The 57,671-nt window shown below is 56.4% G+C and carries 49 protein-coding genes (2 of these 49 only partly in view); 27 read left to right on the top strand and 22 right to left on the bottom strand.

What is annotated here, in order from left to right; all coding sequences use genetic code 11:
• On the top strand, positions 1–127 hold the 3' end of the coding sequence (locus RA28_RS10120) for an AAA family ATPase (RefSeq protein WP_039527490.1). It extends 1,181 nt beyond the left edge of the window; 127 of the gene's 1,308 nt are visible here — the last part of the coding sequence; its start codon lies off the left edge, out of view; its stop codon occupies positions 125–127.
• Positions 124–1,230, top strand: a complete 1,107-nt coding sequence (locus tag RA28_RS10115) for a ParB/RepB/Spo0J family partition protein (protein ID WP_039527486.1) — start codon at positions 124–126, stop codon at positions 1,228–1,230. Before RA28_RS10120 ends, RA28_RS10115 begins: the two co-directional genes overlap by 4 nt.
• 736 nt (positions 1,231–1,966) lie before the next feature.
• Here RA28_RS10115 and RA28_RS10110 read toward each other — a convergent pair.
• Positions 1,967–2,806: a hypothetical protein gene (locus RA28_RS10110; RefSeq protein WP_039527483.1), complete on the bottom strand. Its 840-nt coding sequence runs from the start codon at positions 2,804–2,806 to the stop codon at positions 1,967–1,969.
• A 108-nt stretch (positions 2,807–2,914) separates the two neighbouring features.
• On the opposite strand from RA28_RS10110, the gene dctP (RA28_RS10105) reads away from it, so the two are divergent.
• The 18 genes from dctP (RA28_RS10105) to RA28_RS10020 all read left to right on the top strand — a co-directional run bounded on the left by dctP (RA28_RS10105) (position 2,915) and on the right by RA28_RS10020 (position 21,225).
• Positions 2,915–3,925 carry a TRAP transporter substrate-binding protein DctP gene (dctP, locus tag RA28_RS10105; protein WP_039527922.1) on the top strand — a complete coding sequence of 337 codons (1,011 nt, stop codon included), beginning with the start codon at positions 2,915–2,917 and terminating at the stop codon, positions 3,923–3,925.
• Between the two features lie 58 nt (positions 3,926–3,983).
• Positions 3,984–4,481, top strand: coding sequence for a TRAP transporter small permease (locus RA28_RS10100; RefSeq protein WP_039527479.1), 498 nt, complete (start codon positions 3,984–3,986; stop codon positions 4,479–4,481).
• A 2-nt stretch (positions 4,482–4,483) separates the two neighbouring features.
• Positions 4,484–5,758: a TRAP transporter large permease gene (locus RA28_RS10095; protein ID WP_039527474.1), complete on the top strand. Its 1,275-nt coding sequence runs from the start codon at positions 4,484–4,486 to the stop codon at positions 5,756–5,758.
• Positions 5,759–5,819: 61 nt separating this feature from the next.
• Complete coding sequence (locus tag RA28_RS10090; protein ID WP_039527471.1) at positions 5,820–6,980, top strand: acetyl-CoA acetyltransferase; 1,161 nt, start codon at positions 5,820–5,822, stop codon at positions 6,978–6,980.
• Between the two features lie 406 nt (positions 6,981–7,386).
• Positions 7,387–8,592 carry an ABC transporter substrate-binding protein gene (locus RA28_RS10085; protein WP_206539625.1) on the top strand — a complete coding sequence of 402 codons (1,206 nt, stop codon included), beginning with the start codon at positions 7,387–7,389 and terminating at the stop codon, positions 8,590–8,592.
• A gap of 63 nt (positions 8,593–8,655) precedes the next feature.
• On the top strand, positions 8,656–9,567 hold the full coding sequence (locus RA28_RS10080) for a branched-chain amino acid ABC transporter permease (protein WP_039527462.1): 912 nt from the start codon (positions 8,656–8,658) through the stop codon (positions 9,565–9,567).
• The gene (locus RA28_RS10075; RefSeq protein ID WP_039527459.1) at positions 9,564–10,550 is read left to right on the top strand and encodes a branched-chain amino acid ABC transporter permease; all 987 of its coding nucleotides are present in this window, start codon (positions 9,564–9,566) and stop codon (positions 10,548–10,550) included. Before RA28_RS10080 ends, RA28_RS10075 begins: the two co-directional genes overlap by 4 nt.
• Entirely contained in the window at positions 10,537–11,292 is a 756-nt protein-coding gene (locus RA28_RS10070) for an ABC transporter ATP-binding protein (protein WP_039527456.1), read from the top strand. Before RA28_RS10075 ends, RA28_RS10070 begins: the two co-directional genes overlap by 14 nt.
• On the top strand, positions 11,289–12,002 hold the full coding sequence (locus RA28_RS10065) for an ABC transporter ATP-binding protein (protein ID WP_039527452.1): 714 nt from the start codon (positions 11,289–11,291) through the stop codon (positions 12,000–12,002). The genes RA28_RS10070 and RA28_RS10065 overlap by 4 nt, the downstream gene beginning before the upstream one ends.
• Before the next feature lie 29 nt (positions 12,003–12,031).
• Positions 12,032–13,021, top strand: coding sequence for an NAD(P)H-quinone oxidoreductase (locus RA28_RS10060; RefSeq protein WP_039527920.1), 990 nt, complete (start codon positions 12,032–12,034; stop codon positions 13,019–13,021).
• Positions 13,018–14,085: a phosphotransferase family protein gene (locus RA28_RS10055; protein WP_052261407.1), complete on the top strand. Its 1,068-nt coding sequence runs from the start codon at positions 13,018–13,020 to the stop codon at positions 14,083–14,085. Before RA28_RS10060 ends, RA28_RS10055 begins: the two co-directional genes overlap by 4 nt.
• 18 nt (positions 14,086–14,103) lie before the next feature.
• Complete coding sequence (locus RA28_RS10050; protein WP_039527449.1) at positions 14,104–15,282, top strand: acyl-CoA dehydrogenase family protein; 1,179 nt, start codon at positions 14,104–14,106, stop codon at positions 15,280–15,282.
• Positions 15,279–16,031, top strand: a complete 753-nt coding sequence (locus RA28_RS10045) for an SDR family NAD(P)-dependent oxidoreductase (protein ID WP_039527446.1) — start codon at positions 15,279–15,281, stop codon at positions 16,029–16,031. Before RA28_RS10050 ends, RA28_RS10045 begins: the two co-directional genes overlap by 4 nt.
• The gene (locus RA28_RS10040) at positions 16,028–17,236 is read left to right on the top strand and encodes a CaiB/BaiF CoA transferase family protein (protein ID WP_039527443.1); all 1,209 of its coding nucleotides are present in this window, start codon (positions 16,028–16,030) and stop codon (positions 17,234–17,236) included. Before RA28_RS10045 ends, RA28_RS10040 begins: the two co-directional genes overlap by 4 nt.
• Entirely contained in the window at positions 17,233–18,831 is a 1,599-nt protein-coding gene (locus tag RA28_RS10035; RefSeq protein WP_039527438.1) for an acyl-CoA synthetase, read from the top strand. Before RA28_RS10040 ends, RA28_RS10035 begins: the two co-directional genes overlap by 4 nt.
• The gene (locus tag RA28_RS10030) at positions 18,828–19,589 is read left to right on the top strand and encodes a FadR/GntR family transcriptional regulator (protein ID WP_052261406.1); all 762 of its coding nucleotides are present in this window, start codon (positions 18,828–18,830) and stop codon (positions 19,587–19,589) included. The genes RA28_RS10035 and RA28_RS10030 overlap by 4 nt, the downstream gene beginning before the upstream one ends.
• Positions 19,586–20,317: a nitroreductase gene (locus RA28_RS10025; RefSeq protein ID WP_052261405.1), complete on the top strand. Its 732-nt coding sequence runs from the start codon at positions 19,586–19,588 to the stop codon at positions 20,315–20,317. Before RA28_RS10030 ends, RA28_RS10025 begins: the two co-directional genes overlap by 4 nt.
• Positions 20,318–20,457: 140 nt before the next feature.
• The gene (locus tag RA28_RS10020) at positions 20,458–21,225 is read left to right on the top strand and encodes an SDR family NAD(P)-dependent oxidoreductase (RefSeq protein ID WP_039527433.1); all 768 of its coding nucleotides are present in this window, start codon (positions 20,458–20,460) and stop codon (positions 21,223–21,225) included.
• Here RA28_RS10020 and RA28_RS10015 read toward each other — a convergent pair.
• The 3 genes from RA28_RS10015 to RA28_RS10005 all read right to left on the bottom strand — a co-directional run bounded on the left by RA28_RS10015 (position 21,222) and on the right by RA28_RS10005 (position 24,540).
• Entirely contained in the window at positions 21,222–22,370 is a 1,149-nt protein-coding gene (locus RA28_RS10015; RefSeq protein WP_052261404.1) for a cytochrome-c peroxidase, read from the bottom strand. The two genes, RA28_RS10020 and RA28_RS10015, sit on opposite strands and share 4 nt — an antisense overlap.
• Positions 22,371–22,456: 86 nt before the next feature.
• Positions 22,457–23,125: an SCO family protein gene (locus RA28_RS10010; RefSeq protein ID WP_082029794.1), complete on the bottom strand. Its 669-nt coding sequence runs from the start codon at positions 23,123–23,125 to the stop codon at positions 22,457–22,459.
• A gap of 107 nt (positions 23,126–23,232) precedes the next feature.
• Positions 23,233–24,540, bottom strand: coding sequence for a selenium-binding protein SBP56-related protein (locus RA28_RS10005; protein WP_039527425.1), 1,308 nt, complete (start codon positions 24,538–24,540; stop codon positions 23,233–23,235).
• 248 nt (positions 24,541–24,788) lie between these two features.
• Between RA28_RS10005 and RA28_RS10000 the strand changes: the two genes are divergently transcribed.
• Positions 24,789–25,619, top strand: a complete 831-nt coding sequence (locus RA28_RS10000; protein ID WP_241481100.1) for a nuclear transport factor 2 family protein — start codon at positions 24,789–24,791, stop codon at positions 25,617–25,619.
• Positions 25,620–25,764: 145 nt separating this feature from the next.
• Here RA28_RS10000 and RA28_RS09995 read toward each other — a convergent pair whose 3' ends face one another.
• The 5 genes from RA28_RS09995 to dctP (RA28_RS09975) form a co-directional block, all read right to left on the bottom strand.
• Positions 25,765–27,279, bottom strand: a complete 1,515-nt coding sequence (locus RA28_RS09995) for a malonate--CoA ligase (protein WP_039527422.1) — start codon at positions 27,277–27,279, stop codon at positions 25,765–25,767.
• Positions 27,272–28,540 carry a malonyl-CoA decarboxylase gene (locus RA28_RS09990; protein ID WP_039527419.1) on the bottom strand — a complete coding sequence of 423 codons (1,269 nt, stop codon included), beginning with the start codon at positions 28,538–28,540 and terminating at the stop codon, positions 27,272–27,274. Before RA28_RS09990 ends, RA28_RS09995 begins: the two co-directional genes overlap by 8 nt.
• On the bottom strand, positions 28,537–29,853 hold the full coding sequence (locus RA28_RS09985) for a TRAP transporter large permease (RefSeq protein ID WP_039527416.1): 1,317 nt from the start codon (positions 29,851–29,853) through the stop codon (positions 28,537–28,539). Before RA28_RS09985 ends, RA28_RS09990 begins: the two co-directional genes overlap by 4 nt.
• A gap of 5 nt (positions 29,854–29,858) precedes the next feature.
• On the bottom strand, positions 29,859–30,401 hold the full coding sequence (locus RA28_RS09980; protein WP_039527413.1) for a TRAP transporter small permease: 543 nt from the start codon (positions 30,399–30,401) through the stop codon (positions 29,859–29,861).
• 101 nt (positions 30,402–30,502) lie between these two features.
• Complete coding sequence (gene dctP, locus RA28_RS09975; protein WP_039527408.1) at positions 30,503–31,489, bottom strand: TRAP transporter substrate-binding protein DctP; 987 nt, start codon at positions 31,487–31,489, stop codon at positions 30,503–30,505.
• A 137-nt stretch (positions 31,490–31,626) separates the two neighbouring features.
• Here dctP (RA28_RS09975) and RA28_RS09970 point away from each other — a divergent pair, with 137 nt between their 5' ends.
• Positions 31,627–32,301 carry a GntR family transcriptional regulator gene (locus RA28_RS09970; protein ID WP_039527406.1) on the top strand — a complete coding sequence of 225 codons (675 nt, stop codon included), beginning with the start codon at positions 31,627–31,629 and terminating at the stop codon, positions 32,299–32,301.
• On the opposite strand, the gene RA28_RS09965 is transcribed toward RA28_RS09970, so the two are convergent.
• From RA28_RS09965 to RA28_RS09940, 6 genes are all read right to left on the bottom strand, one after another.
• Entirely contained in the window at positions 32,264–33,565 is a 1,302-nt protein-coding gene (locus tag RA28_RS09965; protein WP_193747385.1) for a sensor histidine kinase, read from the bottom strand. The two genes, RA28_RS09970 and RA28_RS09965, sit on opposite strands and share 38 nt — an antisense overlap.
• A gap of 292 nt (positions 33,566–33,857) precedes the next feature.
• Complete coding sequence (locus RA28_RS09960) at positions 33,858–34,241, bottom strand: response regulator (protein WP_039527896.1); 384 nt, start codon at positions 34,239–34,241, stop codon at positions 33,858–33,860.
• Between the two features lie 64 nt (positions 34,242–34,305).
• Positions 34,306–36,297, bottom strand: a complete 1,992-nt coding sequence (locus RA28_RS22220; protein WP_052261402.1) for an ATP-binding protein — start codon at positions 36,295–36,297, stop codon at positions 34,306–34,308.
• 104 nt (positions 36,298–36,401) lie between these two features.
• Positions 36,402–36,719: an Hpt domain-containing protein gene (locus tag RA28_RS09950; RefSeq protein ID WP_039527402.1), complete on the bottom strand. Its 318-nt coding sequence runs from the start codon at positions 36,717–36,719 to the stop codon at positions 36,402–36,404.
• A 26-nt stretch (positions 36,720–36,745) separates the two neighbouring features.
• Positions 36,746–37,717, bottom strand: a complete 972-nt coding sequence (locus tag RA28_RS09945; protein WP_039527399.1) for a response regulator — start codon at positions 37,715–37,717, stop codon at positions 36,746–36,748.
• Positions 37,718–38,209: 492 nt separating this feature from the next.
• Positions 38,210–39,094 (bottom strand): LysR family transcriptional regulator, encoded by an 885-nt coding sequence (locus tag RA28_RS09940; RefSeq protein ID WP_039527397.1) that lies wholly within the window; start codon positions 39,092–39,094, stop codon positions 38,210–38,212.
• Positions 39,095–39,298: 204 nt separating this feature from the next.
• Between RA28_RS09940 and RA28_RS09935 the strand changes: the two genes are divergently transcribed.
• From RA28_RS09935 to RA28_RS09920, 4 genes are all read left to right on the top strand, one after another.
• Positions 39,299–41,728, top strand: coding sequence for a GcvT family protein (locus RA28_RS09935; protein WP_039527392.1), 2,430 nt, complete (start codon positions 39,299–39,301; stop codon positions 41,726–41,728).
• A 15-nt stretch (positions 41,729–41,743) separates the two neighbouring features.
• Entirely contained in the window at positions 41,744–43,264 is a 1,521-nt protein-coding gene (locus tag RA28_RS09930; RefSeq protein ID WP_039527389.1) for a trimethylamine methyltransferase family protein, read from the top strand.
• Between the two features lie 65 nt (positions 43,265–43,329).
• Positions 43,330–44,343, top strand: a complete 1,014-nt coding sequence (locus tag RA28_RS09925; protein WP_039527385.1) for an Ldh family oxidoreductase — start codon at positions 43,330–43,332, stop codon at positions 44,341–44,343.
• Between the two features lie 12 nt (positions 44,344–44,355).
• Entirely contained in the window at positions 44,356–45,594 is a 1,239-nt protein-coding gene (locus RA28_RS09920) for an NAD(P)/FAD-dependent oxidoreductase (RefSeq protein ID WP_039527380.1), read from the top strand.
• Positions 45,595–45,631: 37 nt separating this feature from the next.
• On the opposite strand, the gene RA28_RS22215 is transcribed toward RA28_RS09920, so the two are convergent.
• The gene (locus tag RA28_RS22215; protein WP_052261401.1) at positions 45,632–46,222 is read right to left on the bottom strand and encodes a TetR/AcrR family transcriptional regulator; all 591 of its coding nucleotides are present in this window, start codon (positions 46,220–46,222) and stop codon (positions 45,632–45,634) included.
• A 269-nt stretch (positions 46,223–46,491) separates the two neighbouring features.
• Between RA28_RS22215 and RA28_RS09910 the strand changes: the two genes are divergently transcribed.
• Positions 46,492–47,796 (top strand): TolC family protein, encoded by a 1,305-nt coding sequence (locus tag RA28_RS09910; RefSeq protein ID WP_039527377.1) that lies wholly within the window; start codon positions 46,492–46,494, stop codon positions 47,794–47,796.
• Positions 47,797–47,995: 199 nt separating this feature from the next.
• Here RA28_RS09910 and RA28_RS09905 read toward each other — a convergent pair whose 3' ends face one another.
• The 6 genes in view from RA28_RS09905 to glgB are tightly spaced (at most 27 nt apart) and all read right to left on the bottom strand, a layout consistent with a single transcriptional unit that may run on beyond the window.
• Positions 47,996–49,627: an alpha-D-glucose phosphate-specific phosphoglucomutase gene (locus RA28_RS09905; protein ID WP_039527374.1), complete on the bottom strand. Its 1,632-nt coding sequence runs from the start codon at positions 49,625–49,627 to the stop codon at positions 47,996–47,998.
• Positions 49,615–51,612 (bottom strand): 4-alpha-glucanotransferase, encoded by a 1,998-nt coding sequence (malQ, locus tag RA28_RS09900; RefSeq protein ID WP_193747384.1) that lies wholly within the window; start codon positions 51,610–51,612, stop codon positions 49,615–49,617. Before malQ ends, RA28_RS09905 begins: the two co-directional genes overlap by 13 nt.
• Positions 51,612–53,717 (bottom strand): glycogen debranching protein GlgX, encoded by a 2,106-nt coding sequence (gene glgX, locus RA28_RS09895; RefSeq protein WP_052261399.1) that lies wholly within the window; start codon positions 53,715–53,717, stop codon positions 51,612–51,614. Before glgX ends, malQ begins: the two co-directional genes overlap by 1 nt.
• Positions 53,714–55,150: a glycogen synthase GlgA gene (gene glgA / locus RA28_RS09890; RefSeq protein WP_039527371.1), complete on the bottom strand. Its 1,437-nt coding sequence runs from the start codon at positions 55,148–55,150 to the stop codon at positions 53,714–53,716. The genes glgX and glgA overlap by 4 nt, the downstream gene beginning before the upstream one ends.
• Before the next feature lies 1 nt (position 55,151).
• Complete coding sequence (gene glgC / locus RA28_RS09885; protein WP_039527368.1) at positions 55,152–56,411, bottom strand: glucose-1-phosphate adenylyltransferase; 1,260 nt, start codon at positions 56,409–56,411, stop codon at positions 55,152–55,154.
• Between the two features lie 27 nt (positions 56,412–56,438).
• Positions 56,439–57,671, bottom strand: the 3' portion of a protein-coding gene (gene glgB / locus RA28_RS09880; RefSeq protein WP_039527366.1) for a 1,4-alpha-glucan branching protein GlgB. The gene runs 975 nt beyond the window's last position; 1,233 of the gene's 2,208 nt are visible here — the last part of the coding sequence; its start codon lies off the right edge, out of view; it ends in the stop codon at positions 56,439–56,441.

Here is a 57,671-nt window from a genome sequence, read left to right as displayed (position 1 = left end):
CGAGATGGATTACCGCGAGATGACGCGCGAGACGTGGCGCCGCGCACGATCGACATTTGACAATGTGTACGAAGAATTCCGGGGCGTAATGCTGACGGCCTGGGATAAGCTGGAGGATGAAGCATGAGCCGTAAACGCAGAATGTTCGATATCGACTTGCCGGCTATGGAGGATATCCCAGTAGGAAAAGTGCCTGACAAGGTGCTTGAAAAACGGCGCGGCCCGATGGCGGCAGCAATTTCAGAAAACGCTGAGGCGCTCAAGGATCAACAATCCACCGAAGATGCCATTCGGGTCGAAAACGATCGGCTGGCCCATGAATTGGTTCGCTTGCGCTCCGAGGGATTGGTGACAGAACACATCGATCTTAAAAAAGTGGTCAGCGAAAAGCTGACGCGTGATCGAAAGCCTGGCCCAGATCCGGAGTTGGATGAGTTGAAGGCCTCCATTCAGGACATCGGCCTGTCCAATCCAATCCGTGTTGAGCGCCGTGCAGATGGCCGGTTTGATTTGATCCAGGGCATGCGGCGTCTTTCTGCGTATCGGGCATTGTTGGAAGAAACCGGCGATTCCGGTTACGCGCAGATTCCAGCCGGCATTTCGGATGCGGCCAATCTTGACGACAGTTATCGGCGCATGGTTGATGAGAACCTGATCCGCAAGGATATCTCATTTGCCGAAATGGGGGCCTTGGCGCGAGCCTACGCTGAAGACCCGGCAAATGATTGCCAGGACGTGGATAAGGCTGTGACGGTCTTGTTTAAATCGGCCAGTTACACAAAGCGCAGCTATATCCGCGCTTTTGCCAGTTTGCTCATGATGCTAGACAAAGTGCTGGAGCACCCCAATGAAATCCCGCGCAACGTGGGTGTGGATCTAAAGCGAAAGCTGGACGGTGAGCCGGGTCTGATACGCCAACTCAGCACCGCACTTTTAAAAGAGCCCGATCGCGATAGTGCGCAAGAATTGGCTATTTTGCGCAGTTTCCTGACGCGTGAGGCAGAAGGTGATGCGAAGCCACGGGCGCAAAGCGCAGAAAAACCGAGGCGGGCCAAGACAACGTTTCAGGTTCCCGGCCGGGCAGGGATCGCAAAATGCTCTGCTTCCAGTGGGCGCATGGAGGTGCGGTACAATCTGGATTTTACGCGCGTGGACCGGGCGAAGCTCGAACAGGCAATCGCCACATTGATTGATGACCTGCGTGAAGAGGAAGATATTACCCACGGGTAAGATCTTTAGACAGTCAGATAGGAAAAAGGCGCCCAGGTGTTCGGCGCCTTTTTCATTTGATGGTAGGGCAGGGCAGGCGTCGCGCGTTGAGAGCAGCGACAAGGGTTGACGTGGACGCGCCCCGGAATGGACAGCGCGGCTGAACTGGCGTGCAGCGGCTTAAGGCGAAAGGCGACTCCGTTTCGCTTTCGAGTGTAATTCCGGGTGGAACTCTAACTCAGAATGTCAAAGCGATGGCGCTGATTGAAGAAAGCAAGTTTGCTACGGTGTTGGTGATATGTGCGGTTCTGACTCTGCGAACCACATATGCGGCTAAACGCACAAGCCGATTGATCATCTAGTTTGTCCTGGTCGAACGATCGGCATGCGCCGCCGCGTTAGGGCAGGGGAGGGCGCTGCGACGAAGTCACGTGTGGATTACCGGGGCGGCATACATGATGGGCGTATCGCCGTTCACGCGCGGTGTGGACGCTGACGCGCATTGACCTAGAGCCGAGCTTGCAACGCCAAACTCAGATACGGGCAGCTACGAAACTGAAATTGGTCAAAAATCACTTCAATGAGTGTTGAGGCGGTCCAAGTCGGTAGGCCAAGGTAGTGCGCAAAAAACTCTAATAATGATCATTAAATAAAGTTGCTTCAACAAGATGGGTGCCCGAAATGATAGCGAAAGGACCATGTTCCGGATTCACAAGTGAACCCTTAAAAATCTTTCCCAGCCCCTTTACATCAAATGCTAAATCTCGTTCAGGCGCTCAAGTTCCGCGTCGGTTGCTTCGATGCAGGTAAACGAACCGTCTGTCTGGGTGCACATCGTGTCGATAATTTCCAAATCCTGTCTGCGCATCGTTTCCCAGTTTTCGGTTACCAGCTCGTGGTTGGCTTGCATCACGGGTTGCGCCCACGGGGTCGATAAGTCTTCCTTTCGCATCAGAAGGACGTAGGTGATCATCATCAGGTTTTCGATCAGATAGACGTGTCGGAAATGTTTCCTGAAAAGCACGCTCCAGGCGCCGGGCGAGGTGAAGGCACCATCAACGCCATTTGCGGTGCAGAGATCTGCCGCTGATACAATTGATGCGACAGCTGGCGTGGCGCCCAATGCGCTGACCACTTCCTCGTACATCCCTGCACCTGCAACCCTGATCCGGAGGTCCGCGAAACGGCTTTCGCGCAGGTCCAGCGGATTTTCGAAGCAGAAAACCTGGTCCGCGCCGCGCATGACTGCAGCAATTTGAAACGGCGAGTGGGCCAACGCGGAATTGACCGTGTTAAGGTAGTCTCGTCGCTGCTCCGACGTTTTCATCTGTTTATCTTTAAGCGCAAAGGGTGCGTGCAGTCCCCTTAACTCCGGGGCTAAAAGTTCGAGGTGGCAAAAGTTTATCCATCCGAAATCCAACTTGCCGCGTTCAACGGCACTGATGGTTTCGACGCCCGGATAGATCACTCCTGACGGGTTCATGACGGCGGGCGGGGATTGGTCGCGATTTGAAACAGCGGCCTGCAGAAATTGGGCGCGCGGATGATCGATGGGAAAGTCAAACCCGACCCTGACATCAGTTTTAGTTGAATCCACGGCGCGTTTCTCCCTTTCGAATTGTCAGGTCGAGGATGCTTGACATCGGCTATCCTGTTTGTCAATACAGTCGAACTGTCGGACTATACGACAATAAGGGAGGAAAAAATGATCTCAACACTCAAGCGGCGAGTGGCGACTTTTGCTGTGTCGGCAATTTGTGCGGCGGGGCTGATGGCACCGGCTGCCTATTCAGCCGATGGGACGGTTTTGCGGGTCACAATGCAGACACCGCTCAAGAGCAATTTTGGTCAGAACCTGTTGATCTTTCAGAAAGAGCTGGAGGCCAACTCGGACATCGAGGTCGAGATTTACGACTCGGCCCAGTTGTTTCGCGACAAGGAAGTTCCCGAAGCCATTGGAAACGGCGTCCTTGAAATGGGCATCGCATCCCTGACAACCTATGCAGGTGAAATTCCCGCCGTAGATGTCTTCTACATGCCGTTTTTGTTCCCTTCGGAAGAGAAACAAGCGCTGGCGGTTGATCCTTCCAGCGATGTGCGCGGGTTGATCGACAACGCAATTCTTGAAACAGGTTCTAGGGTCCTGTGGTGGCAAACCAACGGTCCTGTTGTTCTGTTGTCGAATGGCGGCCCGATGGCCCATCCCGACGCGATCAAAAACAAGAAAGTGCGCGTATTCGGAAAGACGTTGGGCGATTGGATCCAGACCGTCGAAGGCGTACCAACCGTCATTTCAGGGTCTGAACAGTTCCTTGCCTATCAACGGGGGACCGTTGATGTCGGCATGACAGGCATAGGGTCGTTGAGGTCGCGCAGCCTTTGGGAAGTGATGGATCATGTCACGATAACGAACCACGCGAATATCGAGTTCATTGTCGTGATCAACGACGCGTTCTGGCGTGGCCTGACCGATGGCCAACGCGAGGCGATTTCAGCTGCCGCGCGGGTGGCAGAGATTGACATGCGTGAGGCGGCCTCGGCCTTGCATGCGGAAATCCTTGCAGAGGCCGAAACGCAGGGAATGACCGTCTACCGCCCAAATGCCGACGAACTGGCGGCCTGGAAAGATGCATCAATGCCGGTGATCGAGCAATGGGCGGCAAATTCCGGGACGCTTGGCACCGAAGTGCTGAACGCTGCTGAAAACCTGAAATGAAACGGAACTGGGCGGCTGCCTGTTGGCCGCCCAACCTGAACTCAAGTTGGAATTTGGCATGCTGACCTATCTGGATCGCATCTTTGCGGCTTGCGCGACCGTGGCGTTTTTTGTCCTTGGCGTATTGATCGTGTTCGAAGTCATCGCAAGATACTTTTTCAACGCACCGACCATTTGGGTCGAGGAGATCGCAAGGCTCCTCTTTGTCTGGTCCGTCTTCGGAGGGGCGGCGTTTCTCTTTCAAGGCGGTGCCCATATCTCGGTAACGATCGTCACGGAACACGTGAGCGCCCCCGTGCAGAGAGCGCTATACGCAATATCCCTGCTGTTCGCTTTGGCTTGCGCAGCAGTGATTTTGTACACATCCGCCCCGCTGGCCTTGTCATCGTTCGAAAGCCAAAAGACCACCGGCAGCATGTTCAACATGCCGTCCTGGCTGTTTGACGCGGCCATTCCTGTTTCGATGTTCTTGATCGTGATCCGCACGCTTCACGAACTGGTGTCCTGCCTGCGCGGTCAGGACATCTCGCGCCTGAATGAACTCAAGGATCACTAGACATGACCACTTTCCTGATCATCCTTGGGCTGTTGGTGCCATTGCTGCTGGGGATTCCGGTGGCATTCACCCTGATGGGTCTTGGCCTTGCTCTGCTGTATCTTGGTGACTTTTCGCTCGCCCTTGCGCCACTGGGCCTATTTTCCTCAATGGATTCCTTCGTATTGCTTGCAGTGCCTCTGTTTCTGCTGATGTCCAATATTCTGCTGGAGGGTCGAGTCGGCAATGATCTGTTTGCCGCGGTTCAGGCCTGGGTGGGTCACTGGCCCGGTGGGCTTGCTGTTGCGACCGTTATCAGCTGTGCAATTTTTGCTGCAATATCGGGATCATCGGTTGCAACCGCAGCGACAGTCGGCACCGTTGCAATTCCGGAAATGACAAGCCGCGGGTACCCCCGGCGGTTTGTGCTTGGATTGCTGGCAGCGGGCGGAACGTTGGGTATCCTGATCCCGCCGAGCATTATTCTGATCATCTATGGGGTGATCACCGAAACCTCGATCCTGAAGCTGTTTACAGCTGGGATCGGGCCCGGACTTCTGCTTGTGGCTTTGTTCATTGCCTATTCGGTTTTCTATGCGCTGCGGTCAGAAGGCTATTCAGCGTCAGAGCCTGCGAGCTGGACCACCAAAAGAAAAACCGCGTGGCGGGCGGCACCAACCGCATTGCTTGCGTTGTTTGTTCTTGCGGGCATCTATCGGGGGTGGTTCACCCCGACCGAAGCGGCCGCGATCGGGTTCGGAGGGGCGATCTTCGTGACTGCCGTAGTGCTCAGAAGCCTGACGTTTTCAGGGTTGAAGGCGGCGGCGTGGCGGGCAATGGTCACGTCCGTTTCCATATTGCTGATCGTTGCGGGCGCAAAGGTTTTTGGCAAAGCCATCGCTTTGTGGCGCGTGCCGCAAGATGTCAGTCAATTGATTTCAGAGAACGTGCACAGCCCGACGACCTTTATCGTCATCGTAGCGCTGGTTTTGCTGATCATGGGCCTGTTTCTTGAGGCACTCTCGATGATGCTCATCATGGTTCCCGTGCTGGCAGGGTCTTTGGCGATACTGGGGATCGACGTGATCTGGTTCGGAATTTTCTTCGTCATCATGATCGAATGCGCGTTGATCACTCCGCCTGTTGGTCTGAACCTGTTCGTCATCCAATCGGTCGGACAGGCGTCAATGCGGGATGTGGCGACAGGAGTATTGCCCTTCCTTCTGATCATGCTGTTCTCGGTCATGCTGATCACGTTGTTCGACCCGATCGTCTTGTTTGCGGTTTCGCTTTTGTAGACCGTGATCAATTGAATTCACCGAATTCCACCCCCGTATCCGAAGGTTAAGGAGAATCCCTATGAAACCTAGAATTGTTGGATGGGCGCATACCCAGTTTGGACGATTGGATGGTCTGAGCCTTGAGGATCTGATCGTGAAGGTCACTGCCGAGGCCATGGATCACGCCGAGGTTGACGCACGGGACATCGACGGGATTTGGCTGGGGAATTTCAACGCCGGCCTGACCCCTGACGGGTTTGCGTCTTCGCTTGCGCTTGGGGCGCATCCAGATCTTCGTTTCACACCCGCAACGCGCGTGGAAAACGCCTGCGCCTCTGGCAGCGCTGCCTTGTATTCGGCGATGAGCGCGGTATCAGCCGGGACTGTAAAATGTGCGCTGGTGATTGGGGCGGAGAAGATGACCTCGCAATCAACCGAAGGCGTGACAAGGGCTCTTGCGAGCGCGTCCTATCAGGCAGAAGAGGCAGGCGTCTCGTTTCCGCAGATTTTCGCGCGTTTTGCCGAGGCCTATTTCCAGAAGTATGGCGACCAAAGCGCTGCATTGGCTCGAATTGCGGCAAAAAACCATGCCAATGCTCTGAAGAATCCACTGGCGCATCTTCAAAAGGACATCGGCTTCGAGGCTTGTAATACGGTTTCGGAAAAAAACCTGATGATTGCCGCGCCATTGCGAATGACTGATTGTTCGCTGATCTCTGATGGGGCGGCGGCGTTGATATTGACGTCAGAAGATGTCGCCAAAACCAAGCCGCATCAGGTCGGGTTTCGCGCGGCCACTCATGTCAACGATTTCCTGCCAATGTCCAAACGGGACATTCTGGCCTTCGAGGGTCCCGCAACGGCCATCGCGCAAGCGATGGACCAAGCGGGCGTCACTTTGTCGGACCTGAGTTTTGCGGAAGTACATGACTGTTTCACGATCGCTGAGCTTTTGATCTACGAGGCACTGGGTCTCGTTTCAAAAGGGCAGGGCGCACGAGCCATTGAAGAGGGCATGGTGCTTTCTGATGGAGCGCTTCCGGTAAACCTGTCTGGCGGACTGAAGGCGAAGGGCCATCCAGTCGGCGCAACAGGTGTATCAATGCACGTCCTGGCCGCCCAGCAATTGACGGGGAACGCCGGAGAGATGCAGGTACAGAATCCTGGCTTGGGTCTTGTTTTCAACATGGGTGGTTCTGGTGTCGCGAACTATTGTTCCATCCTCGAAAACGCTGGCTAGACCTTACTCTGGCACCAACGCTTTTCGACATACCTGAGGGGCGCAGCTTTCCCAACTTGCAAACTTTGCGGGTCTTTGAATTGAACCCGAAAAGCTTCGCAATCTTGGGTTCCGTGTTCGCCGAAACAATTTGAATTGAATGCGCTTTTTGTGATTGGGCGAGATTGTAACGCCCTTTTATAGTCGGACTATCATACGAAATTCAAAGTTCCGAAAATTGCTCTTCGAGGGCCGGAATCAGCATATTACCGCGAGAATGTAGCCGGTTTTTGGGAAAATCTATGTTTGACAGAATCTCATCATCGCGTTATTTCGTAATTATGGTCGGACAATCTGACCATAAGGGAGGAATGCAATGAGTGTAAGGAACAAAATTTCCCGCCGTCGTTTTTTGGCGACGAGCGCCATGGCAAGCGTACCGCTTGCTGCGCCGGGTATTCTGAAAGCACAGGCCGCCGATACCATCAAAGTTGGGATGCCCACCATCCTGTCGGGCGTGGTTTCAATCCTTGGCGAAAGCTCGGTCGCTGGTGCGAAGCTTGTGTTTGACGAATTCAACGCACAAGGCGGATTGGACGGTCGCGAGATCGAACTGATCACACGCGACAGCCGGGCCAAGCCGGAAGAGGCCGCAAAGACGGTACGGGACCTTGTGAACGGTGAAGGCTGCAACATTATCATTGATGCCGAAGCCTCAAGTGGATCGTTTGCCGTACAGGAAGTGATCCGTGGCCTTGGCGCCTTGTGTCTGCACACGGTTTCCGAAGCCACGCCGCTGTCGGCGGACCCGAAACTGCATGTGCCAACAGCCTTCCGCTCTGCGCGGCAGGGTATTCACGACGCGATTGGTGGTGGCGCATATGCCGCCGAAATCGCCAAAGAGAAAGGGCTCAAGCGCTGGGTCACATGTTCGCCCGATTATGCCTATGGGCGCACCACCACCGCAGAGTTCATGGAATACGCCCAGTACTTCAACGGTGATATCGAAGTGATCGGCGAAGCATGGCCAAAGCTGTTCCAGCCCGACTTTACCGAAGTCATTACGCGCATTCTGCAATGGAAGCCCGACGCGCTTTATTCTGCGCTTTGGGGGGGCGATCTGGTGTCGTTCATCGACCAGGCCAACCTGTATGCGCTGTTCGGCCAGATGGAGACGTTCTCGGTCAATCTTGGCGACTATCCGGTACTGAAGGCGGTTGAGCAGCTGCCAGAAGGTTTGCGCAGCGGAAACCGCTACAACAAATCTGTTCCAAACACACCGGAAAACAACGCATTCTACGACGCTTATGTTGCCAACTCGGGCAGCCTGCCCACCAACTGGTCGTGGGAAAATGCGACAGGCGCGACATTCATTGTCGAAGCACTGAAGGAAGTCGGGACCGACGATCCAAACCAGCTGGCTGAGGCAATCAAAGGACGCACGATCCAATCGCCGTTCGGCGTTGACGGTACGCTGACCATGCGCGCCGAAGACAACACTTTGGTTGGTTATGCGGTCGGTTATGGTGTCACGACACCACAGGAGCCGTTCATCACCGATTTCCACACGTCAAGCTGGGATCAGATCCTGGAACTTGAGGCCGAGTGGAAGAAACGCCAGGGCTTCGCCTGATCCGAAGTGCAAGAAAGGAGCGCCGTGGGCGCTCCTTAATCCGCAACTTTCTTGGAGGCGATCATGGAGCTTGATGCGCTCTTCAGCTGTCTGACGTCTATGTCATGCCTGATCACACAGACGACCAGCGGCCTAATCATCGGAATGCTGTTCTTTCTGGTTGCTGCCGGTCTGACACTCATTTTTGGCGTGCTCGGCATCGTCAATTTCGCGCATGGCGCATTCTACATGGCAGGCGCGTATTTCGGGTACACGATCTTCCAATTCACCGGAAGTTACGCAGCCTCAGTACTTGGGGCCGGGCTGGGAGCCGCCGTTTTAGGCGTGCTTTTTGAGCGGTTTGCAATCCGTCGCGTCTACGGTGAGAACGTCTTGTTGCAGCTTCTGGTCTGTTACGGGTTTGTGCTGGTGGCAGACGATCTGGTTCAGATCATCTGGGGGTCGGAATATCTGTCGATGGGGATGCCTCCGGCGTTCCGGTTGCCGCCGTTCTTTGTGGCTGGTGGCGTCATCCCGCCGTTCTATGTCTTCATCATCGGCATTGCCGCTCTCATCGCGGCCGCGCTTTGGTGGCTGATCGAACGAACACAATACGGCCGTATCATCCGCGCAACTTCAGTCAATCCGACGATGGTTTCGGCGCTCGGCATTCCTACACCGTTGGTTTACCTGTCGGTCTTCGCACTTGGCCTCTTCCTGGCTGGATTGGCCGGAGGGCTGGCTGCGCCGATACGTGCCCTGACACCGGGCATGGGTTTTTCGGTTTTGATCATCAGTTTTGTAATCACCGTGATCGGCGGCATGGGATCAGTTGCAGGCGCACTAGTCGCAGCCCTGCTGATTGGTCTGACCCGCAGTTTTGGCTCGATCGGCTTTCCGCTGTTCGTTGATGGCATGATGTACGTGCTGATGGGCCTCGTTCTAGTCATCAAACCCACGGGCCTGATGGGGCGCGAGGAAGCGAGCCGTCCATGACCAATCAATCTACCAAAACCGTCCTGATGGTAATCGCTGCTTGGGTGGCGCTGATTGCCCTGCCATCTCTGGGCCATGCAGACAAAATCACCGATTTCATCGTTTTTGCGTCGGCCTACGGGTTGCTTGCGATGGGTCTGAACCTCTTGATCGGATACACGGGTCTGATTTCATTCGGCCATGCCATGTTCTTTGCGTCGGGTGCCTATGGTTTCGGGGCTCTGATGCAGTCGGGCGCGTTCGCGGTGCCGGTTGCATTTCTATTGTCCATAGGGATCACGTCTGCCATCGCGCTGCTGGTCGGGGCGATCTGTGTTCGGCTGTCAGAGATCTATTTCGCCTTCCTGACGCTTGCGTTCCAGATGTTCTTCCACTCGATCCTGCTCAGCTGGGTTGAGGTCACTGGCGGGGACAATGGTCTTTTGGGTGGCATTCCCACGCCGGTCTTTTTCGGTGTGGATCTGAGCAATCACACGCATCTTTACGTGTTTTGCGTGACGGTAACGCTCATATCCATTCTCATCATGCACCGCATCGTGAACTCTCCGTTCGGATACACGCTGCGTATGATCCGCGACAACGAACGCCGCGCGATCTATCTGGGCGTGAATGTCTTCGCGATCAAGCTGACATGCTTCGTGCTGAGTGCTGTTTTTTCCTCGGTGGGTGGCATAATCATGGCGTTGTTTGTGTCAGGTGCCTACCCGGACTTCGCTTTCTGGACGACCTCGGGTGAGGCCATCTTTATGGTCATGCTGGGTGGTGTGACGCACTTCCTTGGTCCGCTTCTGGGGGCCGTAATCCTTACGGGTCTGAACGACGTGGTGATCACGTATACCGATCACTACGGGCTCTTCCTCGGTTCCATCATTCTGATTTTCGCTTTGGTTTTGCGCAAAGGGGTTCTGGATTTTGTCCAACCTCATCGCAAGCGCTCCAAAACCAAGACCTCTGCGGAAGGAGCGAGCCATGCTGAAACTTGAGAAGCTCAACAAGAATTTTGGCGGAATCAAAGCCACCCAGGATGTGACGCTCAGCTTTCCCGAGGGCAGTATCTCGGCCATCATTGGGCCGAACGGAGCAGGCAAGACCACGATATTCAACCTGATCAGTGCTCAGATTGCGCCCAGCTCCGGTGCGATTACCCTGAACGATGACTCAATCGTGGGGCTCAGCCGAAATGCCATCGTCCGAACCGGCATTGTGCGGGCCTTTCAAGTCGCAAGCCTGTTTCCAAGCCTGACGGTCATGGACACGATGATCGCTGCAATCGAGTCCCATCAAAACAACAGCTTCCGTCTTTGGCGTCCTTTCCGGGGCAGCCAGAGTGAGGCGCGGGCGCTTGAAATTCTTGCGTTGCTCGATCTTCAGGGTGCGGCGGACACCGTGGTCAGTGCGCTGAGCCATGGTGATCAGAAGCTTTTGGACATCGGATTGGCGCTGACGATGGAACCGCGTGTCCTTCTGCTGGACGAACCAACCGCAGGGCTTGGTCCGCAGGAACGGTGGTCGATGATCGAGCAGGTCAAGACCATTTGGCAGCAGCTTGGTTTGACAATTGTGTTTATCGAGCACGACATGGATATCGTCTTTGCGACGGCAGAAAGGATCCACGTTCTTGTGAGCGGAGGCGTGATTGCCAGCGGTACACCAGATGAAATTCGCAACGATCAAAGGGTCATCGACGCCTATCTCGGCGCAAGTGATCAGGAGAGCGCGGCATGAGTTCCCCATTGCTAGCCACCAATGGCATGTGCACAAGCTACGGCCTTAGCCAGGTTCTGTTTGATATGTCATTCGACGTTTCCGAAGGTGACACTCTGGCCTTGCTCGGTCGAAACGGTGCCGGGAAGTCGACCACGTTGAAATCGCTCATGGGCGTTTTGCCGGCGACACGCGGGCGCACGGTTTACAACGGGACCGATATCAGCAAGTGGCGGCCGGAACGCATCGCGCGGGCGGGTGTCGGCTATGTTCCGGAAGACCGTCAGGTATTTGCGGAACTGACGGTCGAGGAAAACCTGTTGATGGGTGAAAAACGCGGCGCGGATGGCAATCAACGCTGGACTCTGGATCGCATCTACGACACCTTTCCCCTTCTGGTCCCGTTGAAAACACGCGTTGCCGGGCTGCTTTCAGGCGGCGAGCAACAGATGCTCTCGCTTGCGCGTACGCTGATGGGAAATCCGAAACTGCTGTTGCTGGATGAACCTTCCGAGGGGCTGGCCCCGCTGATCGTACAACAGATCGGGGACGTTTTGAAAAAGCTCCGTCAAGACGGCCTTACAGTCATCCTGGCTGAACAGAACATGAGGTTCTGTCTCGATCTGGCGACCAGCGCGGTTGTGATTGATCACGGGACCGCCGTTTTCCAAGGTTCTATCGAAGCGCTTAGAAACGATGAACACTTAATCAAAAAGTATCTTTCGGTATGAATAGGCATTCGACAATTGGCGCGCGCCAGATGGCCGCTGTTTCCGCCCAAAAGGGCGGAGATGCAGAAAGTCTGGAAATGGTGCGTCGTCCTGTTCCGGCTCCCGGACCGGGCGAAGTTCTGATCAAGGTCGCAGGAGCCGGGCTGAACCGGGGTGATATTCTTCAGCGCAACCGAACCTACCCGGCGCCGGATGGCACGCAATATGACGTGTTGGGGCTTGAAGTGTCTGGCTACATCGCTGCTGTCGGCGAGGGTGTAGAAACCTGGGTCGAAGGAGACGCGGTCTGCGCCCTGATGAAGGATGGCGGCTACGCGGAATATGCGCTTGCGGACGCACCATTGGTTCTACCGGTGCCGCGTGGTGTTGACGTTGTCGAAGCCGCCGCGCTGCCAGAGGCCTATTTCACAGTCTGGACAAACGTGTTTCAGCGCGGGACGCTGAAGGCCGGACAATCGATCTTGGTGCATGGCGGCAGCAGCGGAATCGGGGTCACCGCGATCCAACTTGCAAACGCGTTTGGTGCCACCGTCTATGCCACGGCCGGATCGACCGAGAAGTGTGCCGTGTGCGAAACGCTTGGTGCAGTGTCAATAAATTACCGCGAATGTGATTTTGTTGAGGCCATACAGGACCTGACAGGTGGTCAAGGCGTAGACCTCGTTCTCGACATCGTCGCAGGAAGTTACCTTCAGCGAAATCTGAACGCGTTGTCCGTCGAAGGAACTCTGGTCATGATCGGGTTGATGGAGGGGCTCGAAGCGAACCTCAACATCGGTCTTTTGCTAACGCGGCGTCTGACGATAACCGGCTCGACCCTATGGGCCAGATCGATAGAACAAAAGGCCGCGATCGGGCGTGAACTGGCAGATCAGGTTTGGCCGCTTTTTGAAAAGGGCAAACTCAAACCCATTGTCTCTTCCCGGTTCAAGCTCGGCGACGCTGTCGCCGCGCATCAATTGATGGAAGCAGGTCAACACGTCGGCAAAATTCTTCTTGAAACGGAGCATTCCTCATGAGCGTTGCAGTCTGTGAGCCCGTTTCCGATCTTCCCTTTGATTTCGGGGATCTCGTCACGCATCTGAGCCAAGCAAAGATCGAAATCGACCCCGATCATTTACCGGAACGTTGCTCTGGTGGGTTGGCAAACCTGAACTATCGAATTTCGGTGGAAGGTCGCCCAGCCATATTGCGGCGTGCGCCATCCGGACCGCTTCCAAAGGGCGCGCATGATATGAAACGCGAACATCGCGTTTTATCCAGACTGACAGACGCGTTTTCGCTGGCACCCCGCTGCTATTACCTGTGTGAAGACCCCAAGGTGATTGGTGCCCCATTCCAGGTCATTGAGTTCCGTGAAGGGCGCGTCTTTCGCGGCGACGCGCTTGATCAGCTGAATTCAGGCGAAGATCTGAGCCAGTCGTTGACCAGCCTTCTGGCGGGTGTCATGGCCGAGTTGCACGCGGTTGACCTGTCGACATGCGGGTTGGCTGATCTCGGGCGACACCAGGGCTTCATGCAGCGAAACGCAGGTCGTTGGGCAGGTGCCGCCGAGACAATTTCTGATGGCACGAACTATGCCAGCCTGGCCAAAGAGGCGGCAGATCTTGTCCGATCTGCCTTTGAGACCTGGCAAGATGGTGATGTAACGCTTCTGCATTGTGACCTGAAACTCGACAATCTGATTTTGGCAGATAGCGAGATCAAACCCGTTGCCCTGCTGGATTGGGATATGGCGACGACAGGCGACCCCATGTTCGACTTGGCCACATTGCTAAGCTATTGGTCCGAGCCCGGAGACCCCGCGGCCATGTTGCGACTGCGGCAGATGCCAACGGCCCGCCAGGGTTTCCCAAGCCGATCCGACATGGTCGCCGCCTACGAACGCCAGACCGGCAGGTCGCTGTGCGGTTTGGACGCTGCGCGCGCCTTGTGTCAGCTCAAGCTCGGCGTCGTGTTTCTTCAGCTTTATGCCCGTTGGAAGGAGAGTTCGGTTGGTGACGAACGGTATGCTTCTTTTGAGAGTCTGGGCATCGAACTCATTGAATTTGCGCGTGATGTTGCGCTTGGCAAACGCGCCTAAGGCACAAGGATAATCATTTTGGACTTCTTACTCGCCCCGGAAATCGAGACTTTGGCAAACCGAACCAAGGCGTTCGTGAAGGAGAAGATTATTCCATATGAGGCAGACGCGCGTTGGGGAAACCACGGTCCCAGCGAAGAGCTTCGAAAGGAACTGAACGCGCTCGCAAAGGAAGAGGGGCTATTTGCGCCACATGCCACACCGGAATTCGGCGGCGGCGGCTTGGGACACCTTGACCGGTCCGTCGTTTTCGAAGCTGCGGGGTATTCGCTTCTTGGGCCGGTTGCCATGCATTGCGCGGCGCCTGACGAGGGGAACATGCATCTTCTTGATGTCGTTGCGACCCAAAGTCAGCGCGAAATTTATCTGAAGCCACTGGTCGAAGGTTCGCGGAGTTGCTTTGCCATGACCGAGCCGAATGGCGCCGGCTCGGACCCGATGATGATGGAGACCACCGCGACGCTTACGGATGACGGTTATGTCATTCGCGGCACCAAGTGGCTGATCACAGGTGCGCGCGGTGCATCCTTTGTGATCATTATGGCGCGAAACGTGGGTGGGCCCGCTGATGGCGGGGCAACGATGTTCCTGTGCCCACTTCCGAATGCGCGTATCGTGATCGAGCGTGACATGGAAACCATGGACAGCAGTTTCGCCGGAGGCCATTCGGTTGTGCGCTTTGATGATCTGGTGCTTCAGGAAGAAGACATCCTCGGCGAAGCGGGGCAGGGGTTTCGCTATGCGCAGGTTCGATTGGCTCCGGCCCGGCTGACACATTGCATGCGATGGCTCGGAGCGGCCCAACGCGCGCATCATGTTGCGACGAAATACGCGGCAACCCGAACCGGCTTTGGCAAAACCCTGGCGAGGCATGAAGGGATTGGCTTCATGCTTGCTGACAACGAAATCGAAATGCGTGCGGCGCGGCTGTCGTTACAGCAAGCGGCATGGTTGCTGGACCAAGGAGAACGTGCAACGACCGAAAGCTCGATGGCCAAGGTCCAGTGCTCGGAAGCGATCTGGAACATTGTCGACCGAGCGGTTCAGATACTGGGCGGACAGGGGATTTCGACTGAAACCCCGGTCGAGCGTATTTTCAAAGAAGTTCGCGGGTTCCGCATCTATGACGGCCCGTCCGAAGTACATCGCTGGTCCCTGGCCAGAAAAGCGGTCAAGGCGATGGAGGCCGCGCAATGACGGTGTTCGATTTGTCTGGCCGCGTTTCCGTCGTTACCGGGGGCGGACGTGGCATCGGCCTTGAAATCTCTCGATCTTTGGCTGCGGCTGGTGCGCGCGTGATGATCACGGGTCGTCAGGCCAAAACTCTGGATGCGGCAAAGGCTGATATTGAGGGCGACGTTTTTGGCTTCCCGGCCGACGTCTCAAGTGAAGAGGACGTGCGCCAATTGGTTGAACACACCGAGGCCACTGTCGGCCCCGTCGAGATCCTTGTGAACAATGCGGGGGTGAACCCCTACTACAAGCGCACGGAACATACGACGTTGGACGAATGGCGTCACATCATTGATGTGAACCTGAACGGCGTTTTCCTGTGTACGCGCGAGTTCGGTTCGAAAATGCTGGAGCGTCAGAAGGGCAGCATTGTCAATGTGACCTCGGTCGCGGCCCATACGGGATTGTCCCGCACCGGTGCTTATTGTGCGGCAAAAGCTGGCGTAGAAGGGCTTGCAAAGTCTTTGGCGCAGGATTGGGCGTCGAAAAACGTGCGCGTGAACAACGTCGCGCCAGGCTATGTGAAAACCGACCTGACTGCGGGGCTTTCTGCCAACGATGCGCTGCGCACAAAGATCGAGACCCGAACGCCCATGGGGCGCTTGGGGGACTCCGATGAAATTTCGGGGGCCGTCGTCTATTTGGCGTCTGATGCAGCGAAATACGTAACCGGCGCCACTATTGCTGTTGACGGGGGGTGGATCGCAACATGACAAATGATGTCCTCTCGGGAGCGCTCAGCGGCCTGCGTGTTCTGGACCTGACTCGCCTTCTACCCGGCGCTTTCTGCACCCAGCTATTGGCTGATATGGGTGCAGATGTCGTGAAAATCGAAGAACCAGGGCGCGGTGATTACAACCGAGACTTTCCGCCGATTAATGTAAAAGAAAGCGGTTCGTTTCTGCTGCTGAACCGAAACAAAAAGAGCGTCGTCCTGAACCTCAAGTCGGACGAGGGTAAAGAAGCGCTTCGCGATCTGGTGAAAACCGCCGACATACTTGTCGAAGGTTTCCGCCCCGGTGTCATGGACCGGTTGGACCTTGGATATGATGCACTCAAAGAGATCAATCCCCGCCTCATCTATTGCGCGATTTCCGGATTTGGACAGGATGGTCCGTATCGCCTGATGCCGGGCCACGATCTGAATTACCTGGCCATCGCCGGGGCAGGTCGATTGTTTGCAGATCGTGACGGTAATCCGGTCGTTCCGGGGCTTTCCATCGCGGATGTGGGCGGTGGATCACAAATGGCCGCGACCGGCATTCTTGCCGCCGTTATCGCGCGCAGCGCCAGCGGGCTGGGCCAGTTCATCGACATATCCATGACGGACGGCGCATTTGCATGGCTGGCCTACCATGGTGCGGATTGGTTATTTGGGGGCACGAACCCAAGAGGCGGGCGCGGGCCCTTGATCGGGCAGGCACCCTGTTACAACACCTATGAGTGTTCCGATGGCGGATGGGTGGCCCTTGGCATCATCGAGGAACATTTTTGGCAAAGGTTCTGTGCGGCGGTTGGACTGGACCAACTTGTGGATCAGCAGTGGCCGGAAGGACCTGACGCCGAGGCTCAGTTTTCGGAGCTGCGCGCGCTGTTCAAAACCGACACGCGCGACAACTGGGTTGCGCGGCTGACACCGGCCGACATCCCGTTTACGGCGATTTATGACGTATCAGAAGCCATCGAAGACCCGCAGATCAAACATCGGGAAATGTTGCTTTCGGTGGACCATCCCGTAGAAGGCACGATCCCTCAGCTTGGATTTCCAATCAAAATGAGCGGTACGCCCTGCACGATCCGCTCAGCGGCACCTCTTTTGGGGGAACATACGCAGAGCGAGCTTCGCGCGATTGGCTATTCCGAAGATCAAATCGAAAAACTGATCGGCAACAAGGACGGGCAGGAGCCACAGCGATGAAACAGACACTTGGTGACGACTTTCAGTGGGACATTCCTGAAACCTTCAATTTTGCCGTCGATGTCGTTGATCGTTGGGCTGCACAGAATGAAAACCTGTGCCTGATTTGGGAAAACGCCGCGGGTGAAAGGCGCGAATACAGCTATCGCCACATGTCGTTGCTGACCAAACGCCTTGGCGCAGCGATGCAAAGTGCGGGCATTGGAAAAGGCGATCGCGTTCTGATCGTCATGCCGCGAATACCGGAATGGCAGATCGCGATGGTTGCCGCTCTGCGCATCGGAGCGATACCGATCCCATGTATTGAAATGCTGACCGCGGGCGAAATTGGGTATCGGGCACAAGATGCTGAGGTGAAAGGCGTCATCTGCAGGGCAGAGCACATAGATCACATCCTTGACGGACTAGAGGATGTGCCGGTTCGGTTCTGTGTCGGGCAGCGCGAAGATTGGCACAGCATCGGCGACGCGCTGGAGCAGGCGCAATCGGTTGAAGACGCCGTGATGATGGCCGAGGACCCTGCTTTATTGTACTATACCTCTGGTTCGACAGGGTACCCCAAAGGGGTGCTGCATTCGGCCAGAAGCTTGTATACATGGCGATTTTCAGCGCGCCACTGGCTGGACGTGAAGCCGGGCGACCGAATTTGGTGTACGGCAGATACGGGATGGTCAAAGGCCGGAACATCAATCCTGTTTGGGCCCTGGTCAGAAGGAGGGTGCGCCTTTTTCTATGATGGCCCATTTGATCCGCGCGAAAGACTGCGGTTGCTGGCCGACAACCACGTGACCATTTACTGTGCGCCCGCAACGGAACTGAATCGTGTGGTTCAGGAAGACGTCGACCTTTATGATCTTTCCGCCCTGCGCCGAACGGTGTCCGCTGGTGAGGCGATGAACCCGGCCGTTGCCGCACAGTGGAAGGCCGTATCAGGTTTGGACGTGTACGAAGCTTATGGTCAAACCGAAACACTCATGACTGCCCTGACGCTAAAAGACACTTCTCCCCGTGTTGGCTCGATGGGCAAGTCTGCGCCGGGGTCTGAACTTGCCATTGTCGACGACTCCGGCGCCCAGGTTCCCAATGGGCAGGTGGGGCGGATCGCGCTTCGCTTGCCCAATCCGCAGATGATGCTGGGCTATTGGAAAGCTCCGGAGAAACTGGAACAAGCGACGTTAAACGGGCCAGACGGTCCGGTCTTTGACACGGGCGATTTGGGCGTCCAGGACGATGATGGGTTTTTTTGGTACCAAAGCCGTTCGGATGACGTCATAAATTCCGCTGGATATCGGATTGGCCCCACGGAAGTAGAAAACGCACTGTTGCAGCATGCAAATGTGCTTGAATGCGCGGTGGTCGCGTCTCCGGATGATGATCGTGGGGAGGTCGTGAAGGCCTTTGTTGTCGTAAAGCGGGACGTTTTGGAAACAGAAACGCTCAAAAAAGACCTACAATCGCATGTGAAACAAATTGCTTCGCCGTATAAGTATCCAAGACAGGTGGAATTTGTCTCGCAGCTTCCCAAGGGTCCAACGGGTAAGATCCTTCGGCGTGTGCTGAGAGACCAGGAATTTGCGAAGAGAGTGAGCCAATGATCGACCCCAACGTTTTGCAACCGGTTCACAGCGAGCCTGCCTACAAATTGGCTGCAAGCATGATGCGAGATCGAATCCTGAACGGCGAGATCGCGGTTGGGGCAACACTTCCGTCAGAATTGGCCCTGGCAGAATTGTTGGGTGTCAACCGATCCACAGTGCGCGAGGCAATCCGTCTCCTGGAAGAAAACGGCATTGTCTCGCGTAAACCGGGGGGCAAGAAGCTTTTTGTTTCGGTTCCAAAAACGCAGGTGGTGGCCGCGCCGATAACCGGCGCAATGATCCTGCAAAAGATCACGTTCAACGAGCTCTACAGAACGATGCATACGATCGAACCGGTTGTGGCGGCGGATGCGACCCAAAACGCAACCGAAGACCAGATTGCGTTACTTCGGGAAAACATGGATCGCACCGAAGCTTTGGCACCGGACCATGTAGACCTGTCCAGACTGGACATCGATTTTCACAATATCCTCACCGAAGCCTGCGGAAACAGGGCGATGCAGCTTTGCCGCCAACCGATCGTCGCATTGTTTTACCCTGCATTTGACGCTGTCATGAAACGTCTGAACGCCGGGGAACGTATGGTCGAAGCGCACAGGCAAATCATGCAGGCGGTTGCAGAACGCGACGCTGAAACGGCTCAGGAATGGATGCGTCGTCACATCGAGGATTTCAAACGCGGCTATGAGCTTGCGAACCTCGATATCGACGAACCCATCCAAAACCTTCCGCAAAAACGGGACTCCATCCAATGAAGGTAACCGATGCGGATCAACTGCGTGGTCCTGCAAAGACTGCGGTCGATGCAATTGTCACACGACAGTCGATGCGCGCATATCTTCCGAAAGACGTGCCAGATGACGTTGTTCGGTCGATACTTGCTGCGGCATCCCGCGCGCCGAGTGGCACAAACACCCAGCCCTGGAAGGTTTATGTGGTCCGGGGTGCGCAACGCGATCAATTGTGCGCCGAAATTCTCTCGGCCTACAATGCCGGCAAAAGCCCGGACTTCGAGTATGACTATTACCCGTCCGAGTGGCGCGATCCCTACCTGTCTCGGCGGCGGGCCAACGGATGGGGACTCTATGGCGCGCTGGGTATCAGGAAAGGCGACAGAGAACGCACCCGAGAACAGCACGGAAGAAACTATCGGTTCTTTGACGCTCCGGTTGGCCTGATCTTTACGATCGACCGAGATCTCGAGATCGGATCCTGGCTCGATTACGGGATGTTCTTGCAGAGCATCATGATCGCCGCCCGCGAATTTGGTCTGGACACCTGTGCGCAGCAAGCCTTCGCCCAGTATTATGAGATCCTGCATCGTCGGTTATCGATCCCGAGGGATGAGATGGTCATCTGCGGTATGGCCGTCGGTTATGCGGATATGACGGCACCGGAAAATCGCTATCGCACGGAGCGCGAGCCTCTGGAAGAAATCGCAACGTTTGTGGAGGAACTTGCCGGCGAGATTGGTGCAAGCTGAGAAACAGCCGCGCGCCTGCTTAGCCATCACGCATCGGGCATTGGCGATAGCCATACTGGTGTCAAAAGCGCTGACTCCCGCCGGGCAACGCACCTGCGCGGGATCGCGCAGAACAAAGTTCAAACAGTAAGGGTTCAAAAATGAAAATCGATGAACGTTCGGCCGCGGTTGTCACCGGCGGCGCATCAGGCTTGGGCGAAGCGACCGCCCGCCGCCTCTCGGAATTGGGTGTGAAAGTCGCGATCTTTGATGTTGAAGAAACGCGCGGCAAAGCAGTGGCGTCAGAAATCGGTGGCGTCTTTTGCAAGGTCGATGTCACGGACGCCCAGCAGTTGGAAATGGCGTTTGCCATCGCACGGGCCCGGCACGGGGTCGAAAGAATCTTTGTGTCGTGTGCAGGTATCGCACCTGGTCAAAAGACGGTTTCCAAGGGCAAACCCCACGATCCCGCCCTTTTTTCCAAGACGCTTGGCATCAATTTGTTCGGCACATTTGTCGCTGCATCCCAGTCTGCCGCCGGAATGGCGGAGAATGAGCCCGCAGGGGACGACAACGCAAGAGGGGTCATCATCATGACGGCGTCCGTCGCTGGTTTGGAAGGTCAAATCGGCCAGGCCGCATATGCAGCATCAAAGGCCGGCGTGATCGGTTTGACCCTTCCAATGGCGCGTGACCTTGCCAAGACCGGCATTCGCGTTGTCACCATTGCGCCGGGGTTGTTTGAAACGCCGATGCTGATGGGCTTGCCCGAAGAGGTGCAGGCGTCGCTGGGAAAGCAAACGCCGTTTCCTGCCAGATTGGCCAAGCCCGAGGAATACGCGTCACTGGTCGAACAGATTGTCGAAAATGACATGCTGAACGGCTCGGTCATTCGACTGGACGGCGCGATCCGACTGCAACCAAGCTAAGGCTCGCGTGTTGTCCCAAGGGAAGGCGCAACTTGAGGCCGGTTACCGTCAATCAATCCCGACCGTGCGTAGACCTCAAGACAGTCGAGATTCTCTGACGTCAGGCTGTTCAGGAAGGCCTCGAGGTTGTCTTTGTCTTCAGCGGTTAAGTGCAGTGGCCGGACCCAAGGGCTGAGCAGAGCATGGCGCGCGCCGCCCTTGTCGTAGAAATCAATAACGTCGGCAAGCGTGGAAAGCCCGCCATCATGCATGTATGGCGCCGTTGCGCCGACATTTCGCAGTGATGGGGTTCGGAACTGCCAGAGGTGCTTTGGATTCTGCGTAACTTCATAGCGACCAAGGTCGGCTTGGCGACCTTCACCGACGGATTCAATCACTGAAGAGCTGACCTCGTAGTGTACACCGGGTGCGACTTGGACATTGACGGTCCTTTCGCCTTTGTGCCGATCCTGCTCTCTCATCCAGCCATAGCCGATGTTATGAAACCGGTTGTCTGTGAACATCGCGTGGGTTTGATGCAATGAATGGCAGTTTGAACACCCGGCTGCGCCAGAGAACAGTTCGAAGCCGTTCTTGACGCTGTTGCTGACGGCGTCGTCATTCCCGCCGAAATACCACTGGTCAAAAGGAGAGTTTCCGGCCACGAGGCTTCGCTGAAAAACCGCCAACGCCTGTCCCATCTTTTCAATCGATGCGCTGCCGCCAAAAGCGGTTTCAAAAAGTCCGTCGTAGTCCTCGAATGATCTGAGGTTCTCGATGACATAGCCGATGGAAGGGTTCGCCATTTCATTGCGGGCAAGAAGCGGTGCGATAAATTGAGTTTCCAACGAGATCTCGCGACCATCGTGAAACAGGGTGGTCAGGTAGGCGGAGTTCAAAAGCGTTGGCGAGTTCCTTCGACCCGACCGACCCTCGACACCGACCGCGGTCTGCATTTCGCGATTGACAAAAGCCTGCTCGGGCAGATGGCAGGTGGCACACGCCATTGTTCCATTGGCTGACAGGCGGCGATCGAGGAACAGTTTTCGACCCAGTTCCAGCTTTGCCAATGAGGGCGGATTGTCGTCGGGATGTTCAATCGTGGGCAAACCCAAGAAAACACTCTGGTCAGCTTCGGAACCTTCCCGGAGGAAGTTGTCGCGCATTGAGGTACATCCAACTGGTTGCCCAGCGGCTTCGGCAAGTCCTGATCCAATCGGTATTAAGATCAGGATCGCGGCGGCGAGATACCTCAAGACGATTGTTCCGACAGCAAAAGGGTCTCGACATCCCCCATCAGCAACCGGGGATCAATCTGCCCAAGACCGTAGATGTTTCGAATGGCACCATCCCGATCGACAAGGTACATCCGCAGCAGGTGGTTGATCTGGCCATCCGGGCTCCCGCGATCAACAACCTGACCAAAACCTTCGAGTATCGGGGCGAGCTTCTTCTGCCCTTCGGTGGTCAGAACGTGCCAGTCGAACTTTTGATCCTTCTCGGCGTCACTTGCGAAGGGAAGCATGAAGCTGTTGATCGCATCCACGGTGTCGCGTTCCGGGTCAAACGAAATCGTGACAAGTTGCACATCTTCTCCCAATCCCGGGATCATCAAGCTGGTTTCATAGATGTCGAACAGCGTGGACATCGCCAGCGGGCACCCATTGATGTCACCACAGGTCAGATAGACAAAGCTGACCAATGAGATCTTGCCGTTTAACAACGTGCCAAGGTCTCGTTGCGCGCCTGACGTATCGAGCACCTGACCGGTTGGGGCGGATTTTACGGCAACCAGATCATAGGTTCCGGGTTCCGGCGGCTCATATTGGAAATCATCGCCCACTTCAAAATGCTTGGAGAGGCCTGACGCCGTTATCGGGGCCTCAGCCTCTCGCGAAACCGCGAACGGAATCGCAGCCATCGTCGCTATGATGGTCAGAACCAGCGCAGCACGTTTCAAATTTCACCTATACAGTTCCAGCGGCCTCGCGCTTTTGGCCAGGCCGCTGATTTTGGCGGGACTGCGGATCAGGCGTAGAGCGCCGCGCTTCCAAACCGCATGATATGCGCACGACCCAGATTCAGTGCGTTGAAGTCGATCTCAAAATCCTCGACAAGCTCGTTCCCATCCCAGCTGTAAGCTTTCAGGTACTGCGCGTTGTCTTCGCCCTTCTTGTCCCAGTTCGCCAGCAGAGATGAGGTGAAATAGACGCGTTGCCCGTCCCAGCTTTGGCTGACCATGTTGACCTGCGGCCCAATGACCTTTTCGTAAACCTGCTTGGGGTTATGCGGGTCCGAGACGTCGAACAGTCTGGTTTTGCCGTCCATAAAGCTATTGACCCACAGGGTCTGATCGTCCGCCGCGATTGAGATATCAACGGGCAGCGGGATGTCCGCAGGGTTGCCAATGTCCGCAACCGCCTTGGCCTGCCATTCGCCCGCATCGTCTTCGTAGATCAGCCAAAGCTGTGAGGTCAGCGCGGTTGAAGAGAACGCATAATTAGCATTCGATCCCCAGGGGAAGCGGATTTCCAGCGGAGCGCCGGGCACGTTGAACACTTTGCGCGGCTGCCGGGTATGCAGGTCCCACTGAACAATTGTGTTCCCGAACCGTTGCATTGCCTCCGGGTCTTGCAGCATCTGTCCGAAATCCATCATGTAGTTCGACCACCCGGTGAACGACGACGTCAGCATGATGTTCTTGCGGATCAGCGCGCGAATGTCATAGCCGTAGCCATCTGCAACGGCACCATCAACGGCCACGGCGCCGCGCATGTCGTCTGCGGTGGGCATCCAATATGTCGCCAGATAGTCGCCATCATCATTGTATTCGACCAAAGCCGTCCGGCCGCCATGGTCGTCCGAATTCGACAGGCCCGTGATCAGCATCCGCCCGGGCAGCGCAAAGAACGTGTGCGGTCCAACAACGCCGCCGCTGTCCTCGACAAAGGTTTCGATCGTTTTGTGTAAGCGCGGCTGCGACGGATCGGAATGAACGTCGAAAATGAAGATGCGGTTTGTATCCAGACCACCCGCCCAGAAATACCTGCGATCGGCTGAAAACCCGCCATGATGCGCCTCGTTACGTCCGCCCACGGATACAGAGTTTATCACCGTGCCTTTGGTGGGTGAGTTGGGCCGCACATCGACGGTCACGAGCTTGTCTTGCCCATCTCCCATGCCTTCCACGCCCAGCGTCCAGACATACACGAACTCTTCATGTCCGGTGATTTTCGGCATATACGGGGATTGGCAGGTTTCATCCGCTCTGAGGCCAGTTGGCAAACCCGCTGCAAGCCAAGTTGCTGATAATAAGCCGAATTCTCGTCTGTTCATTGCTAGTGTGTCCAATAGTGTAACCTTAAGGGAATGCGCCGTGCCCAATGTCGCACGCGCACCTCTGGGTCAGGCTACTACTCTGCCCGAGCGCCGCTCTGGTGGGATTGGCGCATATCAAGCCATTCGAGTGGTAAAATACGCCACGCCCGTGCCTCGGAGGTCTTTGACAAGGTGTTCGTCGCTGAGCGGTGTCAATTCGGCAGCGATCAAAGAACTGCGCTGTGCGCGCTATTTGGTCATGAACCATGACGCCGACAAAAACGCCATTTATCGCTATCGTGCGTGCAGTAATGTTCTTCCATCTCGAGGTAGCCGGAATGCCATCAAACAAAGACTTGCTCAAAACGCTCTTGAAAGGCATCGAGACCGGAGATCCGGGCGCCGCAGCTGTCGTGAATGAGGCGAAATACATTCAGCACAATCCGCAGACTCACGAAGGCAGTGAGGGGCTTGCGGAATTGTTCAAACGCTTGTCAAAGACCAACCCCCGGGTCAATTTTGTGCGTGTTTTCGAAGATGGTAATTTTGCCTTCGCCCACAATGAATACGATTTTTCAGGTCTGAGAGTGGCGTTTGAAGTATTCCGGTTCGAGGACGGCCAGGCTGTCGAACACTGGGACAACATCCAGCCGATGAAAGGTCCCAACCCGTCGGGCCGCGGTATGTTGGATGGCACAACAGAAATTTCAGATCTGGCCGGGACCGAGATCAACCGAGGAATGGCTCAGCGATTTGCCGAACAGGTACTGGTCGATGGCAAGCTTGATCTTCTCGATACCCTTGTTGATGAAAACTTGGTTCAGCACGATCCTGACTTGACCGACGGCGTCTCTTCCTTGCGCGCAGCATTGGAAGAAGTGCATGATGGCGCACCCAAGATACGACACGACAAGGTCCATCGCGTGCTTGCCGAAGGGAATTTTGCCCTTTGTATGTGCGAAGGTCGCAAGGCGGATGTACACACCAGTTTCTATCATCTTTTCCGATTTCAGGACGGATTGATCGTTGAGCATTGGAACACGATTGAGGCCATCGCACCGCGCAGCGAGTGGAAGAACGACAACGGGAAATTCTGATTTTAAGCAGAGAGTCAGCCGGATGAAAACTGATGCACAATCCGAATATTGAGCATCATCAACCGGCCTCTACGGAACCAACGGCAGCTTTGCTTGCGGGCGTTGCGCCCTTCCAAGGCCGAGCCACCGGGCTGGCACTTTCCGTTTAAGCGGCGACAAACAGCTCCTTGTATTGGTCGCGCAGGACATTCTTTTGAACTTTGCCCATGGTGTTTCGGGGCAACTCGTCCATCACGATCAGCTTGCGGGGGTGCTTGAACCGCGCGAGGCTGTTGCACACCTTGGCCTGAAGCAGCTCAATGTCCGGGGTTCCGCCCGGTTCGGCGACGATCACGCCCAGCACGGTTTCCCCGAAATCGGGATGCGGCACACCGATCACGGCGCTTTCCAGCACGCCGGGTTGGTCATCCAGCAGCAATTCGATTTCCTTGGGGTATATGTTGTAGCCGCCCGAAATGATCAAATCCTTGTTTCGACCCACGATGTGGACGTAACCATCCTCATCTATCCGACCCAAATCGCCGGTGATAAAAAACCCGTTCTCGCGCAGTTCCGCAGCGGTCTTTTCGGGCATCTGCCAATAGCCTTTGAATACGTTGGGTCCACGTATCTCAATCTCACCGATCTCGCCCTGTGGCAGTGGGGTGCCTGCTGGATCGCAGACCCGCAGGACGACACCCGGCAGTGGGAAACCGACGGTGCCCGCGCGACGATCGCCGTCATAGGGGTTGGACGTGTTCATGTTGGTTTCGGTCATCCCATACCGCTCAAGAATACGATGGCCCGTGCGCTCTTCGAACTGCACATGGGTCTCTGCCAACAGCGGAGCCGAACCCGACACGAACAAACGCATGTGTTCGGCCAGATCCCTGGTGAACCGGTTGTCGCCCAGCAGGCGGGTATAGAAGGTTGGTACACCCATCATCGTGGTCGCGTGCGGCATCCGCCTGATGATCTCGTCCAGATCGAATTTCGGCATGAAAATGATGCTGTTGCCGGCAGCGAGTGAGACATTGGTGGCGACAAACAGTCCATGTGTGTGAAAGATCGGCAACGCGTGCAGCAACACGTCCTGGGGTGTGAAGCGCCATTCGCCGACCAATGCGCGCGCGTTGGACAACAGGTTATTCTGCGTCAGCATCGCCCCTTTTGAGCGGCCGGTCGTGCCCGAGGTATAGAGGAACGCGGCCAGGTCATCGCCCTTGCGTTCGACGGTTTCAAAATCGGCAGGCATTTCCGCCGCGCGATCCATCAAGCTTCCGGTGCCATCATGGTTCAGGGTTTCCACTTTTGCGTTCAGTCGCGCCCCGACCGCTGAGAGCTCACCTGCGTTCTTACTGTCGCAAACGATGAGGGATGCCCCGCTGTTTTCGACAAAATAGGTCAGCTCATCCACCGTGTAGGCCGTGTTGAGCGGTAAAAACACCAGACCTGCCTGCGCACAGGCCGCGTAAAGCGCCAGAGCCTCGGGCGACTTTTCGACCTGAGCGGCGACGCGGTCTCCGGGTTTCAGGCCCAATCGTGTTGCCACGTGTGCCATCCGGGCCGCGATGTTCAGAAAGTCCTGATGGGTAAGGGTCGTTCCGTCCAAGAGGTGCAAAAAAGGCGTGCGTTTTCCAGCATGAGCACCGAACAGGCCGTCATAAAGAGGGTTAGCCATCAGGTTTACCTTTCTTGTGTTGCGCGGAGGGGAAGGACGCCGCCAGCGTCTTGACTTCGGACGAAGCGTTGATCGAGCGGGTGGTGGCAAAATCCTCGTGGTTTTGCGCGATACGGTTCAGGTCATAAAGGTAGTTGACCATTGTACCCCCGGACTGGGCGCGCCCGTTTTCCGATATGTCGGCGTCTGCATGTACCATATGAACAAGGGCTCCGTTCCCAAGGTGAAACCGGGCCACCGGATCATACGGCACACCGCCCCGCCCCTTGGCGTTGAGAAGGTAATGCGCTGCCAGCGCTTTCATCTGGGTGGGCTGGTCCGTATTCCACGCGATGCCTTCTTGCGACAACCACTTCGTCAGGTTGGGAATCGGTGAAAGGGTGACAAAGGTTTTCAGCCCCGAAAGCTCTGTCGCCAGGTCAGAGGCGACTTGCTTGATCAGCGAGTTCCCGAACGAGATGCTGGCCAGTCCTGCCTGACAGTTGGAAATGGAATAGAACAACGCCGTGTCTGCTTGTTCTGCAGGCAGGGGGCTTCGGTCCTCGGCCAGCAATGCCTGAACCGACCCTGGAATGCCGCTGTTCAGCGCCACTTCGACAAAAATCAGCGGCTCGTCCGGCATGGATGGATGAAAAAAGGCAAAGCAGCGACGGTCTGTCGGCTCGAGCCTGCGGCGCAAATCATCCCAGCTGTCGATGGCGTGGACCGCCTCATAGGCGATGATCTTCTCCAGAATGTGCGCTGGGCTTTCCCAATTGATCGGGCGCAGCACCAGAAAGCCCCGGTTGAACCAACTGGCAAACAGGTGGCGAAAGTCGAGGTCCAGAGCCTGAAGCTCGGGTTCTCCACTCCCAAGCCTCAGCAGATCAGCGCGCATCTTTACCAGCGCACCGGTTGCGCCAGGTACGCGATTCAGGCGCCGGATCAGCTCTTGCCGGGGGGGCTCGGATGCGGCGGCAAAGCTGCGGTAGGTTGCCTTGGACGGTGCCCGTTCATATTCGTCCAAAGACGTCCGAACGGCTTCGGGGTCGATGTTCATCGCGGTTGCGAGATATTGAAAAAACGCCAGCTTGTCTGCGTCCTCCAACGCGTCGAACCGATTTAGGATTTCTTCGGCCAGTGCCAGACCGGATGTTTCACCCGCAGATCCCATCAGCGCGTTTGCAAGCTCGGTCAGCGGGCGCCCGTCAAATGCCGACGTGCCTGGCCGACGGTACCGGCGCTCAAAAACGGTGGAAAGAAGATCTGCGAGCAGGGTCATACCGTTGCTCCCATCACCAGATCAGGAAGCCAGGTTGCTAGGCCTGGGAACAGGCACAGCAAGACGATTGCGATCACCATGCACGCCACAAATGGCAGTGAGCCGGTCAGAATGGTTTTCAGCGAGATGTCCGGCGCGATGCCATTGATCACGTACAGGTTCAAACCGACGGGCGGTGAGATCAGACCAATTTCCATGTTGATGGTCAGCACGACCGCGAACCAGATCGGGTCAAAGCCTGCCGTTGTGATAATCGGCAGCAGGATTGGTGCCGCCATCAGGATCACGGCGACGGGCGGCAGAAAGAAGCCAGCGATCAGAAGAAAGACATTCACGGCGGCCATCAGGACCCAGCGGTTCACATCCAGCGTCCCGATCCATTCGGCAATGGCCTGCGTTATGAACAGCGAACTCAACATGTAGGAAAACACACCGGCGGCGGCGATGATGAACAGGATCATCACGCTTTCCTTGGTGCTGTCGCGCAACACAACCCAGATGTCCCTGGGGTTCCAAAGTTTGTAGATGATCATGGCGATCATCAAGCACAGCAACGCTCCGACTGCGGCCGTTTCCGACGGTGTGGCGATGCCACCGTACATGGCGTAAAGAACGCCGATAATGATACCAAGAAAGGGAAGGACACGCGGCAGGATTTCGAACCGTTCGCCCCAGGTATAACTGCCCGACCCCAGGCGCGTCGCATCGCCGGATTTCCATGTGGAATACAACGACCAGGCCATGAACAGGCCGACCAGCATCAGGCCCGGTATGACACCGGCAAGGAAAAGGCGACCGATCGACGTTTCGGTCGCGATGCCGTAGACGATCATGGTGACCGAAGGTGGGATCAGAATACCCAGCGTTCCACCTGCTGCGATTGAACCGGCCGCAACGCCATCCGGGTAACCGCGTTTGCGCATTTCGGGGATGCCCATCTTGCCAATGGCGGCGCAGGTTGCGGGCGACGAACCGGACATGGCGGCAAACAGGGCACACGCCCCCAAGTTCGAGACGACCAAACCGCCGGGAACCCGGGTCAGCCAGCGTTCAAGGGCTTCGTACAAGTCAGCACCCGCGCGTGTCGAGGCGATTGAAGCGCCCATGATAATGAACATCGGAATAGACAAGAGTGCGAAGTTATCGAGTTTGCCGAAGAGTATTTCCGGCATCAGTTCCAAAGACCGCGGCCCGTCGAAGATGATCAGGAATCCGGCCGATACGATCAACAGGCCAATGGCGACCGACACGCCCGAAAACAGAACAAGAATGGTGGCGACGGCGACTATCGCGCCTAGCAAAAGCGGATCCATCGGCTTTACTCCAGTCCGAAGGGTTTATCGATGCCAAGAAGCACGGCAACTAGGTCGGCGATCAGCTGCAGCAGCAACAAACCGAAGCCAACCGGAATGGCCAGATAGGGTATCCAAAGGCGGACGCCCCAGACGGTGTCCGACTTCCAGCCACGCTCCCACGCGAAGCGCCAGTATTCGTACCCGTAAAAAAGCATGATCGAGACGATGACGATGGACAGGACCGAGGTCAGGATCGCCAGGAAAAACCGCGCGCGCGGCGCCAGAGAGATCGGGATCAGGTCAACATTCACATGGCCGCGCAGGCGCTGAACATAGGGTAGGCCGACCAAAGTGGCGGCAATGACAAGGTAGATGACCGCTTCGGTCTGCCAGATGGTCGATCCGTTCAGGACAAAGCGCACGACGATCATCTGGCAGGTGATTGCGACGGCAGCGACGATCATGCCCGCAGAACACCACCCGGCCACGGTTGAAAGGGCGGCAACGAAGCGAAGAAAGGGATTGTTCCCGGTGTGGGAAGCAACGGCCGTACTATGACCCGCCATTTGCGCCTCCTGTCCTTGAGATGCAATTAGCTCTGAAGATCAGAGCAGATGGGAATTTTGGTCGGTTGCCGGGCGGCTGCGTGGCCGCCCGGAACATTGGATCAATCGACCGCCAGTGCTTTGTCCAGCAGTTCCTGTCCGTCGGGAACCTCTTCCACGAATGCCTTGTAGGATGTTTCCTGGGCCAGCACCCGCCAGGCTTCGAAGTCCTCGGGGCTCATCTCGGCAATTTCGACACCGGCCTCCTTGAAGACTTCGGCAGAATTGGCATCCTGTTTCTTGGCTTCTTCCAGGTAATATGCCTGTGCCTTTTCAGACGCCGCCAGCAGCGCGGCCTGCTGATCTTCGGTCAATCCTTCAAAGGTGGATTTGTTCATCAGCAACGGCTGGTACATGAACCACAGTGCCACATCGCCTGCAGGGGTGTAGCAACTGACCTGTTCATAGATGCGATAGCTGACAAAGGACGACGAAGACGTGTTGGCCGCCTGTAGGACGCCGGTTTGCATCGCGTTGTAGATTTCCGAAGACGCCATTGATGCGATCGACGCATCCGCACCGGCCAGCATCTGCTCAAACGACTTGCCTGCCGCACGAGTTTGCAGGCCCGCGACATCCTCGGGCTTGGTGATGCATTTGTCTTTGCCGGCAAAACCCCCGGCCAAGTAGCCATGGACCAGAACCATCACGTCGTCCTCGGCCATCTTCTCTTCCAATGCTTCCATGAAGGGCGATTCAGCGAGGCGGGCGGCGTGGTCGTGGTTCTTTACCAGACCCGGCATCAGCGTCAGGTTGTAGGCCGGCTGTTGACCACCGGCATAGCTGAGCGGCAGAACAGTCATGTCGAGTTGGCCGCGGCTGAGTGGTTTGTACTGTTCGCGTGGTTTGAACAACGATTTGGAGCCAAAGATCTTGATTTCCAGATCTACATCGGCAGCCGCCACTTCGTCGGCGACAATCTGTGCGACTTGATGGCGAATATCCTTGTTGGACCACTGATGCGACAAGCGCAATTCCTCGGCACTGACCAGTGTTCCTGCGGATGCAAGCGCCACGGCGGCAACGGCTGTCTTGAGAATGGCTTTCATTCTTTCCTCCCTGTTTTCACCCGGGCGCGCCGGGGATACCGGAAATCATAATGACGCTATGTTTTTTTAGTCAAGTTTTTTGTATACAAAAATGCACTTATTGAATTTCCTTAAAATTGCGAGTACAACAGACGGTCATGGAGCAGCGCCTTGCGGATACAATCGCCCAGGACCTCGAAGAACTTATCTTCGACGGGACCTATTCGGACGGAGATCGCCTGGATGAGGTCAAATTGGCCGATCAATTCGGGGTCTCCAGAACTCCGCTTCGGGAAGCATTTCAGCGGCTTGCCTTGTCAGGGCTGGTCGACCTTATCCCGCGACGCGGTGCCTTTGTCCGACAGCCCGGCCCGGTTGAGTTGATGGAGATGTTCGAGGTCATGGCCGAGCTTGAAGCCGTGTGCGGTAGACTTGCCGCCCTGCGCATCTCGGACGCGGCCTTGAAGGAGCTTGCCGACGCAAATACACGGTGTCAGATGGCGGTCGATGCCGGTGATCCGGACATTTACTATCTTGAAAACGAGCGGTTTCATCGAATCATATACAATCAGTCCGGCAATTCGTTTTTGGAACAAGAGGCGTCAAAGTTGCACCGACGGCTCAAGCCGTTCCGCCGACAGCAACTTCGGTTTCGCGGGCGGATGTCGCAATCCATGTCCGAGCATGAAGACATCGTGCAAGCGTTGAGCGACAGCGATCCCGAGAAAACAGCAGATGCGCTGCGCTCGCATGTCGCTGTACAGGGGGAAAAGTTTCACAATCTGATGTCGTCGCTCAAGTCTCACGCGCAAGTGGTTTCATCGTCACGATGAAAGTCGTGCCGGGACCTTCATTTTTGCGGTACCCGATAGACCCGCCATGCGCTTGCATGATCTGTCGCGAGATGTTCATGCCCAGACCTGTCCCGCCGGATCTGCGGGTGTCTGATGAATCAACTTGACTGAAACGATCGAACACCTTTTCCCTGTCGTCTTCTGACAGGCCGATACCCTCGTCCTTAAACAGAACTTTAACCTCGGCGTCCGTGACCTGCACTGAAACCAGACTTTCGCTTTTGGCAGGTGAGAACTTGACGGCGTTGGACAGGATATTGGCAAACACCTGCTGTAGCCTTTGTTTGTCCCCTGTCACCAAAACCATTTGATCGGGAAGCGACGATCTGATCGAGACCTCGTGCTCGGACGCATAGACCTCGCAGTCTGATATTGTCTCAGACAGGGCTTGAACCAAATCAATAGTGGCGTGGGTGAAGGCCATGCGCCCGGACTCGACACTCTGAAGATCCAGTATCTCATCGATCAATTTCAGCAGGCGTTGGCAATTGCGTTGCGCGACATCCAGAACAGCAGCAACCTGATCCGGCAATTTACCCAACTTGCCGGATCGGGCCAGATCAACCGATCCTCTGATCGAGGTCAGCGGGGTCCTCAATTCGTGGCTCATTGTCGAAATAAACTCGGATTTGGCCTTGTACGCGACCTGAGACCTTTCGTGTTCGATGCGCAGCAGGTCCAGCTGTTTCGTTTGCGCCCGATAGACCTTCAAGTAGTTTCGGGAACTGTCGATGACGAATGTCAGAACAAATATGCTGGTAAACAACTGCGCCCAGAGCTCGGATTGCAGCGGAGCATTGGTAATCACGATATCGCGGATTGGTATGAACAAAAACGCGGCGCCAAAGCAGATCAGACGCGTCACCAAAACGTGCATGACATAGTAACTGTTCATCGCCGCAAAGAGTGCTGCCGCAAAAAGGAAAAACGATGACATAAAATGAGTTGTCGGCCCCTGAATGACGGCAATACCGACCGAATAGGCGATGATCAGCGATGTGCTGAAAAATGTGCTCAGATACAGGTAGGGAAGAAACCTGCGCGCAGCGGCATGGGAGGTTTCAGTGCTTGCCACGACACGGTTGAAGAACCTGTAGTCGTACAATTCGGACACCAGAAGAAACACCAGCAAAATTGCCGCGAACCGGGCGTCGTAGTAAAAGGCCGCCAATGCCAGGGCCGAGGCAAAGATGAACAGTCTTTGTAATGTCAACTCCAGACCGACGCGGCAGTAGTCCTTCATTTGACGCATCAAAGGAGACGTCGTTTCGCCCACCGATCCAATCAGCCCTGAATCAGATGGCAAGTCCAAGTTCCAAAACTCCTCAACGAATTTCTAATAACAATTACTAGGTGTTCTTTAACTTTTGTAAACGCCTTTTAGTGGTAATACGTATCTAATGCGAACAATCGAATGGCCCGCGCCAGCTCTTTGCTGGAAAACTCAGCGTCGCTGAGAATCTCGCTGACGGCAAGATCAGCCTGATCGGCGGATTGCGGCGCTGCCTGTCCTTCACCACTTGGCGTTTTGGGGATCAGGAATCCTCCTCCAACAGTGTGTTCAGTTCCTCGTGCAAAATAAGCGGATCAAAGGGTTTGGTAATGCACGCCAGCGCATCGCCAAAAACCGCCATGTCCTGTACCTGATGCTCGGCCTTTGCCGTCATGAAAACGACCGGAGTTGTCTTATGTTCTGGTCGCTTGCGGATTTCGGTCATAAGCTCGGGGCCGTCCATTTCCGGCATCATCACATCCAGAAGGAACAAGTCCGGGTTCAGATCTGACAGAACCTCGAGCACCTTTCGGCCCGAGTTGAACTGCAAGACATCAAAACCGCCAACAAGTTCAAGTGCCATACGCGTGATTGTCAGAATGTCTTCGTCGTCATCCACGTGAACGATTTGTTTTGGTTTGCTCATCTTGGTCATCATGTTCTGGCTGGCCTCAAACCCGGTTTGTTCAGGGTTAGCTGGAAAGTATGGCTCATTTCTGGCTTGGAAATTGATCGGGAAAGACGACCTGAAACCGGCTTCCCTGCCCAAAAGTGCTGGACACCGAGATGTGACCACCGTGCAATTCCACGAGGTTCTTGGTGATCGCAAGACCAAGACCCGTACCTGCTTGACCGTCCTTTTGCGCATTGTCGACTTGAATGAAGCGATTGAAAATTAATTCCAATTGATCGTCGGGTATTCCCTGGCCGGTATCCTCTACCGCCACTGTTACCGTCCCATCCTGTTCCTCAAGGGAAATTTTGATAGCGCCGAATTCGGTGAATTTGATGGCATTGTTTATGAGGTTCATGAAGATCTGGCGCATGCGCAGTGGGTCGCCTTCGACTGGGGCGGGTTCAACAGTCACCTCTAGATTCAATCCTTTGTCGGCAGCAACCGGGCCAAGCTCTTCCCCCAAGGTGTTCAGCAACTTGTCCATGTCTATTTTCTGCGGGTTCAGGGTCACGTTGCCGGTGCTCAGCTTTGCCCAATCAAGAACCGAATTGATCAACCCGAGCAGGTGCTTGCCCGAGGATTCCGACTTTGTCGCCTGTTCGACGATGACATCCGTGAACTCTTGCAAAAGCTTTAGGTGCTGCGGATTTGACTCCAGCGCGTTTCGTAGCGCCTTGTACTGCGGGTAGATCTCAACTTTTCGGAGGAAGGCAATATACCCAAGAACAACGGACAGCGGCGCCCGCAATTCATGGTTCATATTGTTGATGAATTCGCTTTTGGACCTGACGGCCTGTTCGGCGGTTTGCAACGCCTTCTTCAACTCGGTGATATCAGTTCGAATACCGACGGTTCCGCCCTGGCTGGTTCGCGCTTCGGAGACCTTGATCCAGCGGCCATCCGAAAGCTCGGTCTCGGTTTGACCGTGCGAATTAGCGTGCAATTCCATACGCTTGGCGATCCAGTCTTCTTCGCGACCGATGGCTTCGGGGTATTGGCCATGTCTGACGCCATGACGCAAGATATCCTCAAATCTGGCACCGGGCACGATCACATCCTTGGATGTTTCGAAAAAGCCGCGGTAGCGCTCATTGCACAGGATCATGCGGTCATTTCGGTCAAATAGGACAAACCCGTCATGAATCGACTCGATCGCATTCAGCAGTTGGCGCCTTGCTTCGGCGCGTTCAATGATCAGGCGGCGCGCATAGTTCACCCCCAGAAACGCAATCAGAACAAGTACAGCGGTGGTTAAAACAAGGATAAACCTGTGAGATGTGTCGATGTGCCAACCGTCGGTTGGTGTCTTTGCCAGTTCGACAACTGTCCCGCCCAAGGTGACTTCTGCACGGACGGGATCAGCATCCCAAACGGACGGTTTGCCAAAGACCAAAGGTCCGTCAGCACCGTCATCACCAATTATACGTGCCGACGACATGAAGACCGTCGGCTCAGCCCCCATTCCGGCTTCTCTCAGGACACGCTCGAAGTCGAGAACGATATTTCCGACAACGTTATCCTGTCCGGGTTGGGCATTTCGCAGCAAGAGCCCAAAGACCCCCTGAAACAATGGCGTGGGCCCAACAATCACGGTCTCTCGCGTATCAAGCGCGGCCTGAACGGATTTCAACTGATCAGGATGGTCGCGGTAGTCATGTCCCAAAATCTGACGATTTGGTTCGATCGGGTGAACATCCGTGATGATAAAGTCCTTTGAGCGCGCGATGTTGATCACGCTTGGATTGTTGTTGCGCAACAGCCCGGCCAGTTTCTGAAACTCGGTGTCCGCTTCAAAGGACTGTGCAATCGCAAGGCTGCGCGACATGTGGCTGTAGCTATCTATAAGTCTTTCCAGCCGGAAACGGATTGAGTTGAGCGAACGTTGAACCGATGCACGCTCGGCTTCAAATTTCTGAGCGACGATGAAGCGATCCATAAACGCAACGCTCAAAACGCCCAGCAAGACAATCGCGGCGTAGATCAGCGTAATTGTCCGTTTATGCCTTCGTTTTCGCTGTGACAGCATTTCCTGACTTTTGTTCAAACTGTCACCTCATGACTTTTGTAAAATATGGCTTTCAACGCTGATCCGGTGGGGCGGTTCGCTCGGCTTTGCGCCAGGCCCAGAGGTCATTTCTTTAGGTTCGCCAGTGCTTGCATCAGTTCCCCAAGTTTTGGTTCTACTGCGGCCCAGTCCGATTGGCCTGTCTTCAAGGTGATATCGATTTCTTCTGCCAGCTCGCCCAGTTCCGAAAACCCGATTGACCCGGCAAGGCCGGCAAGCTTGTGGCACTCTCTTCGGATTTGGCTGAGCTCTTGCGTTGCATCCGCGCCAATGCGAATGGCATCCACTGCTTGCGCCAGAGTTTTCAAACGATCGCCGCACGTGTCCACAAATCTGGATCGCAACAACGCAATCGCAGTGTTCAATTGATCTTCGTTCGCCATTTCGACCAATGCTCCTGCAACACAAATTATCGCGTGTGGTTTTGTGTTTGCCCGCGGGTTTGATGATCTGCCTCATCCAATCCGCCCAAAACCGCCATGGGGTCTTTTGTATTTTCAAGCGCCCTTTCAAGGGCGTCTTCCGGGGACAGGAACGAAACCAACCCCCGACTGACCGGCGCTCCGACTTTGATCCGGATGGGCAATTGGCCAAGGTCGGCATACCATCCATTTAGGCTTTGCAGTTTCGGTTCGATCTGATCCGTCAAGCCTTCGAAGCCGATGTCTGACTGTCGATTGAGCAACGCAACAAAGTAACCCGAACCGGCGTAAGAGACGATTGCATCGCCAGACATCGTCGCCTCGATGATGATCTCGGCAACATCAGACATGGTTTCCCGGAACGCGGTGTTTTCGAGCGTGAGAAATAACTCTCGGGCATTGGCCACCTGAAAGCCGATTGCCACATGGCTGAACATTTGCATGGCACCCAGTTTCAGGACGTAGTTCTGCAGTGCAAGGAAGTCCATGCAGGCCTGTTCAACCTCTAGGCGGCAGGCGTCTTCAAACCGGAAGCTCTCTTTCTTTTCGCTGTCTGCCAGCGCCAGCTTACGCGCGGCCCGCTCACGCGCCATGGCTGACGCCATTGTCATGCGCCCCTGCAAATCAAGTTTGTTTACGGGTTTGGTCAGATAATCGGTCGCACCCGCCGCAAAGGCCTTGTCGACACTTTCAACCCCAGATCGCGCGGTGACCATCACAAGCGGGATTTCCGCGCTGGCCGGTTCGGACCGCAGCAACCCGCATAGTTCGATCCCGTTTATTCCCGGCATGTCGATGTCAAGCAAGGCACAATCAAACGGAATGTCCGCCGAGCGGACCAAGTTGATTGCATCCGCGCCCGAGTTTGCCGTATGGACATCCTTGTGACCGCAAGCGGATAACTCAGCCGTCATGATGTCGCAGAATAGTGGTTCGTCATCGACGACTAGGATTTTCATACAAATACACTTTAAAGTAGTTTGGCGTTCTAACAATCTACTTCAGATAGAAACCCCTTCGCAACCATCGTCAAGTTCAATTTTTCGATGATTGGGTCAATTGCGATTTCGTTGGGACGAATTGGCAAATAGCGTTCGCATTGCCGAGAGCCAACGAACTATGTGGCGAGCAATCTTAACGTCGCCCTAGTCGCAAGTTTGACTTTGGACGGAGGGCGAACGCGCTCTGGGAAATTGTACTCTCAGTCTTTGTATGCGGTCTTGTTCCGGATGATTGCCAGGCAACCGATATCGAATACATGCTGACAGATTGGCCAACAGTCGTCGCTAATCGTAGGTAATTGCGAGAAGCTTAACCCGAGTCTAATAGTTGTGCTCGAGCCCTCGACCTTCAAAGCCTAGAAGACGACGTTTGGAAAGCTCTTGTTCAGTCTATTGACCTCCACAGGCGGACAAAGTTCTCCTAACGCAAGTTACACGACAGCGCCGTAGTCATGCCGCGATCCCGGTCAGCCATTTGAACACGATTGCCGCGCGGTCCGAGGACTGGTTGTGCAGTTTGACATAGAAATCCAGCGGTGCGGGAACAGTTTCCGGCACCAGCTTGACCAATTTGCCTGATGCAACCAGATCTGACGTCAGCCCCTCCCAACCAAGTACTGCGCCCATGTCGTCCTGTGCTGCCTGCAACGCTATGACATAGTTGTTGACGCGGTGGGCAGAATTCAGCGGCCCGTCGTATCCCAGAATCCGCGCCCAGCCGTACCAATCCGTCCAGCCGGATTCCGGCTCATCCAAGTGGATCAGGGGAACGTGTCGAAAATCTGCGATGGTTCTCACGCTGTGCTGCTCTGCAAATCGGGGGCTGCAAAGGGCCATGATCTGGTCGTGAAACAATGCGTGGCACGGGCCGGTCTCGCGGGACATGTCGCCATAATGGATACTCAGATCGCAATCGGGGATGCTGGTGTTCAGGTCATTGACGATCTGCGAAACTGAGATGTGGCCGTGACTCTTCCAGAATTGAGCCAGGCGCGGGGTCAGCCAGAGCGAGCTGACCGCGGTACTCGACCTGATCGTCACGGCTGATCCTTTGCGTTGCGCACGTAGCTGATCAAGTGCTTCGCCGATGCCCTCAAAGCCGCGCTGGAGCGCGACCAAAAGATAAGCGCCACCTTCAGTCAGCTCGACACCTCTGTGAAATCGGTGAAACAATGTGAACTGCAATTCCTGCTCAAGCGCTTTGATCTGATGGCTGATGGCGGCGGGCGTGACGTTGAGCTCTTTGGCGGCGGCCTTGAAGCTGACATTGCGTGCTGCGGCTTCAAAGCTGAGCAGGGACGTCATCGGCGGCAGGTTATAGGGGCGTTTGGGCAATATCTTTTCTCATGACAACCGCATTTGCGGGGATTTTTTCGCATGAAACTTCTTGTTTCAGATTAGTAAAACTAATGCAGGTTGAGATTTTTTACAATTGTGCGAAAGCGTATTTGAGCCAAAATCACCGCCAACGTTTGTCGAGGGGAGTCGCATTGAAACCGCGACACCGACGAGCCCTGCAGTTTTTTGAAGGAAGATAGAATGAAGTCTCACGCAAAAGTTGTGGTTGTCGGTGGGGGATGCGTCGGCGCTTCCATTCTCTATGGGTTGACCGAACATGGGTGCACCGACGCGGTTATGTTGGAGCGGACGACCCTGACATCGGGTTCCACATGGCACGCTGCGGGGCTGCTGGTGACGTTCGTGCGGTCGCACAACGTTTCGAAGATGACGATGGAAACCATCCGCATTTACACCGAGGTCGAAGAAAAGATGGGAACCTCGGTTGGTCTGCGCAAAGTTGGCCAGTTACGTGTGGCCAATACCGAAAAGCGCTGGGACGAATTCCAGTCCTATATCTCGATTGCCGAAGCGGCGGGTGTGCCCTGCAGGTTGCTGACGCCGGAGGAGATTGCCGAAGTGCACCCGCTGCTCAACCAAAGCCCGGATATTCGCGGCGGTATCCTGCACACCGAAGACGGGTATGTGAACCCGGCCGATATCACGATGGCACTGGCCAAGCTGGCACGGGATGCCGGGGCCAAAGTCTATCAGAATACCGAGGCACAGGCTTATGAAAAGCTGGACAATGGCCACTGGAAAGTGACCACCAATCAGGGTGAGATCACGTGTGAGCATCTGATCTTTGCAACCGGCAACTATGCCCGCGAGAATGCGCGGCGCGTGGGATTGGACCTGCCCTGTATCCCGATCGTTCACCAGTATTGGACGACCGAGACTGTTCCGCTGCTGAAAGAACGCCGCGCCGAAGGTCTGCCGGAATTCCCCATCCTCAGGGACGAAGATTACGGCGCGTATCTCCGTGAGGATGTGGGCGGCATCCAGTTTGGCCCCTACGAATTCACCAAAGACCTCAAGCTGTTTGCAGAAGACCGCGTGCCACCGGATTTTGGTGCCGATCTGCTGCCCGAGGATTTCGACGCGGTTGAGACCCAATGGGAACGGGCAATTGAACGTGTGCCAACGCTGGGTGAGGTCGGGATCAAGGCCAATACCCGCGGCCCGTTCCAGATGACCCCGGATGAATTGCCGCTGGCCGGTCCCGCGCCGGGGCACCAAAACCTTTGGCTGGCCGAAGGGATGCCCGGCGGTATCCTGTGGGGCGGCACAGTTGGCAATCGTCTTGCCAAATGGATCGTCGATGGCGATCCGGGAATGGATATGTCGGAACTCGACCCGCGCCGGTTCTCGGACTATGCGTCCAAACGCTGGACGATGGACAAAGTGCGCGAGACCTGGGGCACGCACATGGATGCGCATATCCCGGGCGAGGATTTCCCCGATGCCCGCCCGATGAAAACCATGGGTTCTTATGATCTGTTGACCGCGCATGGGGCCGTCTGGACCAGCTTCAATGGTTATGAGTTCCCGCGCTGGTTCGCCAAATCTCCCGCAGAGGCGATACCCGAGCATTCATTTCGTCGTACCAATCACATGGAGAGGGTACAGGAAGAAGTGCGCACCACCCGTGAAGAGGCCGGCTTCATCGAGATGTCGCCGATGACCAAATTCACCGTGCGCGGACCGGGTGCGGCGGCCTGGCTGGACAGCCTCATGGCCAACAAACTGCCCAAGGTGGGCCGGATGACCCTGTCGCTGATGCTGAACGACAAGGGTGGCATGGATGCGGAATACACCATCGTGCGCTACGCCGAGGATGACTTCTATCTGATCTCCACCCCGAACTGGCGGGCTTACAACTGGGATCAGTTGCAGCGGCTGCTGCCCACCGATGGCTCTGTCATCATGGAAGATATTTCGGAACAGCTTGGCGTAATCGCGCTGGCCGGGCCCAAGGCGCGCGAGATCCTGCAACCGTTGACCGACAACGATCTGTCGAATGCTGCCTTTCCGTGGCTGTCTGCACAGATGGGTGAGGTGGGCTATGCCAAGGGCGTCCACCTGTTGCGCGTTTCCTACACCGGCGAGTTGGGGTGGGAGTTGCACCACCCGGTCGGCTATAACCGCCATCTCGTAGACTTGCTTTTGAAAGCGGGTGTGAAGCCCTTTGGTCTTGAGGCGCTGGAGTCCATGCGACTGGAAAAATCCTATCGCGCCATCAACCGCGAAATCTGCAAAGATTTAACGCCCTATGAGGCAAGCCTTGACCGCTTCGTTGTAACCGAAGGACGTGACTTCATCGGCAAGGCCGCGCTGGTTAAGCAAAAACAACAGAACACGTATAGCCAATTGGTCACGCTGAAGCTGCCGTTCTGCGACACCTCGGTGATGTTTGACGAAGGCGTCTATGCCGATGGGGAATTGATCGGCCGAGTCACGTCGGGCGGATTTTCGTACTACTGCAACCACGACATCGCGATGGCTTTGGTTCCGCAGGACAAGGCGGCGCCGGGCACCAAAATGCAGGTGCTGGTTCACAACGAAATGCGCGATGCCGAAGTCATTGATGTCTGCGCCATTGACCCCACCAGCGCCCGTGCGCGCGCCTGATCCGGAGGAATTGAAATGGCAGAAGTCAAAGCACGCTCAGGCCGGGGTGGTGGACGCGCGGCGCGGGTTCAGGCGCGGACCAATCCGCCGCCTGTTTATCTTTCGACATTGAACCGAAAGGTTGGTCCGATTGATCCGCTTGGCCCTGAAGGGGTCGAGAAGATTCACAATGCGGCGATGACGATCCTGGAAACAACAGGCATTGAATTCCGCGACCCGGTCGCTTTGGCCGACTGGAAGAAATACGGCGCGGATGTGCAGGGCGAACGGGTGCGCATTGGCCGAGAGATGCTTATGGACCTGATCTCGGCCGTGCCTTCGGAATGGGGCTATGCCGCGCGCAACCCGGAACGCTCGTTGCGGGTCGGCAACCGACATTCGGTGTTCGCCAATGCGTATGGCGCACCGTTTGTCTATGGCTTGGACGGTGTGCGCCGTCCATCCATGCTGGAGGACGCTCAGAACTTCTTCAAACTCAGCCAGATGAGCCAATCGATGATGGTGCCCGGTATCCTGCCGGTGGAACCGCAGGACGTGCCGGTTCCGCAACGCCATCTTGAGCTTGTCCATGCCGCGCTGACGCTGACCGACAAACCCATCAAGGGGTCCGTGCTATCCGAGCAGGCGGCGCGGGATAGTGTTGAGATGACGCGTATCGTGTTTGGCGCGGATTTCGTTGACGAAAACGTCGTGATGGCTGCCCTGCTGAATTGCAACACGCCGCTGGTCTGGGATGAGACCATGCTGCAAAGCCTGCGGGTTTACGCCGCCGCCAACCAGCCCTGTCTGTTGTCGCCCTTTGTTCTGGCCGGGGCCAGCACCCCAGCCAGCCCGCAAGGGGGCGTGGCCCTTTTGATTGCGGAATCGTTGGCGGGCATGGCCTATAGCCAGATCATTCGTCGGGGTGCACCAATGGTGCTGGGCGTCGCGATCATGGGTGTGTCCATGAAAACGGGCGCGCCGATGATGGGCTCGCCAGAGCCCGGCCTAATGAACCTGCTGGTGGGGCAGATGGCGCGGTTTTACGATGTGCCTTGGCGGACCTGCACAATGTGGACCGGTTCGAAAACCCCGGACATGCAGGCCGCGTTCGACACCGCAAACACCATGTGGCCGGTACTGCTGGGTGGAGCGAATTACATCGTGCACTCGGCAGGGTTCCTGGAGGGGGCGCTGGGCGTCAGCTACTCGAAGTGGGTGCAGGACAGTTTACAGCTTGAGAACTTCCATCGTTTCTTCAGCGGGCTAGCCGATGAAAATCTCGACGCATTGTTGGATGACATCGCGCAGATCGGCCCCGGTGGCCATTTCCTTGGCACCGATCATACGCGCGAGAACCCGATGCACATGAACCATCTGCAGAACAACGACAGTTTCGAGCAATGGGAAGCGGAAGGGTCAAAAACTGCGGAAGTTGTGGGCAACGCAGAGGCAAAGCGCATGTTGAACAACTACGTTCGTCCGCCAATGCCGGACGATCAGCGCGGTGCACTGGATGAATTTGTCGCCAAAAAGCGCGTGGAATACAGTGCCTAAGCTGCTTAGGCTGCGATCAACCCGCGGCCGCGTTCGTTTGAATCCTCGAAGCATAGGAACTTGAAATGGCTGAAAACTCTACGGAAACGCTTTCACTGGACGAGGTTCGTGCACTGGCGAATTCTGTCCTTGTGACGGCGGGGATGAACCCTGCGGGCAGTGATTTGATTGCTGACATTGTCACAAAGTCCGAACGCGACGGACCGCGCAGCCATGGGCTGAGGATGCTGCCTGTTTATGCTCAAAGCTTTACGTCCGGATATGCTAACCCGTCCGCTTCGCCAACGATTGAGCGGATCGCCCCGGGTGTTCTGCGCGCAGATGGCGACAATGGATATTACCAGATCGCCGCTGCTGCTGCGCGGGCGGAGCTTGTCGCCATGACCCATGAGCAGGGCATCGCCGCGTTCACTTGCGCCAACTGTCATCACCTCGCCGGGCTGCGTTTCGACACCGAACCTTTGGCCGAGGCCGGACTGGTCGCTTTCGCGGTGGTTAATTCCCTGTCCATGGTGGTTCCCCAAGGCGGTGTGCGTCCGGTTTTTGGCACCAACCCGATGTCATTTGCCTGTCCAAGGGTTGGTAAACAGCCGGTGGTTTGGGATCAGGCCTCATCCATGGTGGCGTTGATGGACATTCGGATGGCAGCTGCCGAGGGTCATGACCTGCCGCGCCCGGCCGGGCTGGACACCGAGGGTCAACCCAGTGTCGATCCAAACGCCATTCTTGAAACACGCAGCCTGTTGCCCTTTGGCGAGCACAAGGGCGCAGCGATTGCGTTTTTGATCGAAGTGATGGGCGCTGCCTTGTCTGGCGGAACCTTGTCGGTGGACAACGCAGATCGCGAAGCTCACGGGGCATTGAACATCAAGGGCGGCAATACATTGATCGCCATTGATCCCAAACGGTTCGGAAACACCGGTTTTGATGACTATGTCGCGCGGATCTGTGCGGAAATCGAGGGTAATGGCGATGCGCGCGTTCCGGGCGATGGTCGCCTGCGAAACCGCGCCGCATCCGAAGCGAACGGCGTATCGGTGAGCGCCGAGCTGCTGGCACAGCTGCGCGGTTTGCAATGACGGGCGGCACAAATGGCTAGCATTGCGGTAGTTGGGGGCGGCGTTGTTGGCATCTCCTGCGCGTTGGCGTTGCAGGCCGATGGGCATGAGGTGACCGTAATTGAACCCGGTCCGATCGGCGAGGGGGCCAGCTGGGCCTCTTGCGGTTGCATCGCGGTTGGCGAAATTGTGCCCCTGTCCCAACCGGGGATGTTGATGAAAGTGCCCGGTTGGCTTTTGCGGCCCCAGGCCCCTTTGACACTTCGCCCGGCATCCGCTTTGCGTGTTCTGCCGTGGTTTTTGCGGTTTGCCGCGAACGCGCGTCAATCGAGAATGCGCGCGATTGCCGAAGACCTTGCCCGCCTGACCTTTGCAGCGACCGAGGATTTCAAGGCACAGATCGCAGATATCGGGCGGCCCGAACTGTTGGTCGAACGGCCTGTTATCAAACTGTTCGAAGACGCTCAGGATCGCGCTTTGATGGCCGCAGCGCTTGATCTGGCCCGTGACCTTGGCTGTCGGATCGAGGATGTCACTGGCGCAGAAGCACATGAAATCGATCCCGCGATTGCGTCGGACTTTCATTCGGCAGCTTTGCTGCGTGACTGGAGTTTCGTGACCGATCCGGTGCTTTTGGTCAGCGAATTGCACAACGCCTTTCGCAATCGCGGCGGGCAGGTTGTGTCGGGTGCCGCGGTTGAATTCGACCGCAAGGGTCAGATGATCTCAACCGTGCGCCTGTCTGACGGTCGCGTCTGCGAGGCGGATGAGTTTGTCATTGCTGCCGGAATCCACTCGCGCCGCCTATCTGACAGATTAGGTGTGCCGTTGAAGATCGAAGGTGTGATCGGGTATTCAACCGCGTTGCGCGACTGCAACGTCGATCTTGGCCACACTGTGTTTTACGCAAAGGGCGGTTTCGGGATGACGCCGTACGAGGATGCGTTGGCCGTCGCGGGCACGATCGAGTTTGCCAGTTCGGATGCAAAACCCAACTGGAAAAGAGCTGATATTTTGGTGGACCATGCGCGTCGTGTCTTGCCGGGCCTGCGTACGGACCGAGCCGAGCGACGCATGGGGCGGCGCCCGTTGACGCCGGATACACGGCCCATCATTGGCCGCAGCAAACGCCTGCCCAACGTTACCTTCGCGACCGGGCACGGGCAGTTGGGCCTGACATTGGCAGCGACCACAGCCCGGTTGGTGGCCGGGGAGTTTGCGGGTAGAGCGACCAATATTGATCTCAGCCCGTTTAGTCCGGACCGCTTTTGAAGCTCGGTCAACGAGCTTGCGGCAGGTTAACTCGCGATCAGCTCTCCGCCCCGAGCGTTTCTGCCAGCCTGATGGCTGCAAGAAAGGAATTGCTGGCCCAGGACTCCGGCGGGTTCAGAGGTACGAAGGCGTCCGTGGTGACGTAAAGATTTATGATGCCATGTGCCACGGTCTCGCAAATTTTTGCATCCGCCGTCGGATGCCCGGCCCGCACGATGTCAACCGCCACCTGATACAGCGTTTCCATCGCACTCAACAGCGGTTGCCGAAGGTCGGGATACAGTGCGACTGAATTCGAAAGCGACTGATAGCAAATGTTTGTTCGGGGATCTGATGCGTGATCGGTGCTGAACAGCACTTCGATAAGCGCTCGGGTGCTCGGCGGGTTTCCTAGCGACTCGCGAAGAAGAGCACTTTGCTGGTTGAGCGTTTCTGCAATGTGATTGCCAAGCGCCAATACCATGGCTTCGCGATTGCCAAGGTGGTGTCGAATAAGCGGGCGTTTCAGCCCCGCCTCGGCGGCTATCTTCTCAAGTGTCGCGCCTTCAACACCATAAGTCGCGACGCAAGTCATGAAGGCATCCAGGACCTCTTGCCTGCGTTGATCTTGGACTGACGGTCGCCCCATTGTTTTTCCTCAAACTTTCGAGCTTGAACGCGCGACGGATAGAGAAAGGGAAATTTTCTGTCAATGTGGACAGCCAAACGACGCTGGGGCCCCAATTTCGGTAGGTAAGCCGAAAAGGGATTGCAGAAATTCTACGTAAACGAATTCTTATCGACCTCGGTCTAACACTGTAGCGCAGTTGCTGCCTGCGCCGGTCTTGATCTGGAAACCATGGAACGGCTGGTAGGCGTTGGATTGAAATCAGGAGTTCTGACGCCGTGAGATTTTGGGTGCCATATCTGATCGCGATCGTTTTTGTGACAGGTTGCAGCGAGGGTATGCAGGACACCAAGTCGTTTGTCGCGGAAATGCCAGACCACGAGGTTGGCAAATTCGAAGCGGGAAACCTTACAGGAGATATTTCAGATACGGAGTTTGCGAAACTTGTGCGGTCCAGCGTTGTCGCATCTCCGTCCGCGCGGGCCGGTCTGGCCGGTATCGCTGCGTCTCAGGCGCGTATCACATCCGAACAGGGCAGGCTTCGACCACAACTGAACGCGGAAACCTCGGTGACAGATGACGGCGATACAATCCCAATCCTTCGGCTGAGCCAGATCATCTATGACGGCGGCAAGGTAGCAAGCCGGGTCGGATTGCGCCGGATCGAAGCGCAGCAAAAGTGGCTTGATGAACTGTCCGTGCTAAACGCTTTGAGTTTCGAGGCCGTCGAAACAATCATTGATCTTGAGCGCAACCGCAGACTCGAAACTCAGGCACAAGAAAATCTGCAACGAACGGGTGATTTGGTCGACGACCTGAGAGAGCGCTTCGATGCAGGTGCCGGGTCTGTCGCAGACCTGCTGGCCGGTGAGGGACGGCAATCGAATGCCGAGACAGAGCTGGCGCAGGCGCAAACAGAGGTTGCTCTTGCGACTGCAACATGGATCGAAGTGTTCGGGTCCCCTCCGGGTCTGGTTCCGACGATTCCACCCGCGCCAAATCTGGTTCAGGCGTCCGCACAGGAAATGGTTGCGCGCAGTCCGCAACTTCGCAGCCAACGCGCCGCAAGCGAGTTTCGCAGGCAAGAAGTTGTCGTGGCCGAACGGGCAACGCGCCCGACACTTTCGGCAATTCTGGAGACAGATTTTGACCGGGGGTCTATCGACGACGGGGCGCAGGCCCGATTGGGTGTCGACATTCCGATTTATCAGGGTGGATCAGCCCGCGCCGATGTCCGGACCGCGCGCGCCAATCTGCAACAAAGCAAAGCCAACGAGGAAGCCCTGCGGCGAGAGTTGTTGCGCAACCTTACACAGGCGATTGAAGAAACAACCTCGGTCCAGCAACGACTTGCTTTCGCGCGTCGCGCGGCTGCAATTAACTCAGATGCCCTGGACGCCGCACGGGGACAATTCGACATCGGCCGAACCAATCTTCTGCAAATTCTCGACGCGCTGCGCGAGCTCAACACAGCGCAAGTGCGGGTAATTCAGCTTGAGGCGCAGGCGCGCCGCGCGGAATATGCTGTTCTTGCGGTCACGGGTGATATTCTGGATGCCCTCGGTGTTGAGCGACCCGCTGGTCCGGTGGAGTGAGGAGAGGCCACTTTGTGCCTTGCGAGCGTACAAAGCGCCAAACAAACGCATTCTGCGCAATTGCCGATTAGCGCAATTTCGATCAACAAAAGTCGCCGAACTCTGCCACTTGATCTGTCATACCCAGCCTCCCGGCCTTGTGTCAGGTTGTCAAAGCATCAAGACCTCAATCCATAAGTCCACTCGCTGCAAGGGTCGATCAGGTCATGATATCGGGCGAAATTCGCCCGCAGGTCTCCGGCAATCTGGAAATCTCGGCCATAGCGTCCGCGACCTCGCGCAAGGCGGTTTGGGTATCAAGGTCCATTTGACCGCCTTGTGGCGTGAACTGCTCCAGATAAACACGGATTGTGGCGTTGTCGGTTCCTGTGCCAGACAGCCGGATCACGCCGCGACTGCCGTTTTCAAAAATTACACAAACGCCTTGGTTCTTGCTTACCGAGCCATCGACCGGGTCCTTGTACGAGAACTGATCTGCCGCCGCGACAATCAGATTGCCCGCCGCGCTACCGGGTAGCTTTGGCAATCTGGCGGTCAGGTCGGTCATCATTTGGTCGGCTTTGCGACTGTCCACGGCCTCATAGTCATGACGTGAGTAATAGTTGCGACCATAGGTCTGCCAGTGATCTCGCATGATCTCACGGACCGAAGTTCGACGCTTGGCCAATATGTTCAACCACAAAAGAACTGCCCAAAGGCCATCTTTCTCTCTCACATGGTCGGACCCCGTACCGGCGCTTTCCTCGCCGCACAGCGTGATGCGTCCGGCATCGAGCAGATTGCCAAAGAACTTCCATCCCGTTGGGGTTTCAAAACAGTCGATGCCCAAATCTGATGCAACCCGGTCCACGGCTGCGCTGGTAGGCATCGAACGTGCCACCCCGGCCAGACCAGCGCTGTAACCTGGCGCAAGATGCGCGTTAGCGGCCAGAACCGCCAGGCTGTCGGAAGGCGTGACGTAGATGCCTTTGCCCAGGATCATGTTCCGGTCGCCATCCCCGTCTGAAGCCGCTGCAAAGTCCGGTCCGTCGGGCGACATAACCAGATCGACCAGCGGCTTGGCCCAAATCGGGTTGGGGTCTGGGTGACCCTTTCCAAAATCGACCGATGGTATTGCGTTCAGGACGGATCCCTTGGGCGCACCTAGCTCGTCTTCTAGAATGGCAGTGGCATAAGGCCCGGTTACCGCATGCATGGCATCAAACCGAAGCGTGAAGCCCTCGGAAATCAGGGCTTTGATCTGATCAAAGTCAAATATCTCACGCATCAGTTCCGCATAGTCGGTCACGGGATCGACGATCTCGACCTGCATGTCTTCGAGTTTGGTGACACCGATTTGCCCAAGATCAAGCGGGTCCGACTCCAGCGTGATGTATTCAGCAATACGCTGAGAGTGCTGGTAGAACGCTTCGGTCAGGCTCTCAGATGCGGGGCCGCCATTGCCACCGTTGAATTTCAGACCGAAATCCGCGTCGACGCCACCTGGGTTGTGGCTGGCTGACAGGATGAAGCCACCATCGGCACCGCGCTTGCGGATCAGATTGGACGCGGCAGGTGTGGACAGCAAACCATTCTGCCCGACGATCGCGCGCGCCGCTCCGTTTGCTGCGGCCATGCGCAAAATAGTCTGGATGGCCTCGGCATTAAAAAACCGACCATCACCGCCAATGACGAATACCTTGCCTTGGCCACCGCCGATTGCGTTGAAAATCGACTGCACGAAGCATTCAAGATAGCCGGGTTCCATGAAGACGCGTGTCTTCTTCCGCAGTCCGGAAGTCCCGGGCTTTTGTCCCGAAAAAGGTGTGCAGTTATGCGTCACGAAAGACATGGATCGGTTTCCTTGTTTTGAACGGTGGCCCGGGTTCGGCGCGCCGGTTCCATCGCATTGCGCAGCTCTTTCACTTCCTGCAGAGCGGCAATTTCATCGACTGCCACGGACGCCCGACGTCGCCAATTCGGATGCTCGTCAATAGTGCCGGGCAGGTTCTGAGCCTGTTCTTGGCCAAAGATATCATCCAACTGCACCGTGACCAGCTTTGCGGGGCTTCTGGCCAGTTCCCCATGAATCGCGCCCATGATATCGCTCAAAGTGGCGCTTGGAGGAATGGCACAGTGTTTGCGAAGCGCGTTGCGTTGTCTTGCCCGCGCGCCGTGCATTCCTATTGCGGCATCCGGCGACAGCCAGCCGATAGAGCGCCACCATTCGATATCGCGCCCGCGCCAGAATCCCCTGATCGTCGGGGTATCGTGGGTGCCAAAGCAAGCCATCGTAAAGGGACGCAGCTGTCGCGCGGATCGCAATTCGCCATCGCCCGTCCCTTCAAACTGCCAGACCGCATAGCTGTACAGGCCGGACGCGTTCAATCGTTCACGAAACCCTGCTGGAACCAGCCCTAAGTCCTCACCTACGACGCAGCAGCGGTTGCGCGCGGCCTCGATGGCCACAACGGCAAGCAAGGCCTCGAACGGTTGTGAGATATAGCCACCCGGGCTGCCATCCTCGGGCACCCAGAAGCTGCGCATCAATCCCAGGACGTGATCAATCCGGACAATCCCGGCTTGTTTCATGAGTTTCCCGAGCAGCGCACGCAAAGGTTCATAGCGGTTCCTGGACAGCTTGTTGGGCGCGTACGCGGCCAAAGTCCAAGATTGACCCGCAGGGCTCAGCTGATCAGGCGGTGCGCCAACCGATACACCGTGTGCAATCAGGTCCTGGTGCATCCAAACTTCGGCCCCGCCGGGTCGCGCACCAACCGCGAGGTCGAGATAGAGGCCAAGGGCCATTCCGGACTCAAGCGCCGCAGATTGCGCCGCTTCGATCTGTCGGTTTGCTTTCCATTGCAGCCATGCGTGAAAAACGTCTCTGGGTGCAGCCTTTGTCCGGTCGGGCTGGCGCAGACGCGCGGGCCAGTTTCGAAAGTCACCGCCGTGCGTTTCGCTGATGCTCTCGAACATGGCAAATTGGGCAAGCTCCTGACCTTCGGCTCGGCAAAACGCTTGAAAGTCATCTCGCTCGTGCGGTGTCGCGTCGTTTTGAAATCGCCTATGTTCCGCTTCAAGCGCGGCTCGGTGTTTGGTGCGAAAAGCCGTGTAGTCGATGCGGGCGTCATCGGGCGCTGGCGCGAGCCTTGAATCCACGGCAATATGGTCGATGTTCAGGAAACCGCGATGACTGGGTGAATAAGGGCTTTTGGTATCATTTGCGGCCCATCCCAGCGCGTGTATGGGATTGATCCCGAAATACATGGCCCCGTTTTGTCCAAGGGATGACATCGTTTTACCGAGGTCCAAATAGTTTCCCACCCCGCCATTTTTTGAAGAATTCAACGCGTAAAGCGCGCCGGATACACCCCATCCTTTGTCTCGCTCGGTCAGGTCCGCGATGGTCGGGGCGTGCGCTGGGCGGCTGAGAAGGAGTGTTTCATCACAGCGGTCTGCACCACGGGCAACCAACGTGAAATACCCAACCGGCAGCGGTTGAAGTGAAAGGCAGGTGTCGCCCCGGCCTGCCTGAATTTCCCGGCCCGCCTCATCAAGGACCTGCCACTCGCAGGATTGCGGCAGTGCGAACTCAAAGGTCTCACCGGCGGATACGACTTGCTCGGTCGGCACGATGCGCCCTGTGCGCTCAGCTTGTCGTGATTGCAATGCCTCGTCTATCGCCTTGTCTGTACTTGCGTCGATGTCCAAGGCTCTCAGCAATGCTCTCAGCGTCGGAGGGGCGCAGGTCTGGTGCGTTCCGTCCCAGCCGTGATAGCCAAGATGGATTCCGCACTCCTGCGCCAACTGCCGCAGTTGGTCGTCACTATCCATCATTCGGCCGACGGTTGGTGCAGCACGAAGGCTGCGACGGAATTTGCCGGGATCCGCGTCGCAGATGTCGTGATTTCGCGCGCTGTCTGGGCGGCAGTCGAAGTGTCAATCTCCTGGCGCCAGATCTTTTGGCCACTTGGCGGCAGTTGCAGTTCCCGATCCTCATACTCGCGATTGAAGGCCAGCAGCACCACATCAGACATCGCATTTCCGGCCACGCATTCGGCGCAGCCACGCAGAATCAAACACAGGCTGGACAGCCCCGGGTCGCGCCAGTTCAGTGGTGATCCGTCCATGGCGCGCCATTCGACGTCCGGATGTCCGTCAGCCCGTTTTGCGCCGTGCAGGAATCGGTTCTGATTCAGAACGGGGTGTCTGGCCCGAAATCCTGACAAAGCCGCGGTAAAGGCAACCAGATCGCTGTCCAATTTGGTCCAGTCGATCCAACTGACAGGGTTGTCCTGACAATAGGCGTTGTTGTTGCCGTTTTGGGAATTGCCGCCTTCATCCCCGGCCAGCAGCATCGGAGTGCCTTGCGAAAGAAAAACGGTGGCCAACATATTGCGCATCCGCTGATGGCGGGCCGCATTTATTTCTGGATCGTCACTGTCGCCTTCGACGCCGAAGTTGTCGCTGTAGTTACTGTGATGCCCGTCGCGATTGTCTTCGCCATTGGCCGCATTGTGGCGCTGAAGATAGCGGGTCGTGTCGGCCAATGTGAATCCGTCGTGCGACGCAACGAAGTTCACCGATGACCAGGCTTGCCGACCCTTTGTGTCAAACAAATCCGCCGAGCCCAAAAGTGCCGAGCCCATGTCCTGTGCCGAATGTCCATCTCCGCGCCAGAACTTGCGCACCGTGTCGCGATAGCGGTCGTTCCACTCGGAAAATTCAGGCGGGAACCGACCCAACTGATATCCGCCGGGACCGACATCCCAAGGCTCCGCGATCAGTTTGACCCCTGCCAGCACAGGATCTTGCCGCAGGGCGTCCAAAAACCCACCGCCTGTTTCGAACCCATGCGCCTCGCGGGCCAGCGTGGTGGCCAGATCAAATCGGAAGCCGTCGACCCCCATGCACTGCACCCAGAACCGCAAGCTGTCCATCACCATCCGCAGTACAAACGGATGCCGAACCTTCAGCGTGTTTCCCGTACCGGTATCGTTTACGTAGTAACGGGGTTGGCCGTCCAGCAGCAGGTAGTAAGAGGCATTGTCGATCCCGCGAAAACTCAGTGTCGGGCCAAGATGATCACTTTCGGCGGAGTGGTTATAGACGACATCCAGAATGACCTCGATACCCGCGGCATGAAACCGGTCGACCATTGCGCGAAACCCGAAAACGCCGGACGGTCCGAAATAGCGCGGCTCGGGCGCGAAGAAGCCCAGTGTATTATAGCCCCAGTAATTGCGCATGGACCGCGCGCGCAGGGCACCCTCGGATGTGAAGGCATGAACCGGCAGGATTTCCACCGCCGTAACGCCCAATCGGGTCAGATGGTCCAGAATCGGCTGCGAGGACAGGCCATCGTAAGTGCCCTTTACGTCATCGGGTATGTCTGGGTGCAGCATTGTGGCGCCTCTGACATGCGCCTCATATATGAATGTTCCGTCCCAGCGACGCCCCAGTGTCACGGCGTCAGGCGAAAAGCTGTCTGGATCGGAAACCACGGACTTGGGAACATGGGGCGCGCTGTCGACCTCGCTGAATGACAGGTCCCCGTACGGAGAATTAGGCAGGTAACCAAGAATGGCTGGATCATGATTGACGCGGCCGTGCAGTTCGCGCGTGTATGGATCCAACAACAGCTTGTTGGCATTGAACCGATGCCCGCGTTCCGGTGCAAACGGACCATCCACCCGAAAGCCGTAGAGCGTGCCGGGCTTCAGCCCCGGGACGTATCCGTGCCAAACCGAGCCGTTCCGCTCGGGCAGGGCCATGCGAGTGAACTCGCGCGCGCCGTCCTCAGTGAACAGACACAAACTGACGCGCGAGGCGTGTTCGGAAAACAAGGCGAAATTCACGCCATTGCCGTCGAAATGTGCACCCAGACGCGACGGGTTCCCGGGTTGGATCGTCAGTTGGTCAGGTCCGATATCCTTCATTCAGACAGATCCCGATACATTTGAGCATACGCCTTTGCCGACTGGTCCCAACCGACGGATTGACGCATCGCCGCGCGTTGCATTACCTGCCATTTTTTCTTGTCGGAAAACGTGTCGAAGACTCGGTTCAGCACCTCTGAGATGCCGTTTGCGGACACATCACCAAATACAAATCCTGTTGCGCATTCGGCGTTGAGCGCGGCGACATTGGCGTCGATCACGGTGTCCGCCAAACCTCCGGTGCGTGCGACAATGGGTATGGTTCCGTAGCGTAGTCCGTAAAGCTGGGTCAGGCCGCACGGCTCGAACCGCGAAGGGATAAGAATGGCGTCAGACCCGCCCTGCAACAGGTGGGCAAACGCTTCGTCATATCCGATTACGGTGCCAACTGATCCGGCAAAGCGCTCGCCAGCCTCGGTAAAGGCTCGTTCCAATGCAACGTCGCCAGACCCCAAAACGGCAAGTTGGCCGCCGCCGGCAACGATGTCGGGGATTGCCTCGGCCAATGCGTCCAGACCTTTTTGCTCGGTCAACCGGCTGATAACGCAAAACAAGGGACCGGATGCGTTCTGATCCAATCCGACACGTTCTGCGATACGGGCGCGGTTTTCCGCCTTTCTGCCCAAACTGCGGGCGTTATAGCCAACGCTAAGTGCCGGGTCGGTGGCCGGATCCCAAATGGTCGTATCAATTCCGTTCAGGATGCCGCTGAGGTTGTCGGCCCGGGATTGCAAGACACCTTCCAGGCCCATGCCGTAGTGCGGTGTAAGGATTTCACGGGCGTATGTCGGGCTGACGGTTGTGATCCGGTCGGCAAACATCAATCCGCCCTTTAGGAAACCCAGATCTCCGTGAAACTCCAACGCTTCGGGATGAAACCAGTCCCCTCTCAAACCCAACTCAGCAAGAACATGGGGTCCGAAACGGCCCTGAAAGGCGATGTTGTGGATTGTCAGAACTGATTTTGGCTCAGGCCGCCCAGATTGCTTGAGATATACGGGTGTCAGAGCGGCCTGCCAGTCGTGCGCGTGCACGATGTCCGGTTCCCACCCGTCGACACCATCAAGCCCAATACGCGCCGCTGCCTGCGCCAAAGCGCCAAAGCGCAGATGGTTGTCTGTCCAATCTTTGCCGTCCGGGTCGGTGTAGGGCAGGCCGGGGCGGTCGAACAGTTGCGGGGCGTCCAGCAGAAGCAATTCAATGCCCTGAGCGGTGACGAGCACAACTTGGCCATAGCCGCCGGGCAGATCGTCGAACAGAGCAACTTGTTTGCCGCCGCTGAGCAAGGGTTGCAGTGCGGGATAGGCAGGCAACAGAATCCGGCTGCCGATGCCCAGACTGGACAGCGCGTCTGGCAGCGCGCCGACGACATCCGCCAAACCTCCGGTCTTGATAAAGGGCGCACATTCCGAGGCGACCATCAATACTTGCATTTTACGAATCCAGCTGTTCGATCATCGCTTGTGTAATCAGGCAAACACCGCCTTCTGTGCGCCGGAAACGCTTGGCGTCAAGCTTTGGATCTTCGCCGACGATCAAACCGGGCGGAATTTTGACGCCCCTGTCAATGACGACATTCTTCAGGTAAGCGCGACGTCCGACTTCGCAATAGGGCAGGGCGACCACGCCCTCGAGTTGCGAGTAGGAGTGGGTTTTGACGCCGGTGAACAGCAGACACTGATAAAGCGAGGACCCTGAAATGATGCAACCGCCTGAAACCATTGAAGAAACGGCCTGACCGCGCCGGCCTTCCTCGTTGTGGATGAACTTGGCCGGTGGCGTCAGCTCTGAATATGTCCAGATCGGCCAATCGGTTGCGTAGATGTCCAGGCCCGGTTTGAAGTCCGTGAGGTCAATATTGGCCTGCCAATAGGCATCGATGGTTCCCACATCGCGCCAGTAAGGTTTGTCTTCAAGGCCCGACATAACGCAGGATCGGCTGAACGGATGCGCCATGGCGCCGCCTTCGGCGACAATGGTTGGGATTATGTCTTTTCCAAAGTCGTGGCTGGACGTCTCGGAAACTGCGTCGGCCTGCAGAATTTCATAAAGGTATTCGGCCTCGAACACGTAAATGCCCATGCTTGCCAGCGATAGGTCGGGATTGTTCGGCATGGGCGGCGGGTCTTCAGGTTTCTCCACAAAACTCAGAATTTTGTCTTTCTTGTCGACGGCCATCACGCCAAAGCCCTTGGCCTCCTCACGGGGGACCTCGATGCAGCCCACCGTCACTTTTGCGCCGGACTGAACGTGCTGTTCGATCATCAGCGAATAGTCCTGTTTGTAGATGTGGTCACCCGCCAGCACGAGAATATATTTCGGACCGTAACCCTTGAGGATGTTGATGTTCTGCGTCACGGCATCCGCCGTGCCCTTGTACCAATTGTCTTCATTGAGCTGTTGGGACGCGGGAAGAATGTCGAGGGATTCGTTGCGTTCCGCCCTAAAAAAGCTCCATCCCCGTTGCAGGTGTCGGATAAGACTGTGCGCTTTGTACTGTGTCGCGACGCCAATCCGCCGAATGCCCGAGTTGACTGCGTTGGACAGTGCAAAGTCGATGATCCGCGTTTTCCCGCCGAAGTAAACGGCCGGCTTTGCCCGAATATCCGTCATTTCTTTCAAACGGCTTCCCCGGCCACCGGCAAGAACATAAGCCATGGTCTGATTGGCCAATCTGCGACGATCTTGTTTCAACGGATGTCCTCCCCTGCAGGTTTTGGTCTATTCGGGTCTGTACTCAAAAAAGACTGTAGCAAGTGGCGGCACTGTCATCACTATAGAGTGCTGGCAGCCATGCGTTGCGACAGGTTCGGAATTCAACCCGTTGCCATTGCCTTGATTGCTTCCGCCGTAAAACTCGGAGTCCGTGTTCAGTCGTTCAGCCCAATGGCCGGGCCGGGGCACGCCGATACGAAAATCCGTCCGGGTAACTGGCGTGAAATTGGACACAACCAAAACAGGTGCGCTGTCATCTGTGCCGTAGCGAACCCAGGAAAAGACCGAGTCGCTGGCGTTGCCGCCATCAATCCAGACGAACCCCTCCGGGTTGCTGTCTCGTTGGTAGAGCGCAGGGGTCCCGCGATATAACGCGTTCAGATCACGCACCAGTCGTTGCATCCCCGCATGATTAGGGTGTTCGAGCAAATGCCAATCAAGGCTCTGTTCATGGTTCCATTCACCGGTTTGTGCGAATTCGCCCCCCATGAAGATCAGCTTTTTGCCCGGATGACCCCACATAAAGCCATAATAGGCCCGCAGGTTCGCAAAGCGTTGCCAGTCGTCACCGGGCATTCTGCCTAGCAGTGATCCTTTACCGTGAACGACTTCGTCATGGCTGAGCGGAAGCACGAAGTTTTCAGAAAACGCATAGTGAAGCCCGAAGGTCATCTTGTCGTGGTGATACTTTCGGTTCACCGGGTCTTCGGCCATGTAGCGCAGCGTGTCGTTCATCCACCCCATGTTCCATTTGAAGCCGAAGCCCAGACCCCCGTCAGACGTCAAACCGCAAACACCCGGAAACGCGGTGGATTCCTCTGCAATCGTCATCGCGTCCGGGTGTGCGGCGTAAACGGCCTCGTTCATCTGTCTCAGAAATCCGATGGCTTCCAGGTTTTCGCGCCCGCCGTGAATGTTGGGCACCCATTCGCCGTCTTCCCGCGAATAATCGCGGTACAGCATCGACGCCACGGCGTCGACGCGCAGACCGTCGATATGGTACTCTTCCATCCAGAATTTTGCGTTCGCGATCAGGTAGTTGGACACCTCTGCCCGGCCATAGTTGTAAACAAGTGTATTCCAGTCCGGATGATACCCTTCTTTCGGATCAAGGTGTTCGTACAACGCTGAGCCGTCAAAACGTCCCAGCCCATGGGGGTCTGTCGGGAAATGCCCGGGAACCCAATCAATGATCAGGCCCATATCCGCCTGGTGGCAGGCGTCCACGAGGGCGCGAAA

Origin of the sequence: Ruegeria sp. ANG-S4, from assembly GCF_000814005.1 — a bacterium.
In the GTDB taxonomy this organism is placed as follows: domain Bacteria; phylum Pseudomonadota; class Alphaproteobacteria; order Rhodobacterales; family Rhodobacteraceae; genus Ruegeria.
This window is presented reverse-complemented; position numbering and strand designations above follow the sequence as displayed.

Coding starts and splice junctions, on each gene's coding strand:
- RA28_RS10115 (WP_039527486.1), top strand. CDS start 124: ATGAGCCGTAAACGCAGAATGTTCGATATCGACTTGCCGGCTATGGAG.
- dctP (WP_039527922.1), top strand. CDS start 2,915: ATGATCTCAACACTCAAGCGGCGAGTGGCGACTTTTGCTGTGTCGGCA.
- RA28_RS10100 (WP_039527479.1), top strand. CDS start 3,984: ATGCTGACCTATCTGGATCGCATCTTTGCGGCTTGCGCGACCGTGGCG.
- RA28_RS10095 (WP_039527474.1), top strand. CDS start 4,484: ATGACCACTTTCCTGATCATCCTTGGGCTGTTGGTGCCATTGCTGCTG.
- RA28_RS10090 (WP_039527471.1), top strand. CDS start 5,820: ATGAAACCTAGAATTGTTGGATGGGCGCATACCCAGTTTGGACGATTG.
- RA28_RS10085 (WP_206539625.1), top strand. CDS start 7,387: ATGGCAAGCGTACCGCTTGCTGCGCCGGGTATTCTGAAAGCACAGGCC.
- RA28_RS10080 (WP_039527462.1), top strand. CDS start 8,656: ATGGAGCTTGATGCGCTCTTCAGCTGTCTGACGTCTATGTCATGCCTG.
- RA28_RS10075 (WP_039527459.1), top strand. CDS start 9,564: ATGACCAATCAATCTACCAAAACCGTCCTGATGGTAATCGCTGCTTGG.
- RA28_RS10070 (WP_039527456.1), top strand. CDS start 10,537: ATGCTGAAACTTGAGAAGCTCAACAAGAATTTTGGCGGAATCAAAGCC.
- RA28_RS10065 (WP_039527452.1), top strand. CDS start 11,289: ATGAGTTCCCCATTGCTAGCCACCAATGGCATGTGCACAAGCTACGGC.
- RA28_RS10060 (WP_039527920.1), top strand. CDS start 12,032: ATGGCCGCTGTTTCCGCCCAAAAGGGCGGAGATGCAGAAAGTCTGGAA.
- RA28_RS10055 (WP_052261407.1), top strand. CDS start 13,018: ATGAGCGTTGCAGTCTGTGAGCCCGTTTCCGATCTTCCCTTTGATTTC.
- RA28_RS10045 (WP_039527446.1), top strand. CDS start 15,279: ATGACGGTGTTCGATTTGTCTGGCCGCGTTTCCGTCGTTACCGGGGGC.
- RA28_RS10040 (WP_039527443.1), top strand. CDS start 16,028: ATGACAAATGATGTCCTCTCGGGAGCGCTCAGCGGCCTGCGTGTTCTG.
- RA28_RS10035 (WP_039527438.1), top strand. CDS start 17,233: ATGAAACAGACACTTGGTGACGACTTTCAGTGGGACATTCCTGAAACC.
- RA28_RS10030 (WP_052261406.1), top strand. CDS start 18,828: ATGATCGACCCCAACGTTTTGCAACCGGTTCACAGCGAGCCTGCCTAC.
- RA28_RS10025 (WP_052261405.1), top strand. CDS start 19,586: ATGAAGGTAACCGATGCGGATCAACTGCGTGGTCCTGCAAAGACTGCG.
- RA28_RS10020 (WP_039527433.1), top strand. CDS start 20,458: ATGAAAATCGATGAACGTTCGGCCGCGGTTGTCACCGGCGGCGCATCA.
- RA28_RS10015 (WP_052261404.1), bottom strand. CDS start 22,370: ATGCGCGACAACTTCCTCCGGGAAGGTTCCGAAGCTGACCAGAGTGTT.
- RA28_RS10010 (WP_082029794.1), bottom strand. CDS start 23,125: ATGGCTGCGATTCCGTTCGCGGTTTCGCGAGAGGCTGAGGCCCCGATA.
- RA28_RS10005 (WP_039527425.1), bottom strand. CDS start 24,540: ATGAACAGACGAGAATTCGGCTTATTATCAGCAACTTGGCTTGCAGCG.
- RA28_RS10000 (WP_241481100.1), top strand. CDS start 24,789: ATGACGCCGACAAAAACGCCATTTATCGCTATCGTGCGTGCAGTAATG.
- RA28_RS09995 (WP_039527422.1), bottom strand. CDS start 27,279: ATGGCTAACCCTCTTTATGACGGCCTGTTCGGTGCTCATGCTGGAAAA.
- RA28_RS09990 (WP_039527419.1), bottom strand. CDS start 28,540: ATGACCCTGCTCGCAGATCTTCTTTCCACCGTTTTTGAGCGCCGGTAC.
- RA28_RS09985 (WP_039527416.1), bottom strand. CDS start 29,853: ATGGATCCGCTTTTGCTAGGCGCGATAGTCGCCGTCGCCACCATTCTT.
- RA28_RS09980 (WP_039527413.1), bottom strand. CDS start 30,401: ATGGCGGGTCATAGTACGGCCGTTGCTTCCCACACCGGGAACAATCCC.
- dctP (WP_039527408.1), bottom strand. CDS start 31,489: ATGAAAGCCATTCTCAAGACAGCCGTTGCCGCCGTGGCGCTTGCATCC.
- RA28_RS09970 (WP_039527406.1), top strand. CDS start 31,627: ATGGAGCAGCGCCTTGCGGATACAATCGCCCAGGACCTCGAAGAACTT.
- RA28_RS09965 (WP_193747385.1), bottom strand. CDS start 33,565: ATGAAGGACTACTGCCGCGTCGGTCTGGAGTTGACATTACAAAGACTG.
- RA28_RS09960 (WP_039527896.1), bottom strand. CDS start 34,241: ATGAGCAAACCAAAACAAATCGTTCACGTGGATGACGACGAAGACATT.
- RA28_RS22220 (WP_052261402.1), bottom strand. CDS start 36,297: ATGCTGTCACAGCGAAAACGAAGGCATAAACGGACAATTACGCTGATC.
- RA28_RS09950 (WP_039527402.1), bottom strand. CDS start 36,719: ATGGCGAACGAAGATCAATTGAACACTGCGATTGCGTTGTTGCGATCC.
- RA28_RS09945 (WP_039527399.1), bottom strand. CDS start 37,717: ATGAAAATCCTAGTCGTCGATGACGAACCACTATTCTGCGACATCATG.
- RA28_RS09935 (WP_039527392.1), top strand. CDS start 39,299: ATGAAGTCTCACGCAAAAGTTGTGGTTGTCGGTGGGGGATGCGTCGGC.
- RA28_RS09930 (WP_039527389.1), top strand. CDS start 41,744: ATGGCAGAAGTCAAAGCACGCTCAGGCCGGGGTGGTGGACGCGCGGCG.
- RA28_RS09925 (WP_039527385.1), top strand. CDS start 43,330: ATGGCTGAAAACTCTACGGAAACGCTTTCACTGGACGAGGTTCGTGCA.
- RA28_RS09920 (WP_039527380.1), top strand. CDS start 44,356: ATGGCTAGCATTGCGGTAGTTGGGGGCGGCGTTGTTGGCATCTCCTGC.
- RA28_RS22215 (WP_052261401.1), bottom strand. CDS start 46,222: ATGGGGCGACCGTCAGTCCAAGATCAACGCAGGCAAGAGGTCCTGGAT.
- RA28_RS09905 (WP_039527374.1), bottom strand. CDS start 49,627: ATGTCTTTCGTGACGCATAACTGCACACCTTTTTCGGGACAAAAGCCC.
- malQ (WP_193747384.1), bottom strand. CDS start 51,612: ATGGATAGTGACGACCAACTGCGGCAGTTGGCGCAGGAGTGCGGAATC.
- glgX (WP_052261399.1), bottom strand. CDS start 53,717: ATGAAGGATATCGGACCTGACCAACTGACGATCCAACCCGGGAACCCG.
- glgA (WP_039527371.1), bottom strand. CDS start 55,150: ATGCAAGTATTGATGGTCGCCTCGGAATGTGCGCCCTTTATCAAGACC.